The 57,671-nt window shown below is 37.6% G+C and carries 58 protein-coding genes and 1 riboswitch (1 of these 59 running past the window's edge); of the genes, 42 read left to right on the top strand and 16 right to left on the bottom strand.

Features of this window, described 5'->3' with window-relative positions; genetic code table 11:
- From ACFVT8_RS20960 to ACFVT8_RS20940, 5 genes are all read left to right on the top strand, one after another.
- On the top strand, positions 1-120 hold the 3' portion of the coding sequence (locus ACFVT8_RS20960) for a hypothetical protein (protein WP_387085154.1). 114 nt of this gene lie to the left of the window's left edge; only the last 120 of its 234 coding nucleotides appear in the window; its start codon lies off the left edge, out of view; its stop codon occupies positions 118-120.
- A 44-nt stretch (positions 121-164) separates the two neighbouring features.
- Positions 165-377, top strand: coding sequence for a hypothetical protein (locus tag ACFVT8_RS20955; RefSeq protein ID WP_387085251.1), 213 nt, complete (start codon positions 165-167; stop codon positions 375-377).
- A gap of 15 nt (positions 378-392) precedes the next feature.
- On the top strand, positions 393-590 hold the full coding sequence (locus tag ACFVT8_RS20950; RefSeq protein WP_387085156.1) for a gamma-type small acid-soluble spore protein: 198 nt from the start codon (positions 393-395) through the stop codon (positions 588-590).
- 117 nt (positions 591-707) lie between these two features.
- Positions 708-878 carry a cysteine-rich CWC family protein gene (locus ACFVT8_RS20945; protein ID WP_387085158.1) on the top strand — a complete coding sequence of 57 codons (171 nt, stop codon included), beginning with the start codon at positions 708-710 and terminating at the stop codon, positions 876-878.
- A gap of 117 nt (positions 879-995) precedes the next feature.
- Complete coding sequence (locus tag ACFVT8_RS20940; RefSeq protein ID WP_387085159.1) at positions 996-1,577, top strand: DUF305 domain-containing protein; 582 nt, start codon at positions 996-998, stop codon at positions 1,575-1,577.
- Between the two features lie 71 nt (positions 1,578-1,648).
- Here the strand turns inward: ACFVT8_RS20940 and ACFVT8_RS20935 are convergent, their stop codons facing one another.
- Positions 1,649-2,245, bottom strand: coding sequence for a metallophosphoesterase family protein (locus ACFVT8_RS20935; RefSeq protein ID WP_387085161.1), 597 nt, complete (start codon positions 2,243-2,245; stop codon positions 1,649-1,651).
- A gap of 305 nt (positions 2,246-2,550) precedes the next feature.
- Between ACFVT8_RS20935 and ACFVT8_RS20930 the strand changes: the two genes are divergently transcribed.
- The 10 genes from ACFVT8_RS20930 (at position 2,551) to ACFVT8_RS20885 (ending at position 15,555) form a co-directional block, all read left to right on the top strand.
- Entirely contained in the window at positions 2,551-4,053 is a 1,503-nt protein-coding gene (locus tag ACFVT8_RS20930) for a class I adenylate-forming enzyme family protein (protein ID WP_387085163.1), read from the top strand.
- 344 nt (positions 4,054-4,397) lie between these two features.
- The gene (locus ACFVT8_RS20925; protein ID WP_387085165.1) at positions 4,398-5,384 is read left to right on the top strand and encodes a C39 family peptidase; all 987 of its coding nucleotides are present in this window, start codon (positions 4,398-4,400) and stop codon (positions 5,382-5,384) included.
- Positions 5,385-5,506: 122 nt separating this feature from the next.
- Positions 5,507-6,736 carry a carboxylate--amine ligase gene (locus ACFVT8_RS20920; protein WP_387085167.1) on the top strand — a complete coding sequence of 410 codons (1,230 nt, stop codon included), beginning with the start codon at positions 5,507-5,509 and terminating at the stop codon, positions 6,734-6,736.
- On the top strand, positions 6,736-7,437 hold the full coding sequence (cuyB, locus tag ACFVT8_RS20915) for a cysteate racemase (RefSeq protein WP_387085169.1): 702 nt from the start codon (positions 6,736-6,738) through the stop codon (positions 7,435-7,437). Before ACFVT8_RS20920 ends, cuyB begins: the two co-directional genes overlap by 1 nt.
- Positions 7,438-7,703: 266 nt before the next feature.
- On the top strand, positions 7,704-8,852 hold the full coding sequence (locus ACFVT8_RS20910; protein WP_387085170.1) for a DEAD/DEAH box helicase: 1,149 nt from the start codon (positions 7,704-7,706) through the stop codon (positions 8,850-8,852).
- A 1-nt stretch (position 8,853) separates the two neighbouring features.
- On the top strand, positions 8,854-10,083 hold the full coding sequence (locus ACFVT8_RS20905) for an aminopeptidase (protein WP_387085172.1): 1,230 nt from the start codon (positions 8,854-8,856) through the stop codon (positions 10,081-10,083).
- 22 nt (positions 10,084-10,105) lie between these two features.
- A complete protein-coding gene (locus tag ACFVT8_RS20900) occupies positions 10,106-11,020 on the top strand; it encodes an SGNH/GDSL hydrolase family protein (protein WP_387085174.1) in 915 nt (304 codons plus the stop codon).
- Positions 11,021-11,100: 80 nt separating this feature from the next.
- Positions 11,101-11,304: a hypothetical protein gene (locus ACFVT8_RS20895; RefSeq protein WP_387085176.1), complete on the top strand. Its 204-nt coding sequence runs from the start codon at positions 11,101-11,103 to the stop codon at positions 11,302-11,304.
- Positions 11,305-11,320: 16 nt separating this feature from the next.
- Entirely contained in the window at positions 11,321-12,478 is a 1,158-nt protein-coding gene (locus ACFVT8_RS20890) for an exonuclease SbcCD subunit D (protein ID WP_387085178.1), read from the top strand.
- Positions 12,475-15,555 (top strand): AAA family ATPase, encoded by a 3,081-nt coding sequence (locus ACFVT8_RS20885; protein ID WP_387085180.1) that lies wholly within the window; start codon positions 12,475-12,477, stop codon positions 15,553-15,555. Before ACFVT8_RS20890 ends, ACFVT8_RS20885 begins: the two co-directional genes overlap by 4 nt.
- Positions 15,556-15,760: 205 nt before the next feature.
- Here ACFVT8_RS20885 and ACFVT8_RS20880 read toward each other — a convergent pair whose 3' ends face one another.
- On the bottom strand, positions 15,761-16,096 hold the full coding sequence (locus tag ACFVT8_RS20880; protein ID WP_387085182.1) for a magnetosome magnetite crystal formation protein family: 336 nt from the start codon (positions 16,094-16,096) through the stop codon (positions 15,761-15,763).
- Between the two features lie 124 nt (positions 16,097-16,220).
- A riboswitch (TPP riboswitch) is annotated at positions 16,221-16,329 on the top strand.
- Between the two features lie 130 nt (positions 16,330-16,459).
- Between ACFVT8_RS20880 and thiT the strand changes: the two genes are divergently transcribed.
- Positions 16,460-17,020, top strand: a complete 561-nt coding sequence (thiT, locus tag ACFVT8_RS20875) for an energy-coupled thiamine transporter ThiT (RefSeq protein WP_387085184.1) — start codon at positions 16,460-16,462, stop codon at positions 17,018-17,020.
- A 566-nt stretch (positions 17,021-17,586) separates the two neighbouring features.
- Positions 17,587-18,342: a type I methionyl aminopeptidase gene (gene map / locus ACFVT8_RS20870; RefSeq protein WP_387085186.1), complete on the top strand. Its 756-nt coding sequence runs from the start codon at positions 17,587-17,589 to the stop codon at positions 18,340-18,342.
- 26 nt (positions 18,343-18,368) lie between these two features.
- Here map and ACFVT8_RS20865 read toward each other — a convergent pair whose 3' ends face one another.
- Positions 18,369-19,082: a hypothetical protein gene (locus ACFVT8_RS20865; RefSeq protein ID WP_387085188.1), complete on the bottom strand. Its 714-nt coding sequence runs from the start codon at positions 19,080-19,082 to the stop codon at positions 18,369-18,371.
- 202 nt (positions 19,083-19,284) lie between these two features.
- Between ACFVT8_RS20865 and ACFVT8_RS20860 the strand changes: the two genes are divergently transcribed.
- Both ACFVT8_RS20860 and ACFVT8_RS20855 read left to right on the top strand, forming a co-directional pair.
- A complete protein-coding gene (locus ACFVT8_RS20860) occupies positions 19,285-20,127 on the top strand; it encodes a polyphosphate kinase 2 family protein (protein WP_387085190.1) in 843 nt (280 codons plus the stop codon).
- A gap of 342 nt (positions 20,128-20,469) precedes the next feature.
- Positions 20,470-21,057 (top strand): GNAT family N-acetyltransferase, encoded by a 588-nt coding sequence (locus ACFVT8_RS20855; RefSeq protein ID WP_387085192.1) that lies wholly within the window; start codon positions 20,470-20,472, stop codon positions 21,055-21,057.
- A 47-nt stretch (positions 21,058-21,104) separates the two neighbouring features.
- Here the strand turns inward: ACFVT8_RS20855 and ACFVT8_RS20850 are convergent, their stop codons facing one another.
- Positions 21,105-21,668, bottom strand: coding sequence for a beta-class carbonic anhydrase (locus ACFVT8_RS20850; RefSeq protein ID WP_387085194.1), 564 nt, complete (start codon positions 21,666-21,668; stop codon positions 21,105-21,107).
- Between the two features lie 203 nt (positions 21,669-21,871).
- The gene (locus ACFVT8_RS20845) at positions 21,872-22,006 is read right to left on the bottom strand and encodes a hypothetical protein (RefSeq protein WP_387085196.1); all 135 of its coding nucleotides are present in this window, start codon (positions 22,004-22,006) and stop codon (positions 21,872-21,874) included.
- A gap of 972 nt (positions 22,007-22,978) precedes the next feature.
- On the opposite strand from ACFVT8_RS20845, the gene motA reads away from it, so the two are divergent.
- Together motA and motB are read left to right on the top strand one after the other, a co-directional pair.
- Positions 22,979-23,782: a flagellar motor stator protein MotA gene (gene motA, locus ACFVT8_RS20840; RefSeq protein ID WP_049668840.1), complete on the top strand. Its 804-nt coding sequence runs from the start codon at positions 22,979-22,981 to the stop codon at positions 23,780-23,782.
- The gene (gene motB / locus ACFVT8_RS20835) at positions 23,766-24,536 is read left to right on the top strand and encodes a flagellar motor protein MotB (protein WP_387085198.1); all 771 of its coding nucleotides are present in this window, start codon (positions 23,766-23,768) and stop codon (positions 24,534-24,536) included. The genes motA and motB overlap by 17 nt, the downstream gene beginning before the upstream one ends.
- 66 nt (positions 24,537-24,602) lie before the next feature.
- Here motB and ACFVT8_RS20830 read toward each other — a convergent pair whose 3' ends face one another.
- Positions 24,603-24,824, bottom strand: coding sequence for a DUF1128 domain-containing protein (locus ACFVT8_RS20830; protein WP_053483058.1), 222 nt, complete (start codon positions 24,822-24,824; stop codon positions 24,603-24,605).
- Positions 24,825-25,159: 335 nt separating this feature from the next.
- On the opposite strand from ACFVT8_RS20830, the gene ACFVT8_RS20825 reads away from it, so the two are divergent.
- The gene (locus tag ACFVT8_RS20825) at positions 25,160-25,486 is read left to right on the top strand and encodes a YtxH domain-containing protein (RefSeq protein WP_387085200.1); all 327 of its coding nucleotides are present in this window, start codon (positions 25,160-25,162) and stop codon (positions 25,484-25,486) included.
- A 23-nt stretch (positions 25,487-25,509) separates the two neighbouring features.
- Complete coding sequence (locus ACFVT8_RS20820) at positions 25,510-26,448, top strand: YihY/virulence factor BrkB family protein (protein ID WP_387085202.1); 939 nt, start codon at positions 25,510-25,512, stop codon at positions 26,446-26,448.
- Positions 26,449-26,504: 56 nt separating this feature from the next.
- On the opposite strand, the gene ACFVT8_RS20815 is transcribed toward ACFVT8_RS20820, so the two are convergent.
- The 3 genes from ACFVT8_RS20815 to ACFVT8_RS20805 all read right to left on the bottom strand — a co-directional run bounded on the left by ACFVT8_RS20815 (position 26,505) and on the right by ACFVT8_RS20805 (position 31,320).
- Entirely contained in the window at positions 26,505-28,409 is a 1,905-nt protein-coding gene (locus ACFVT8_RS20815; RefSeq protein WP_387085204.1) for a heavy metal translocating P-type ATPase, read from the bottom strand.
- A 537-nt stretch (positions 28,410-28,946) separates the two neighbouring features.
- On the bottom strand, positions 28,947-30,485 hold the full coding sequence (locus ACFVT8_RS20810; RefSeq protein ID WP_387085206.1) for a fumarate hydratase: 1,539 nt from the start codon (positions 30,483-30,485) through the stop codon (positions 28,947-28,949).
- 151 nt (positions 30,486-30,636) lie between these two features.
- Positions 30,637-31,320: a hypothetical protein gene (locus ACFVT8_RS20805; RefSeq protein WP_387085208.1), complete on the bottom strand. Its 684-nt coding sequence runs from the start codon at positions 31,318-31,320 to the stop codon at positions 30,637-30,639.
- A 94-nt stretch (positions 31,321-31,414) separates the two neighbouring features.
- Between ACFVT8_RS20805 and ACFVT8_RS20800 the strand changes: the two genes are divergently transcribed.
- Positions 31,415-32,206 (top strand): YwqG family protein, encoded by a 792-nt coding sequence (locus ACFVT8_RS20800; RefSeq protein WP_387085210.1) that lies wholly within the window; start codon positions 31,415-31,417, stop codon positions 32,204-32,206.
- Between the two features lie 307 nt (positions 32,207-32,513).
- Here the strand turns inward: ACFVT8_RS20800 and ACFVT8_RS20795 are convergent, their stop codons facing one another.
- Positions 32,514-32,699, bottom strand: a complete 186-nt coding sequence (locus ACFVT8_RS20795) for an SE1561 family protein (protein WP_376073129.1) — start codon at positions 32,697-32,699, stop codon at positions 32,514-32,516.
- A 369-nt stretch (positions 32,700-33,068) separates the two neighbouring features.
- Here ACFVT8_RS20795 and ACFVT8_RS20790 point away from each other — a divergent pair, with 369 nt between their 5' ends.
- Positions 33,069-34,247: an MFS transporter gene (locus tag ACFVT8_RS20790; protein WP_387085212.1), complete on the top strand. Its 1,179-nt coding sequence runs from the start codon at positions 33,069-33,071 to the stop codon at positions 34,245-34,247.
- A 356-nt stretch (positions 34,248-34,603) separates the two neighbouring features.
- Entirely contained in the window at positions 34,604-35,239 is a 636-nt protein-coding gene (locus tag ACFVT8_RS20785) for a hypothetical protein (RefSeq protein WP_387085214.1), read from the top strand.
- A gap of 388 nt (positions 35,240-35,627) precedes the next feature.
- Here the strand turns inward: ACFVT8_RS20785 and rlmD are convergent, their stop codons facing one another.
- Entirely contained in the window at positions 35,628-37,007 is a 1,380-nt protein-coding gene (gene rlmD / locus ACFVT8_RS20780; protein WP_387085216.1) for a 23S rRNA (uracil(1939)-C(5))-methyltransferase RlmD, read from the bottom strand.
- A 44-nt stretch (positions 37,008-37,051) separates the two neighbouring features.
- Positions 37,052-37,870, bottom strand: coding sequence for a polysaccharide deacetylase family protein (locus ACFVT8_RS20775; RefSeq protein WP_387085218.1), 819 nt, complete (start codon positions 37,868-37,870; stop codon positions 37,052-37,054).
- Between the two features lie 240 nt (positions 37,871-38,110).
- On the opposite strand from ACFVT8_RS20775, the gene recX reads away from it, so the two are divergent.
- Genes recX through ACFVT8_RS20760 form a run of 3 tightly spaced genes read left to right on the top strand, consistent with a single transcriptional unit; the run spans position 38,111 to position 39,510 of the window.
- Positions 38,111-38,914 carry a recombination regulator RecX gene (gene recX, locus ACFVT8_RS20770; protein ID WP_387085254.1) on the top strand — a complete coding sequence of 268 codons (804 nt, stop codon included), beginning with the start codon at positions 38,111-38,113 and terminating at the stop codon, positions 38,912-38,914.
- Positions 38,911-39,240, top strand: a complete 330-nt coding sequence (locus ACFVT8_RS20765; RefSeq protein WP_053483069.1) for a YfhH family protein — start codon at positions 38,911-38,913, stop codon at positions 39,238-39,240. The genes recX and ACFVT8_RS20765 overlap by 4 nt, the downstream gene beginning before the upstream one ends.
- Positions 39,241-39,510 carry a YfhJ family protein gene (locus ACFVT8_RS20760; RefSeq protein ID WP_387085220.1) on the top strand — a complete coding sequence of 90 codons (270 nt, stop codon included), beginning with the start codon at positions 39,241-39,243 and terminating at the stop codon, positions 39,508-39,510.
- Between the two features lie 40 nt (positions 39,511-39,550).
- Here ACFVT8_RS20760 and ACFVT8_RS20755 read toward each other — a convergent pair whose 3' ends face one another.
- Positions 39,551-40,537, bottom strand: a complete 987-nt coding sequence (locus tag ACFVT8_RS20755; protein WP_387085222.1) for a metal-dependent hydrolase — start codon at positions 40,535-40,537, stop codon at positions 39,551-39,553.
- Between the two features lie 188 nt (positions 40,538-40,725).
- Between ACFVT8_RS20755 and mutY the strand changes: the two genes are divergently transcribed.
- From mutY to nikC, 9 genes are all read left to right on the top strand, one after another.
- Positions 40,726-41,760 carry an A/G-specific adenine glycosylase gene (gene mutY, locus ACFVT8_RS20750; RefSeq protein ID WP_387085224.1) on the top strand — a complete coding sequence of 345 codons (1,035 nt, stop codon included), beginning with the start codon at positions 40,726-40,728 and terminating at the stop codon, positions 41,758-41,760.
- A gap of 84 nt (positions 41,761-41,844) precedes the next feature.
- Positions 41,845-42,021, top strand: a complete 177-nt coding sequence (locus ACFVT8_RS20745) for a gamma-type small acid-soluble spore protein (protein WP_082172870.1) — start codon at positions 41,845-41,847, stop codon at positions 42,019-42,021.
- Between the two features lie 441 nt (positions 42,022-42,462).
- Positions 42,463-43,011, top strand: coding sequence for a nucleoside tri-diphosphate phosphatase (gene ntdP / locus ACFVT8_RS20740; RefSeq protein ID WP_387085227.1), 549 nt, complete (start codon positions 42,463-42,465; stop codon positions 43,009-43,011).
- Positions 43,012-43,268: 257 nt separating this feature from the next.
- The gene (locus tag ACFVT8_RS20735) at positions 43,269-45,014 is read left to right on the top strand and encodes an ABC transporter ATP-binding protein (RefSeq protein ID WP_387085229.1); all 1,746 of its coding nucleotides are present in this window, start codon (positions 43,269-43,271) and stop codon (positions 45,012-45,014) included.
- A 380-nt stretch (positions 45,015-45,394) separates the two neighbouring features.
- Entirely contained in the window at positions 45,395-46,408 is a 1,014-nt protein-coding gene (locus tag ACFVT8_RS20730) for an ABC transporter ATP-binding protein (protein WP_387085257.1), read from the top strand.
- Positions 46,383-47,372, top strand: a complete 990-nt coding sequence (locus tag ACFVT8_RS20725) for an ABC transporter ATP-binding protein (protein ID WP_053483077.1) — start codon at positions 46,383-46,385, stop codon at positions 47,370-47,372. The genes ACFVT8_RS20730 and ACFVT8_RS20725 overlap by 26 nt, the downstream gene beginning before the upstream one ends.
- 21 nt (positions 47,373-47,393) lie before the next feature.
- On the top strand, positions 47,394-49,010 hold the full coding sequence (locus tag ACFVT8_RS20720; protein WP_387085231.1) for an ABC transporter substrate-binding protein: 1,617 nt from the start codon (positions 47,394-47,396) through the stop codon (positions 49,008-49,010).
- 243 nt (positions 49,011-49,253) lie between these two features.
- Positions 49,254-50,258, top strand: coding sequence for an ABC transporter permease (locus ACFVT8_RS20715; protein WP_387085233.1), 1,005 nt, complete (start codon positions 49,254-49,256; stop codon positions 50,256-50,258).
- Positions 50,259-50,273: 15 nt separating this feature from the next.
- Positions 50,274-51,167, top strand: a complete 894-nt coding sequence (gene nikC / locus ACFVT8_RS20710) for a nickel transporter permease (RefSeq protein ID WP_387085235.1) — start codon at positions 50,274-50,276, stop codon at positions 51,165-51,167.
- Between the two features lie 53 nt (positions 51,168-51,220).
- Here the strand turns inward: nikC and ACFVT8_RS20705 are convergent, their stop codons facing one another.
- Both ACFVT8_RS20705 and ACFVT8_RS20700 read right to left on the bottom strand, forming a co-directional pair.
- Positions 51,221-52,309 (bottom strand): FUSC family protein, encoded by a 1,089-nt coding sequence (locus ACFVT8_RS20705; RefSeq protein WP_387085237.1) that lies wholly within the window; start codon positions 52,307-52,309, stop codon positions 51,221-51,223.
- Between the two features lie 192 nt (positions 52,310-52,501).
- Entirely contained in the window at positions 52,502-53,788 is a 1,287-nt protein-coding gene (locus ACFVT8_RS20700) for a glutamate-1-semialdehyde 2,1-aminomutase (RefSeq protein ID WP_387085239.1), read from the bottom strand.
- 131 nt (positions 53,789-53,919) lie between these two features.
- Between ACFVT8_RS20700 and bcp the strand changes: the two genes are divergently transcribed.
- The 3 genes from bcp (at position 53,920) to perR (ending at position 55,894) form a co-directional block, all read left to right on the top strand.
- Positions 53,920-54,396 carry a thioredoxin-dependent thiol peroxidase gene (bcp, locus tag ACFVT8_RS20695; RefSeq protein ID WP_387085241.1) on the top strand — a complete coding sequence of 159 codons (477 nt, stop codon included), beginning with the start codon at positions 53,920-53,922 and terminating at the stop codon, positions 54,394-54,396.
- Positions 54,393-55,337 (top strand): D-2-hydroxyacid dehydrogenase, encoded by a 945-nt coding sequence (locus ACFVT8_RS20690; protein WP_387085243.1) that lies wholly within the window; start codon positions 54,393-54,395, stop codon positions 55,335-55,337. The genes bcp and ACFVT8_RS20690 overlap by 4 nt, the downstream gene beginning before the upstream one ends.
- 113 nt (positions 55,338-55,450) lie before the next feature.
- Positions 55,451-55,894: a peroxide-responsive transcriptional repressor PerR gene (gene perR / locus ACFVT8_RS20685; RefSeq protein WP_049668868.1), complete on the top strand. Its 444-nt coding sequence runs from the start codon at positions 55,451-55,453 to the stop codon at positions 55,892-55,894.
- Between the two features lie 25 nt (positions 55,895-55,919).
- Here perR and ACFVT8_RS20680 read toward each other — a convergent pair whose 3' ends face one another.
- Positions 55,920-56,270 (bottom strand): YgzB family protein, encoded by a 351-nt coding sequence (locus ACFVT8_RS20680; RefSeq protein WP_132363284.1) that lies wholly within the window; start codon positions 56,268-56,270, stop codon positions 55,920-55,922.
- A 209-nt stretch (positions 56,271-56,479) separates the two neighbouring features.
- Between ACFVT8_RS20680 and ACFVT8_RS20675 the strand changes: the two genes are divergently transcribed.
- Positions 56,480-57,364, top strand: coding sequence for a nucleotidyltransferase-like protein (locus ACFVT8_RS20675; protein ID WP_387085246.1), 885 nt, complete (start codon positions 56,480-56,482; stop codon positions 57,362-57,364).
- The last annotated feature ends 307 nt before the right edge of the window (positions 57,365-57,671 follow it).

Genomic DNA, 57,671 nt, shown 5'->3' with positions numbered 1-57,671 from the left:
TATATATCCTTTACAGATAGTAGAGAGATTTATCATGAGCTGCATACAAGACATGTTCGGGTCATTCAAATATCTGAGTATCATCGCATTGATAAAAGCACGAAAACGAAAGGCACATGATTTGTCCAACATTGCGCATGCTATGAGTAAAGGAGTGAGCAATGATGGATATAGAAAAAATAATACCACATGAGAAGAAAATGTTTATGAACTTAGCGAGTAAGGATAAGCCAGACATGGTTGAATCAGATAATATAAGTCTTTTCGATTTACACGAGGATATGCAAACGGTTGATCCTATACCAGTAAGGGAACTCAATAAAAAAGTAGAACGTGAAGGCGATGAATTGATCGAATTACAGCCTGATGAATTATAGGAGGTAGGGATTTTCATGACTGACCATAACGAAGCACAGTTTACTTCTGCTGGAACGGATATTAATGAAGTGAAAAGACAAAATGCAGAAGGTGGTTTATCTTACAATGAAGTGAAAAAACTGCTAGCCCAAAGAGGTGGGGCTGGTACAGGAATATATAGTGATACAGATGTTGAAGAAGTAAAGCAAGAGATTCATGGGAAAAAGCAATAAGCTATTTGGAGAGGAGTATGAAATTAAGTACTCCTCTTTTTTTGATCCTGTAAAAGCACGATTAGATTAAAATTTCACTTTATTTTACAATGTAAGTACATGTAAGGAGGTGTTCGAATGGAGGAAAAACGTTGTCCGTTATGTGGACAAGATAATCATTGTGGGGTTGTAAATGGGCAAAAGGATTGCTGGTGTATGACGGAAAATTTTCCAGAGGGAATTTTGGAAGAAATACCCTGCAATCAATGCATTTGTCAAAATTGCTTGGATACATATAAAAAAGATTAATCGTTTAATATTAGACCTTACTTCATTAGCTGTTACAAAACAATAGAGATCATTGGTACAATTGTCTACCACACAACAACCTATCGGACATATATTACTCTGAAAGGAGTGTGTCTAATGACTAAAACAGTTGTACTCAGTAATGTAACAAAGGCCTATTTAGAGGAAAACCAAAGAATCCTCGATAAAATGATGCAGGGCATGACCTATGTGACCATTACATGTAGTATTTCAGAAAATTTTATTAAGCAAATATTACCGCATCAAGTAGCTGCTATTAAATTGTCGGAAAATGTTTTGCGTTATACCACGAATCTACTTGTACAAAATCTCGCATTAGAAATAATAGTAACAAGTACGGAGACTGTTGAATGCCTCGAGGCGATACAAAATAGATGCTGTATCGTACAAAATTCGGAATGTGAATTGTACGAATATATGTGTGCGTATAAAGAAATTACCGGGGCTATGTTCCAAGCAATGAGCTTACCGCCAGTTTCCAATAATATTAATATAAACTTTCTTCGAGCAATGATTGTTCATCATCAGGCAGGCGTTCGACTAGCGCAAAACGTTTTAAGGTTCTGCATTTGCCAAGAATTAATACCGATCCTTCGAAATATGATTCAAACTATGTGCGATCGTATTTGTGAAATGGAAAAATTACTAGATGCTTTAAAGGATTGTGAAAATTGCTAGTTTAAAAAACGCTAGAGTCGAAGTCGACTTTAGCGTTTTTTGTGACTACGATGTATATCAGCGAAATTCCATCAAACATCCTCAACAGAAGGAGCGCACATAAATGTTACTGTTCGTTTATTACTATCGTAAAGACACCACTCACGGTGATCAACAACTGATCCAACATTGATACCGTACTGCTTTTCTTGTAGTGCAATTGGTTGGCCAAAGCGAATGCGAATAGGTAACTTTTTATTGCGATGATAAAGACCTGATTCATGACTATGTCCGAAGAAAAGGAGTGATTTTTTGAACGGCGGAAATGTAGGTTGCCACGCCACACTCCATTGAAATTGATGTCCGTGTATAAGTGTTGCACCATCAATCTCCATTGTTTCAGGTAGTTCTGTAAAACGTTCGATACCTGTTACACGTGTAATACGCTCTTCTTGATTGCCTCGAATTGAGGGGAATGTTAATAAATTTTCAAATTCATTTTCTACTATCGCAGCTTTTTGTAGCGGTATACCCGACAATGTTTGAGCTTTTTTCTTGCTTACAGTACATTCATATAAATCACCTAATCCCAATACTTTTGCATCTTTCGCAGTTTGCTGAATATGGGCTAGAACTGCCTTCGTATCTTCTATATTAGAATGTAAATCTCCTAAAAGCGCGTACAGCATTTTTTATCCGGCCTTTCCTAAAGTATACAAGTATCATACACCTAACAGAAATTGATAGAAAAGTAAAATGTATAAGTATATTAGGTTATATGATCATATTTTGGTTCATCACCATAGCGTAAGCTGATTTCTGTTCCAACTTGCGCTCTAGGTCTCATACTTTTTTATGTATAGAAAAATTGCCAACCTTTTCATAGATTGATAAAATATAATTGTAATTTTCTGAATTTTCTTATTGCGGTTTTGTTTAGGGTAATTCTACATGGTGTGAAGGCAATGAATTTGAAAGATTTGGGGGGCTTATGATGACGATGTTAATGACAGATATTCTACAAAACTATGCTATGCGGCAACCGAATGGGATTGCAACGGTATACGATGGGACAGAGCTAACTTATAGTGAATTTTATAAAAGTGCAGAAAAATTCGCAGCGTACTTACAAGAACAAGGCTTTGAAAAAGATGATGTAATTGCATTATATACGCTCAATTCAGATTTATTTTTAATTGCTTATATCGGTGTTCAGCTAGCTGGCTATGTTGTCATGCCTATTAATACAAAACTAGCAGCTCCGGAGGTCGAATTTATTTTTAATCATTCAGATGCTAAAGGACTTATTTATGATGAAAGGTTAGAGAATGTACTCGCAACTATTGCGTATCCATTTCAACATACTATACGGCTTAAAGAAATGAAAGAAGTGATTAAAAACTATCAAGGTCAAAGAAAAGCGGTCAAATTGGAGCCTCATGATACTGCTGTTGTTATGTATACTTCTGGTACGACGGGTAAACCGAAAGGAGTAATGCTAACTCATCAAAATATTGTATCAACTGCGGATATATGGTCGTCATCAATGGATATGACCAATGAGGATAGAATGTTTATTTGTACGCCTTTATTTCATTGTGCAGGTCTTCATGTATTTGCGATGCCGATGTTTTATAAAGGCGGTACGATGGTTATAGAAGAGGCATTTTCTTCGACAAACACATTAGAACAGTTTGTCGCTACAGATTCAACAATTTTCTTTGGTGTTCCGTCAATGTATACAATTATTTTAAATACACCTAACTTTAAGGAACATACATTTAAAAGTTTACGTTTATTATGTTATGGAGCGGCACCAATGCCTTATGAACTTGTTAAGCAAGTGAAGGAGGCATTCCCTAATGTGAAAGTACAAAACCTGTATGGACAAACTGAAAATTCGCCTGCCGCCACTTCTCTTTTAGATGCCGATGCATTGACAAAGATAGGATCAGTAGGAAAACCATTAGCCCAAACAGATGTCCGTGTTGTTGATAGCTTTGGTGAAACGGTGCCAGCGGGTGAGGTAGGGGAAATTTGTGTCAAAGGACCACAAGTAATGAAAGGTTACTTACGTAATCCTGAAGAAACAGCAAGAACAATTAAAGATGGCTGGCTCTATTCAGGAGATTTAGGGCGTTTTGATGAAGAAGGTTATCTCTATATTGTAGATCGTAAAAAGGATATGATCATCCGAGGTGGCGAAAATATTTATCCTATTGAAGTAGAAGAGGTTTTATATCAACTGCCAGAAATTTTAGAAGCAGCCGTTGTAGGTTTCCCACATGAAGTATATGGTGAAGTTCCGAAAGCATTTATCGTATTGAAGGAAGGAAAGTCTTCCGATGAAGAGGCGATAATGGCTTATTGCCGGACTCAGCTTGCAAAGTATAAAGTGCCTCATGAAATTGAATTTTTAGCTGAATTGCCACGTAATGCTTCTGGTAAAGTTTTAAAGCATACATTACGACCAAGCGTAAGCACGCCTAACGTGTAAAACGGTTTTATGAAACTTGAAAATAGCAAACAGAGTAATACCATAACCGAGTGCACACCAATTAGAGATGCTATTGTGTCGCCTATAGAGGGTATTTGAAGATCATTAGGCCTCTGCGCAATTGCGTCCGGAATCGGCTTTGTGCTTGCATAAAGAACTCCTTTCCGATTCCGTGACATCCGCCGGAGGCTTTAACTTCTTTAAGCGGGTGTTTGGACAACCGCTTAAAGAAGTTAAAATAGGAACGTCTATGAAATTAGCGTATAATAGAGTCTGCTACAAATTGAAATAATATAATAGAATTGAAGTTATTGTCTTCAAACAAGATAGGAGCGGAATTTGTCTTGTGGACGAGGTATAAACGCCTTTTACTAATAGGTATTATGATTATCATGCTACTTTCAAGTTGCAATCCGTTTTCGCAGGAGGAAACGAAAAACAAAGGATTAACTGTGTTAACAGTAGAGTTTAATAGTGGTGCACCGATACCTAACCTTTATATAACCGCTACAGATGTAAAGAAAGGTGAGGTAGTAGAGGATGCGGTTGGCTCTGAAGAGGGGGAAGCAAAATTTTCGAAACTTATAGATGGCCGGGAATATGCTATTGCTGCAACTACACTTGAAAATAGTACGAAAAACGATGGTTATACTACAATCGAACATTTTACATATGATGCGACGAAGCCATATTATCGATTGCAAACACATTTTTCAAGGGACGAGCAGGAGCTAGATGTACCAGTTGTTATGCAAAATCCTGAATTACCGCATGGCTGTGAAATTACATCGTTAACAGCTGTATTAAATTATTATGGGTTGGATGTTACGAAGCTGGAAATGGCTGATAATTATTTACCAAAGCAAACAATAAGTAATGTAGGCGGACAACGATTTGGTCCAAATCCGGCACAGGCTTTTGCAGGAAATCCTCGTGATAAAGCACATGGTATGTATGTCTTTGCAGCTCCGATTGTCAAAGCCGCAGAGGCAGTAATAGCAGATAAACAGGCAAACTTACAGGTGACAAATAAGAGTGGTGCCTCGCAGGACGAAATTTTACAGCTTGTTCGAGAGGGAGTCCCTGTTGTGACTTGGGTTACATTAGATTTATCAGAACCCAAAAGAAAGCTTGCTAAGGGCTGGATCTATGAAGGTGAAAAAGTACCGCATGCCGCGTATATGAACTTGCATGCTGTTGTTTTAACCGGGCATTTAGGCGATAAAGTAGTTGTTATGGACCCATTAAAAGGCTTTGTCACTTATAATGTCGATCAGTTTTTTAAAAGCTATAGAGAGTTAGGTGAACAAGCTGTAGCCGTTCATAAATGATTCAAAGAAGAGTTATAAGGCGTACAAGGAAAGTATGTTACACTTGTAAAAAAGGCTCGTCACTTGGGATGAACCCCACGTTATGGTGAGAGCCAAATAAAAGCTAAAGTGAGTTGAGTAGAATGGCCATTGAGCACGCTTTTTTACCGGTTCTATTAGGAGATGAAATGAATGCTTACGGCATGGCAAGAGCATTTTACGAGTCCTATGGCGTTAAACCACTTGCATTAAATCATACGAATATGGAGAAAATACAGCAGAGTGATTTATTAATATTTCGTGAAGTTCCAAGACTCCATATTGAAGAACGTTTTGTCGTGGCGTTAAAGGCAATTGCGGAGGAATTTACAGGTAAAAAATTGCTGTTGTTAGCCTGCGATGAATTTTACGTGAAAAAAATTGTGCAACATAAAGAGGAGCTAGCAGAGTATTTTGTAATTCCTTATGTGGATGCACCCCTTGCTAACGAGCTATTAACACGTGAGAGCATGTATGAACTTTGTGCGAAGTTTGGCTTTCACTATCCGGCAATGCATGTTTGCACCGTCAATGATTACGAGGAATTTGACATTCCTTTTGAATACCCCGTTGTCATTAAACCTTTGAATATGACAAAGTATGCTACATGTATTTTCCCAGGCAAGAAAAAAGTGTATATTGCAAAAGATAACAACGAAAAGGATGCTATTTTCCACGCTATTTATAAGGAATCGGCATACCGAGATGACTTAATGGTACAGCAATATATTCCTGGCGAAGATGCTCATATGTGTGTCGTAAATGCTTATGTTGGGCAAGATAGTAAGGTAAAATTGCTATCCGTCGGTAATCCAATTTTAGAAGAGCATTCTCCAGAGGGGATTGGTCGCTATGTAGCCATCATGACAGCATACGATAAAGAATTAATGGACCGCGTGAAATTGTTTCTAGAGGAAATTCGATTCCAAGGTTTTGCCACGTTTGATATGAAGTATGATGAACGTGACGGTCAATATAAGTTATTAAGTATTGAATTACATAATGAACTTTCAAATTATTATGTGACTGCAAGTGGCTATAACTTAATGCAATATGTTGCAGATGATTTTATCCGCGGAAGCAAGCAACAGCTAACGTATGTTCAGAACAAGCATCTTTGGACAATTGTGCCGAATGGTGTCCTTTTTAAATATGTACAAAATGAACAGCTTGTGATAGAAGCGAAAAGCCTTATTCGCCAAGGAATGGCTACGGATTCAATCTTTAATTATAAGGATATGAATGCGAAGCGTTGGTTGAATATAACGCTTGATAATTTAAGCTTTTATCGCCAATATAAGAAATATTTTAACAACAAAGGTCTGTCAAACTAATGAAAAAACAAACTTTAGGTATAATTGGTGGCGTTGGTCCACTTGCAACGATGTTTATCGGTGAAATGATTGTAAGACGTACGAAGGCAGCGAAGGATCAGGAACATTTACATACAATCATTGATAATGATACGAATATCCCAGATCGTACTGCCTTTATTTTAGATAATACAAAAGAAAACCCTGTACCAGTGATAGTCGCAGATGCAAATAAGCTTGCTTCTGTTGGGGCAGATGTGATTGCAATTCCATGTAATACGGCACATACCTTTTATGATGAGATTGTTGAGGGTTCTCCGGTTCCGGTATTACATATGATAAGGGAAACGGCAAAGCGCGCCTCTGATTTAGGGGCAGAGCGTGTAGGTATTTTAGCGACAACGGGTACATTAACCTCACGTATGTATCAAGATGCGTTAGAGGAATTTGGTATCACACCAGTAGTTCCAGACGATGTGATGAAAGAAAAAGTCATGTCTATTATTTATGATTATGTAAAGGCTGGAAAAGATGTCTCTCAGGAGGATTGGCAGCCGATAGAAGAAGCAATGCTTGCACTTAATTGTGATCGTATCGTATTAGGGTGTACTGAATTATCAATCGTCAATCGAGATTTAAAATTAAGTGACAAATATATCGACTCATTAATCGTGTTAGCAGAACGTGCTATATTAGCATGTGGCTATGAAATTGTAGATTAACAATCGTATGAACCAAATAAAATCTGCACGCTTTTCACAGGTAAGTTGTAAACCTTCAAAGAATCTCAAGTATCTATAAAATCTTGAAGGCTGACAAATCCCGTGATGAGTCGTGCAGATTTTTTATCTGTATACTCAAAATTCATTTGGGGAGATTAAGAAAGCTCCATTTTTGAAACGATTATGCAAAGGTTTACGTACATATGAAGTAGGAAAATGATTAGTGTGTTAAACTAGTGTCAAGCAGATAGAAGGTGGGAAATTACATGTCAGTAATAAATTTATTAAATGAAGATTTACAAGCAAAATGGAAATTTGAAGAGCCGATGAAAATTCAAGAAGAAATGATTCCAGCAATGCTTGAGGGTAAAGATATTGTAGCCGAATCGCCGACAGGGTCGGGGAAGACTTTAGCTTATGTACTTCCTTTATTAAAAAAAGTAAACGGTTCAAAAAAACAAACACAAGGACTTATCGTAGCCCCATCACAGGAGCTAGCAATGCAAATTGTTGAGGTTATCCGTGAATGGACAGCAGGTTCTGATATTACGGTTCAACAACTAATTGGTGGCGCAAACTCTGCACGTCAAATTGAAAAGTTAAAGAAAAAACCGACGATAGTTGTAGGTACACCAGGTCGATTAAATGAATTAGCACGTGCTGGAAAATTAAAGTTAAAAGAAATTGAAACAGTTATTTTAGACGAGTGCGATCAGTTATTAAGTCGTGAATATCGTGTTGTCGTAAAATCCTTTATCGAAGGATCAGCATATGGGCGACAAGTGGTTGTTGTTTCAGCAACAATTACGGAGGAAATTGAATTAGTGGCTAGTCGTATGATGTTCGAGCCAGTACGCTTCAAAATTAAACCTGAGGATATGTTAAAGGTTGGTAAAGTTGTACACTCCTTTGTGAAAGTAGAGGAACGTGATAAAACTGATTTCTTACGTCGACTATCACATACAGAAGGATTACGTGCGCTTGCTTTCGTCAACAATATCGATCAATTGCTAATGAAGGAAACGAAATTACAATATCGTTCGGCACCGATTGTGACATTACATTCTGACATGAAGAAGGAAGAACGTAAAAAGGCGTTAGATGCATTCCGTAAAGGTGACGCGCGTATTTTAATCGCTACAGATATTGCAGCACGTGGTTTAGATATTGAAGGTTTAACACATGTTATTCATGTCGATGTACCAAGAACAATTGAGCAGTATTTGCACCGTTCTGGCCGTACAGGTCGTGCTGGGGCAGATGGTGAAGTATTAACGTTATTATCTTATCGTGATGAGAAAACTTACAAAAAATGGACAAGAGAAATTTCTGCGAAACCTGTACAGAAAATATGGCATGAAGGTAAGCTAGTGGAGGGTAATTCAAAAACAATTGGACAAAAGCGAGGTAAATAATATGACGTTTGAAGAAAAATTACAAGCATATGCAGAACTTGCGGTAAAAGTCGGTGTTAATATTCAACCTGGGCAATACTTATTAGTTAATACTTCCGTGGAAGCAATAGATTTCGCCCGTTTAGTCGTGAAAGAGGCTTATAAAGCTGGTGCAGGACGTGTTCATGTTAATTTTTCAGATGATGAAATGGATCGTGCTTACTTTGAGCATGCTTCAGATGAAGAATTTAATCGTTTCCCAGAATGGGTAGTTAAAATGCGTGATGAAGTGATCGATCGTAAAGGAGCACTATTATGGATTGATGCTGCAGACCCTGATAAATTAGCAGGTATTTCAGCAGATCGCCTAGCTACTCATCAAAAGGTATCTGGAGCTGCTCTGAAAAACTATCGTAACGCCGTAATGAAGGATTTAATAGCTTGGTCGATCGTTGCTGTCCCTTCTCCAAAGTGGGCATCGAAAGTATTCCCGAACTTTGCGGCTGAGGAACAAGTACCAGCATTATGGGAAGCTATTTTTAAAACTGTCCGTATCGGTGAAGGCAATGCTGTTGAAAACTGGCGTGAGCATGTAACAAATTTAGAATCTCGTGCAGACCTTCTGAACAATAAAAAATATGCAAAGCTTCACTATAAAGCACCAGGCACTGATTTAACAATTGCATTAGCGCCACAGCATAAATGGCTTACTGGAGGTAGTAAAACGCCGGATGATACTATCTTTATTGCGAATATGCCGACAGAAGAGGTTTATACGTTACCAATGAAACAAGGTATAAATGGCTATGTCAGCAATACAAAACCATTAGTTTATCAAGGGAATATTATCGATGGCTTTAAACTAACATTTGAAGAAGGAAAAATTGTTAAGGCTGAAGCACAGGAAGGCCATGATTTATTACAAGAGCTTATTAATGTAGATGAAGGCTCTTGCTATTTAGGTGAGGTAGCACTTGTACCGCATGAATCACCAATTTCAGCATCGGGAATTTTATATTTTAATACATTATTTGATGAAAATGCATCGAACCATTTAGCGATTGGTGAAGCTTATCCAACTTGCCTAGAGGGTGGAAGAGATTTAGAAAAAGGTCAGCTTGAAGCATTAGGTGCAAATATTTCAGTAACACATGAGGACTTTATGATTGGCAGCGGTGAGATGGACATTGACGGTATTTTACCAGATGGAACTGTAGAGCCAATTTTCCGCAAAGGTAGCTGGGCATTTTAAGCTCTTGAAAGGAGTTGGGCAGATGAAACGATTACTAAGCATAATTAGTACGGCAATATTCACGATGGTATTTGGTGTTTCATCTGCTTTTGCTCAGACTGAAAACTACCTATCAATTGGAGATTCATTGGCGGCTGGTCAAACGCCTTACCAACAAATTGATACAGGCTACAGTGATTTAATCGCTATGAAATTAGGAATGTCTGGGCAATTGAGTTTCTATACAAAGGAGCTCGCTTTCCCAGGCTTTACAACAACTGATGTCTTGAAACGAGTACAATCAGAAGAAGCAAGTGACTTACTAGCCAATGCAACACTTATTACTGTTTCGGTAGGTGCCAACGATTTACTGCGTCTAGTGCAGGTCAATCCAACTGCCGGTACGTTAGCTTTTGCACAGCTACAAACGGATTATGCATTAAACATTGCTAGAAAAAATATGGCGGAGATTTTAGAAGAGTTAAAAGTACGAGCACCTAAAGCAAAGGTCTATGTAATGGGCTATTATTTTGCTTATCCAAACGCTCATACTACGCAAAAAGAAGGTACAAATGCACAGCTTGTAAAGCTAAATACGATTTTACAACAACAGGCAGAGCATGCTGGAGCAGCTTATGTAAACGTCTATGATGCTTTTGGGTTAAACGCAACAAATCTTTTACCCAATATCTCTGACGTACATCCAAATTTTGAAGGCTATCGCCAAATGGCAAATGCATTTTTACATGAATATAGCGGAAGTAAAGCTCTAGCAATTTCTTCAAACGAATTGCCAAAGCCTAATCCTATTTCATTTGAGCAGATTTTAAAACAACTAGCGAAGGCAGAGCAGAAACAAGAAGAAAAAGAAAAGCCAAAACCTACTGCTCGTGCCATTAAAGGTTTTACAGGATACGTCTCTTTTATGGAGAAGGTAAGAGCTAGAGATTTATTTTAATAATAATTATTTGTAACAGGGCATCGACATTGATGCTCTTTTTTTATATTGAATATCTATCAAAAATAAGGACGGGGGCGATGGAAAGAACTGAAGCGACGGAAAGAATCCCTGGAGCGACGGAAAGCAAAGTCGAGGCGATGGAAGGAATCATCAGAGCGACGGAAAGAATCGCCGAAGTGATGGATACCCCACCCTCAGCTTCTCACATTAAGATGAGGAACCTTTATCAAACTAATAAAAGGAAAAACAAACAATCTATTAGCCGTGATAAAATGAAATAGACAGGAGGCGCAAAGAATGAAAATATTTCATACAGCAGATTGGCATTTAGGAAAGCTTGTACAAGGCGTCTATATGACGGAGGATCAACATTATATTTTACAGCAATTTATGCTAGCCATAGATGAGGAAAAACCGGATGTTATCGTTATAGCAGGTGATTTATATGACCGTTCAATGCCCCCTATTGAGGCAGTGAATTTACTAAATGATATTTTGGCGAAAATTGTACTTGATAAAAAAATACCTGTGTTAGCGGTTGCTGGGAATCATGATAGTGCAGGTCGGTTGAACTTTGGCAGTAGTTTAATGAGTGATAGTGGCTTACATATTAAAGGCCAATTTACGAAAGAGCATGCACCGATAGTTTTCTATGATGAGTATGGTGAAGTACATTTTCACCTCGTACCTTATGCAGAGCCGGCTTCAGTACGGACTATTTTAGAGGATGATTCCATTCGAACTCATCAAGAGGCGATGGAAAAGGTTATCGAACATATTGGGCAAAGTTTAGATCCTGCAAAACGTAATGTTTTTGTTGGACATGCCTTTGTAACGAAGTATGGAGAAGAGGAAGCGAATACGAGTGATTCTGAGCGACCTTTATCAATAGGAGGCTCGGATTGCATAAATGCAGCGCTATTTAAGCCTTTTAATTACACAGCACTTGGACATTTGCATAAAGCACATTTTGTGTTGAATGAAACGATTCGATATGCCGGTTCTCCTTTGAAGTATTCATTATCGGAGCACTTACATGAGAAGGGCTTTTTAATAGTAGAGCTAGATGCACAAGGAGAAATCACAGTCACAAAACGTAAGCTTATAGCAAGACGTGATTTACGTGTGGTAGAAGGTTTAATAGATGATTTATTGCAATTACCACCAAGTGATGATTATGTATTTGTGCGCTTAACAGATACTACGCCAGTAACTTCGCCGATGGAACGTATTCGTACTGTGTTTCCTTATGCGATGCATGTTGAGCGAAAAGTAGTACGCCAAGAGCTACAACATGAAATTCAGGCGGTAGAAACAGAAAAAATAGAAGACATCGATTTATTCCGATCATTTTTTACAGATATAATTGGGGTACAGCCAGATCAAGATACAGAGCGTCTATTTACAGAGATGCTACAAGAATTATTAGATGAGGAGCGGGAGACAGTAAAATGAAGCCTTTAAAGTTAACGATTACTGCATTCGGTCCATATAAAAATACAGAGGTTATTGATTTTCAACAGCTTGGTGAGCATCGCCTATTTGCGATTTCTGGAAAAACAGGTGCAGGGAAAACGACGATTTTTGATGCTATATGCTATGCGCTTTACGGAGCGGGTAGCGGTGAAGATCGTCAGGATACTGCTATGTTACGAAGTGGGTTTGCAGATGATGATATGTATACTGCTGTGGAACTCGTTTTTGAAATGCATGATAAAGTCTATCAAATTTTACGTCAGCCAGGTCATATTAAAGCAAAAAACAAAAGTGTTACTGGCAAGAAAATTGAACTAGCTGAAATCAAAGGAGACACGCTTGATTATAGTATTGTAGAAAAGCAGCAAACGCTTGAGGTAGATAAAAAGCTACAGGATATAATAGGCCTCACAAAGGATCAGTTTAGTCAAATTGTTATGCTGCCACAAGGTGAATTTCGCAAGCTGTTAACCTCAGATTCTACGAATAAAGAAGTAATTTTGCGCAAAATTTTTAAAACAGACCGCTTTGGTGCTATGACAAAAAGACTTGATGCGAAACGAAAAGAAGCGGAAAATGATTTACTGCGTGCTCAACAATTAAAGGAACATCTTCTTGGCCAAATCACAGGCGCTTTGCCACAGCGTTCTTCATCTTTATTTACTTGCATTACAAATAATACTGAAAATATGCATCAGCTGAAGAAGGCTCTGGAAGAGGAGCAAAACTATTATACGGAATGTATACAATTGGAACAGCAACGCTATAAAGAGGCTTACGCGCATCATCAAAAAGAGCAAGAATTTTATAGTAGAGCAAAAACACTGAATGAGCAATTCGATGAGCAAACGAATCGTCAAAACCATCTGCAAAAGTTGTTACAAGAACAAGATGTATATAGCGCCAAAGAACGTGAAATTGCATTAGCAGAGAAGGCGGAGCGTCTTGTCGTACTTGAGCAACAATGCATCGATTTACGTGCTGAGCAAAATCGTAAAGACCAATCCTATCAGCAAGCAATGACAGAGCAGCAAAACGCAGAAACTCAGTTGAAAATAGCACAAGAAAAGTATAACGTTGAAGAGGCTAAAGAACCTGAACGTCAGCACGTTCTACAACAGGAAATACAGCTGCAAGCATTATTACCAACATTCGAGGCGTATGAGAATACTCTGCAGCAAATGCAAATAGCTGAACAATATGTTGTAACAGCAAAGCTAGCAGTAGACGATAATATTAAAATCGTAGAAAAAGAACAAATGCAAGTTCAGCAACTAGCAAAAACTATTGAACAATATGAAAAACAACTTGAGCCATATGAAAGTTATTTAGAGCAGCTACCGAAGCTAAAAGAGCAAGTATCATTACTAACACAAGCTGAAAAATATACTAGAGCAGTTGAAACAGCGGAGCAGGATGTAGCCATTACAAATGTCCGTTATAAAGAAAGTAAGCAAGCTCTTCAAAAGCTGGAGCAGCAATGGATTGCGAGTCAGGCAAGTATTTTAGCACAGCAGCTTAAGGACGGAGAGCCTTGTCCAGTGTGCGGTAGTACAACACATCTCGAAACGCATTCTGAGCAATTTGAAATGATCGAATTAGCACAAGTAGAAGCTTTACGAGGAAAGGCTACTACTGAAGAGCGCAAGTTTTTAGAGAAAGAAGCTTTATTGAATTCTACAAAGCATCTTCTACAAGAGGCGCTAGAACAGTTAGAGACGAATGAGATTGATCAGTCGAAGCAAGCACAAATTGTAGCGTCCTTACAAAATGTAGAACAACAAATTACAACCTTAAAAGTAGTGAGCAATCAATTATCTAATGTACGCATGCAACAAAAGGATCATCGTGCACGACTGGAACAGCTACAAGAAAAGCACATAAAACTGGAGCAATATTTAGCTGAAAAAACGAAGGAATTGACTAAGCAGCAAGCAATTGTGGAAGAGCAGCAAAAGCATATTCCAGAAAATCTTACATCGCTACAAGCATTGAAGCAGGCGATTGCTGATATAGGTTCAAAAAAGATTGCATTACAAACTGCATGGAATAGCAGCCAACAAAGTCTGCAATCTGCCAAGGAAGTAGTAAATAATGCTAGAATGACCGTAGAAGTAGCAAAACAGGCTTTTGAGGAATTAAAGCTGAAAATGGATGAAAAACGCGAGCAATTTTCAGAAAGTATGAAGGAAGCAGGCTTTGAAAGCTATGAAGAATTTGCTAATGGGAAGCGTAGCATGCTGCAAATAGAAGCTTTACGGAAATCTTGCAATGATTATGCACTACAAATCCATACATTACAGGTACAAATTACTGAGGGAGAGAAGCATCTTAAAGGACAAGAGAAGCAAGATTTAACGGCCATGGAAGAAAAGTTAGAAATGCTTCGTGTCACATATGAGGAAGCCTTTAAAGTATTGCAACAAATGGAAGGATTTGCAAAGGCTTGTGTAGACTTTATCAAAAAAGTTGAGGAGACCGAACAGGAGATTCGCTTACTTGAAAAAGAGGCGGGACGAGTGAAGGAACTATATGCAATGTTAAATGGACAGAATGCTAAAAAGCTGTCCTTTGAGCGTTATATTCAAATCAATTATTTAGATAAAATTACAGAGGCAGCGAATGTCCGGCTTTATCATTTATCTAACGGTCAATTTGAGCTCCGACGTTCAGACCGCTTAGAAAAGCATGCCAAGCAAAGTGGGCTTGGACTAGATGTGTATGATGCTTATACGGATCAATTACGGGATGTGAAAACATTATCAGGGGGAGAAAAATTTAATGCGTCTTTAAGTCTTGCCCTTGGTATGGCAGATGTCATTCAAAGTTTTCAAGGTAATATCCGTATTGAAACGATGTTTATTGATGAGGGCTTTGGTTCTCTCGATGAAGAAGCGTTAAATAAGGCAATTGATACGCTAATTGATTTACAAGATTCTGGACGCATGATTGGAGTCATTTCACATGTTGCAGAGTTAAAAGCTACAATGCCCGCTGTGTTGCATGTCGAAAAAACAATGAACGGTCATAGTCAAACATATTTTGAAGTGAAATAACAAAGAGGCGTATCTCCGCTATATGGAAATACGCCTTTTTGTTATTTTTTAGTTACGTTAGAATTTGTTCCTTTTTTTGCCGCGATTACTTTTTTGACAATCGGGATAACGATAGGTGCTAATTTTACAGCGGTTTTAACAACTTTAGATACTTTCACAAAATAACAGCTCCTTAAGTACTATCTGTGCAAGGTTGAAATAAAACTTATCGGATTACGCGAACAGCTTGAATAATATTCCAGATAACGACTCCTAATGAAACGAGAATGTAAATTGCGAATGAAGCAAACCAAATGATAAGAAAAGTATTACTATCTGAATTAAAGTCAAAATTGGTGCTGAATGATAAAGTTGAGAAAATAAAGACTGCAAATAATATAATTCCGAATGCGACTGGGATTAAATGTGATATTAGTGCCCGAATAGAGTGACTCTTTACGTCACTATCTTTTGAAACAAAGTAAACGACTAATGGCACAATAAAGGGTGCGAATAAAATACTGAGATAACTAAAGGCAGATAAAATTTTTTGGTTCTCCATAGTTGTACCTCCTTTTTTAATATTTACGCATGAAAAACAGTAAAGTTTCAAAAAATAATGTGGAAGAGGTTGTAATCGAAACGGTGTTTGCGTAAAATGAGGTTGTTCAAATAAATTAAGATGTAACGACCACAAGGGGAGCTGATGATGTCAGCTGAGACTGGGCACGTAATGCCTTGACTCTTCGAACCTGTAAGTTAACACTTGCGTAGGGATTGTGGATAGAAACCGACACTTTTACGATGTGAGGCTCTGTCCTGGCATCGTTTTTTATCTTTATTGATGCCAGATAGGGACATATTTTGCCAACTGATTTCTATTCCTGCTCTTGTATCCTACATCGGAACAAAGGAGAGAATAATAATGGACAAAAAAAGACTTTTAATGCTTGTGGAGATTGCGATATTCGCAGCGATTGGCCTTGTACTCGATCAGGTTTCCTTTAAAGTATGGGCACAAGGTGGCTCTGTTAGTCTAGTGATGGTGCCAATAATTTTAATAGCATTTCGCTGGGGCCTTATTCCAGGTCTGACAACGGGTTTACTCATTGGTGTTATGCAAACAATGTTTGGCGCCTATATTATACATTGGCTACAAGGATTACTTGATTATGGTGTTGCCTTTACAGTAGTAGGCTTGGCAGCTGTTGTTCGCCGACCAGTGCTCGATGCTGCCAAAGTTTTAAACAAAAAGAAAATGGCACTTTATATTATTGTAGGAACTGTATTAGCGGGCTTTTTACGTTATGCAGCACATACCATTGCGGGCGCTGTATTTTTCTCAGAGTATGCTGGCGAACAAAATGCGTGGATTTATTCAATTATCTATAATGGAACATATATGCTACCAGCAACAATTTTAACAGCAATTGTCGGTGTTTTGCTATTTACGGCAGCACCTCAATTAATGCAACGAAAATCATAATTAGTATGCCCTTCACGTGAGTGGAGGGTTTTATTATTTAGTTAGGCGTGGCATTTGTTGAAGAGTATGCACTGTATATAAGTTGATTGGAGTGGAGGCTGGGCGACTCCTTGGGGATCAGCAATAGAGGAACGAAGGCTAAAACCATCACGTCCTGTGATAACGCCTTCGTGACCAACATCGTGTAGGCCTAAGCGGCTCATCGGACGCCCCCAGGAAGCTTTGCTCTGTGCGAAAGCGAAGCGACAGCGGCAAATGTTTTATCTGTGCGAAAGCGAAGCGACAGCGGCAAATGTTTTATCTGTGCGAAAGCGAAGCGACAGCAACAAATGTTTTATCTGCGCGAAAGCGAAGCGACAGCGGCAAATGTTTTCTGTAGCGAAAGCAAAGCGACAGCTACAAAGCTCCCAGCAGGAACGGAAATCAACCCCACGGCATGGGGATGAGCCTGTTTTTCAGCACTTTACAATTTATGATGGCATATAATATTTAAAGCGTTTAGCGTTTTTTGTATAAAAAGTTATGTTATATTAATGAATAGACATTAGATGAAAGGGACGTTAAAAATGATTGTAAAAACGCAAGAAGAGATTGAAGCTTTTAAAAAAATCGGCCGTATTTGTGCTGAAATTCGTGAAGCAATGAAGGCTGCTACAAAACCAGGTGTAACAACACTTGAATTAGATGAAATTGCAGGTCGTATGTTTGCTGAAGCAGGAGCGATTTCTGGACCTAAAGGGGAATATGATTTCCCAGGATACACATGTATTAGTGTAAATGAGGAAGTCGCACACGGTATTCCAGGTAAGCGTGTGATTAACGAGGGAGATATCGTGAATATAGATGTATCTGGGTCACTTAATGGCTACTTTGCTGATACGGGCATTTCATTTGTAGTTGGTGAAGGCTATGAGGATAAAGAAAAGCTATGTCGCGTAGCAAAAAGTGCTTTCGACCGTGCGATGACAAAAGTAAAAGCTGGATCAAAATTAAACCAAATCGGTAAAGCTGTTGAGCGTGAAGCATATGCCAATGATTTAACAGTAATTATGAATCTAACAGGTCATGGTTTAGGTCGTTCTTTACATGATGAGCCAAATCATATTTTAAACTACTATGATGCTTGGGATTCTACAATTATGAAAGAAGGCATGGTGCTTGCAGTCGAGCCATTTATCTCAGCGAAAGCGGAGCATATTGTAGAGTCTGGTGATGGTTGGACATTCGTTACGCCAGACAAATCATTAGTTGCTCAAATCGAGCATTCAGTTATCGTTACTAAAGACAAACCAATTATTTTAACTTCTCTAGATGAACAATAAAAAAGCTGAAAATCCTGCTAACCAATTTATTTTTGGTAGGCAGGATTTTTTTTAATAAATAATATACCGACAAGTAGCACCCCACATAAAAACAAAGCTGCCGCTGTCACAAGTAGCTCATCAAAACCATTATGTAATGCTACCCCAATATAGGACCAGATAAATACACTTGGATAGATAATATCAAAATAATGGAATCGGATATGTAGCGCTATTGCCGCCCCAAGTGTCAGTGAAATAACTGCCCAAAGTGGATCACTAAGGCCAAAACCATTCCATTGATAAGATGTTAGCGTTAAGCTTATATTTGTCATCAGGCTAAATGTAACCCATGCGAAGTAAATCGAGAAAGGAATACGACCTGAGAGTGAATTATTGCTGAGAGGGTACGTTTTGTATAATTTTAATAAATACAGTACTAAAATGAACGTACTGATAATTGACACGATATATAGTTCGTGATGCCAAACAGCAATCGCTAACGCCTGCATGATACATATGCTACTAAAGAGAACAGTCTGTTTCATAGTTGTCTTTTTTAGATTCATGACTAACCAATAACCAAGTAACATGTAAACCCCAATCCAAATCACATAACTAACATTAAAAGGTGCAAATATTACAGGAAAACGGTTTGAAATCTCTAAAGAAGATTGACCGTTTATTTTCATGAAATAGGATGAAAAGGTTAGGATGAGTGAGACAATATAAGTGATTGTCATCAAAAAAAATCGAGGCATGTTTTCCTCTCCCTTCGTGTTAAATTGTATAGGGAAAAGACAAATAAGTATAGGACTGTAACATTATATTTTATTATAACGGAAATTTCCAACAATGTATTGCGTTGTTTCGCTAAAAATATCTACAATTTACCATTTGGATAGGCAGTCATATATTTCTTTAGTACAATTAGAATATTCAAATGTAAGGAGTGAAGTTTTAATGACTCAAAATTTAAATGATCTAGATTTATCAGTTAAGCTGGATAAGAAAATGTATAAAAAGAAATTAAAAGTACTCCAATATGAAATGTTAAATGCTCAACAGTTTTTATTAAACAATAAAATAGGTCTCATTTTAGTATTTGAAGGTATGGATGCTGCGGGTAAGGGTGGCGCTATTAAGCGTCTAATTGAACGTGCTGATCCACGTGGCTATGTCGTACACCCAATTTCAGCACCTCAACCTCATGAACTACGCTACAATTATTTACAACGCTTTTGGAGAAAGCTACCACAACACGGGCAAATCGCTATTTTTGATCGCTCATGGTATGGTCGTGTATTAGTTGAGCGTATTGAAGGATTTGCAACAACAGAAGAGTGGTCTCGTGCATACGAAGAAATTAATAATTTTGAAAAGATTTTAACATCAGGAGATTATATTGTTATTAAGTTTTGGCTACAAGTATCTGATGAGGAGCAGCTTAATCGTTTCAAAGAACGCGAGGAGGACCCATATAAGTCTTGGAAGCTAACAGATGAAGACTGGCGAAATCGTGAAAAAACACCTCAGTATAAAGAAGCTGCGAATGAAATGTTTGAGAAGACCGATAAGAAAAGTGCGCCATGGGTTCTAGTACCAGGTGACGATAAACAATATGCTCGTGTACAGGTGCTGAAAGAAACATTAGCACATATCGAACGCGAGGCACAAAAACGTGGCCTTCATTTAACGAATGTATTAGGCAAAGCACATTTAGAAGATGCTGAATCGTCTAGCCTTGAATTACTAGAAGAAAAGCCTAAAAAACAAAAATCAAAACAAAAACAAAAAATGAAATAATGTTATGGATGCTGTAACAACAAGACGATATGTTTTAGTTGTAGCAGCATCTTTTTTTACATACAATAAAGTAAAACTTCAATCAGTTGTTTTTTTTCCACTGATTGTTAGTTGAACCAATCGGGCTATTACGGTCAGTTAATCGTCTACTATGTTGACAGAATTTCAATCGAAAATTAGGAAAGACATTTACTGACCGTTAAAGCGGGATAAAGTAAAACTTCAATCAGTGGTTTTTTTTCACTGATTGTTAGTTGAACCGATCATGTGGTTTCATCCATTGATAAAATGAACTTAGGCATTAAAACGTGTTGATAATTATCGGAAGGTTAGTGTGGAAAAATGGTGCTTAAAATTTGGAGATTATTGAGGAAAAAGGGTGAAAATGTGGTATCAATTCAGGGTGGGAAATGCTACATTCGCACATTTTATGAAAAAGATGCACAAAGTTTAACCGATCTCGTAAGTCGCAATAAATACTTTTGGTCTACATACGAACCGTTACAACGACCGGAATATTATTCAATTAATGCACAATATAAAAAAATTCAAGAAAGCTTATACTTAATGGACTCAAAAAGAGAATTTACTTTCGGTATTTTTGAGCCAGGTACAAATAATTTAATAGGACATATTGCTCTTTATGCAGTAAAACGTTTACCGTATTCCAGTGCGTTTGTTGGTTATGCGATGGATGAAATTTATATTGGAAAAGGGATCGTGACAGAAGCAGTTAATATGGTCGTGCAATTTGCGTTCGAGCAAGTAGGCTTACATCGAGTAGAGGCTTATGTTTCAACACAAAATAATCCTTCTATCCGAGTCTTAGAAAAGGCTGGATTTCAGCGTGAAGGTCTTTTAAGAAAGCTGCTGTACATTAATGGTCAATGGGTGGATCATTATATGTATGCACGTTTAGAGGACCAATAAAAAGAAGCGTCTATCTTTCAGTGTTTGAAGGATAGACGCTTTTTTTACTATTGTTTGCTACCGTCTATGATTAAATCAAGGCGACCTGTATTTGGATCAATTACTAAGCCATGAACAGGCACGTCTTTAACCATTAACGGGTGATTCCGAATTGTATCGACGCTTTTCTTTACACTTGTTGCTACGTCGCCAAAGCCACGTAAAAACTCTTTTAAATCAAAACCTGAAAATTCTATCGTGTTGATAGTCTCAGGGCTAATCCCTCTAGCAACCATTTTATTTAGCATTGCTTCTGGGTCAACTGCACTCATACCGCAGTCGTAATGTCCAACAACATACACCTCATCTGCTTGTAGTTCATAAACAGCTACAAGTAAACTACGCATAATTGCACCAAAAGGGTGACTAACTAATGCCCCAGCACTTTTAACGATTTTTACGTCGCCATTACGTATATTCATAGCTTTAGGTAATAGCTCTACAAGACGAGTATCCATACAAGATAACACAACGATGCGTTTATCAGGATACTTTGTTGTAATAAAAGGCTCATATTTTTTTTCTTGAACGAAATCTTCATTAAACTTAAGAATATCTTGTAACATTGTCATGAAAAATTGCTCCCTTCCTTACAGGAATTATTTTAGAGCAAAACTATAAATATGCAAATAATAATGACAATATTCACGCAATTTTTTTCGAAAAAAAAGGAGTTTCAGTAATTTATTTAGTGAATCGAAATAATTAAAGATCAGTGACATCCGAAGGAAGATAAATAAAAAACAGCTACTTAATGTAGCTGTTTTCAATGAAATTAAAATTTTTCGTTCGGTTTTGGATCTACAGTTACTGAAGACTTAGTATCTAAACCAACTTGTAGGTAGTGGATGAAGAATCCCATAGCAATTAGTAAAACGGCTGAAAAGCCTAGTACAGTCGTAATGAACATAATGAAAGCTCCTCTCTACTAAAATAATCTACAATATTAACTAAATTAATTATACAATAGGTTACTAGGAAAATCTAAGGAGAATTTATGACATCCATAACATACCTAGTTTAGACTGATATTAGTAGGTATAAATTACTTATTTTGTCCAGTTATTAATACAAAAAATAGATTCTTTTTGCTCATTTTTAGTAATGTTTTTCAAAGTGATTTGCCTGTAATTGATAATATAGCCTATGATTTAGCCCATTCTTCAATAGCTCTTCAAAGTACATTTCCTTCCTACCCTCTTTTGAAGAATAATAAACCATACTGTAAAATAGGCGGGAGTGGTACTGATGCTATTTCATTAAGATATATTCATTTCAGCTGTTGAAATAAGGGGTATTAATATCTCTTCATTGCGTATTCTCAACGTCAAAATGTTTTGTAGCGATAGCTATAGATGTTTCAGCCTTTAGGTGTTGAAAGTAGTTTTTTGTGCAAGCATAAAGTCGAAACAGGACACAATTATACCGAGGTATAATTGATAAAATAGAGGAAGAAATTAAGTGAGTCTTTCGGAGTCTTTTTATAATTGGTGTGAAAAGAGTTTTTGTCTGATAGATATCGATATTAAACTGTTTTGTACCATTTTTTTATAATATTTTAGTAATTATCTGAATTAGTTTCTAATTATTGGTCGAATTACTTATATGAATGCGTTGATCATTTTGGATATTTAATCCTAATTTTAAGACTGTCTAAGCATATTTTAGTAATTTTGTGTCGGAGAATAATAACAAATTCTTAAGTTTTTTCAAATAAAGACAATTTAGTGTATTATTCTTAATTCAATATAATCAAATATAGTCGAAAAGTGAATAAAAAGTAATTATTACATCGAAAAAAATGTGAAATACATTTATACTATATTAAAAATATGGAAAAAAGGACGAAATAAAGTTTAATAGGAGATTTGGAGGTTCTAGAATGGATATATCGTCGATTGTAGGGTTAATTGTTGCGCTAGTAGCGCTATTAACAGGAATGGTGCTAAAGGGTGTAAGTTTAAGTGCTTTTTATAACCCAGCTGCCATTCTAATTATCATCTTCGGTACAATTTCCGCAGTAACAATTGCCTTCCCAATGAAGGAGTTAAAGCGTGTACCAAAGCTATTTAAAATTCTTTTTAAAGAAACAAAATTAGCAGATGATATTGAGATTATTAAGATGTTTTCACAATGGGCTGATTTAGCTCGCCGTGAAGGTCTATTAGCGCTTGAGAGTAAAGCTTCAGAGATAGAAGACCCATTTTTGAAAAATGGACTTACATTAGCAATTGATGGTCAGAATGCGGACTATATTCGTGATGTCTTAACAGAAGAAGTCGAAGCGATGGAAGAACGTCATGCTAGTGGTTCTGCAATCTTTACACAAGCTGGTACATATGCCCCAACTTTAGGGGTACTTGGTGCGGTAGTAGGGTTAATCGCCGCATTAGCAGATATGAATGACATAGAAAAGCTAGGACATGCTATCTCAGCTGCTTTTATGGCTACATTATTAGGTATTTTTACAGGTTATGTTTTATGGCATCCATTTGCGAATAAATTAAAACGTAAATCTGCTATTGAAGTTAAGCAAAAAAGAATGATGATTGAAGGCATCCTTTCTGTTTTAGAAGGTGAGGCTCCGCGCGTTATTGAACAAAAATTATCTTCTTACTTAACAATGGAAGAACGTCGTCAAATTTCTGATGAAAGCGGGGCGGGCGGCCTTGGCAAAGAAAGCTAAGAAAAAAAAGCATGATGAACATATCGATGAGTCTTGGTTAGTTCCGTATGCAGATATTTTAACACTATTATTAGCTGTATTTATCATATTATTTGCATCCAGTTCAGTAGACCAAGAAAAACTAGAGAGAATGTCAGCGGTGTTTAATCAGGTATTTGATGGTGGTACAAGCTTTTTAGATCAGCCTGCACCAATACAAAGTCCGAATGCAGACAGTGACCAAACACCACAAACACAGCAAAATTCAGCTTACTTAAAGGATCAGCAGGAGTTAGCTCAAATTAAAGATAGTGTTGATAATTTCATCGCTGTTCATGAGATGGAAGGTCAATTCGCAACAGCGATGACTGATGAAGGATTACTTGTTACGATTCGTGATAGTATTCTGTTCGATCCAGGGAAGGCAGAGATTAAACCAGAATATATTCCTATAGCAAAAGAGCTTGCTGGTGTATTAGTATCTGATCCAGCCCGAAACATTGTCATCACAGGACATACAGATAATGTCCCAGTAGGACCGAATTTTTCGTCAAACCTGGAGTTATCATTAATGCGTGCTTCAAATTTCTATATGGTTCTATTGAATAGTAATTCTAAATTGAAATCTGAGAACTTTAGTGCTAAAGGTTATGGTGAAAACCGAGCTATTGCTCCGAATGACACGCCTGAGGGTCGTGCGAAAAACCGTCGTGTAGAAGTGTTAATACAGCCACTTGTAACTGAGGATGGTTCTGCTGTAAAAAATACAAAATAGAAAAAAGCTATTAGCAAACGGCATTGGTGCCTTATTGCTAATAGCTTTTTATTTACAAAATCTTATTTATTTGCGTAAAGCTCCTAATTCAGCAACGATTGCTTGCATTTCACTAGGACTAAATGTGTTGCGCTTCATGACCATTTCGTACAAATAGACTAGATCTTCGTAATTAGCTTCATCAAAATTTTCCGATTTCATTGCATCGACATTAACCATACGAAGCTTGTCTTTCATTTGATCAACCATATAAATAACGTTCTCTTTTGACGGTACTGATAAATCCATTATTTAAACCTACCTTTCGTAATCCTCGGAAATATCATTTCATTGAATAAAAAAAATGTCAACACTGTATTTGGGCATGGCTTTAAAAATGGACTGTTATTGGGTAGAATAAGGGCAGTAAGTAGTTTAATTATGGTTCATCACCATAACGTGTGGTTGATTTCTGTTCCGACTGGGCGCTTTTTCACTGCGGCTTCGCTTTCGCACAGAAAACATTCGCTGCGCTCTAATCAACTTATTTATGGCTTACGTTTTAACAAAATCATCCCTAACTTTTGGAGATGAACCTTAATTATCTTAAAGGAATATACATTTACCAGCAGGGGGTATTTAATATGGGACGAAGTAAATTATTAGCATCCATCGTAGTCGGTGCCACAGTTGGTGCTGCAGTAAGCATGTTTGATCGTACAACGCGTGAGAAAACAATAGCTTCGACGAAAAAGATGAAAGAAGCAATCACGTATTATGCAGCTAATCGAGAGGAATTACAAGTACTTGTTGAGGAAAAAGTATTGGCCGCTAAAGTTCTATGTGAAAGTGTATCAGAAAATGTCAATACAATTGTTGACAAAGTTGATGAATTTAAAGGATTACCTTCTACAATCGAAGGCATGATTAAGGACACAAAATCAGCCTTTTCTTTACCAGATAAAGAATAGTTGTCGTACAGGAGGAAAGTTGTATGGAAGAGAAAAAAGCATCGATACATACAGCTGTCGGTCTGGTGAAATCATTTGTCTCACCAGACGAAGACACTGTAAATGTGATGACATCAAGGGGCTTCATGCAAGATTTAATGCTACGCTTAAAGCGAGTGGAAGTATCAGCTCTTGCAGCGGAATTGGCTTATTTCTTTTTACTGTCTTTTTTCCCACTACTAATTTTTCTAGTTACATTACTACCGTATTTGAATATACAGTCGACGCAAGTGTATTCATTTCTAGTGAATATAATGCCTGACGAGGTATACAGGCTTATTGAAAATACCTTAGATGAAATTTTAACAAGTCGTAATAGTAGTTTACTATCCGTCGGGATACTTGGGACAATTTGGTCCGCTTCCAAAGGAATTAATGCGTTGATTAGAGCCTTAAATAAGGCTTATGATACAGAAACTAGGGGGAGTCTATTGGATCGAGGATTATCCCTTGTTTTCACCTTAGCATTCGTCGTTGTTATTGCTGTCGTTCTACTTTTACCGGTTTTTGGGCAACAAGTAGGGCATTTCTTATTTTCGATAGTTGGAATTGAGGAGCAATTTGAAATAATCTGGCATAGAATGCGTTGGTCGATACCACCTCTACTTATTTTTATAGTTTTATTGGGAATATATAGATTTGTTCCAAATACAAATCCTCGTTTAAAGTTAATGGGGGTTTGGCCAGGGGCGCTGTTTTCAACTCTTGCCTGGGTGGCAGTAACATATGCTTTCTCTTTTTATATTAATAATTTCGCGAATTATTCCGCTACATATGGCAGTATCGGTGGAGTTATTATTTTAATGCTTTGGTTATATTTCACGGGGATTATTTTAATTTTCGGTGGCATTTTAAATGCGACAATGCAGAAAAAAGTATTGCAAAAAGAACTTCTTAAGCAGAAAACACTAACAAATAGTTAGGAATATGAAAAGAACAGCCTCGCTATCACGTTTTGTGATACGAGGCTGTTTGTTTTTTATACATTTTTATTAAGCATACGTAAGCCGTTTAAAATAACTAAAATGGTGCTTCCTTCATGTCCAATTACACCTAGAGGTAAATCGACGACTTGTAAAAAGTTTGAAGCAATTAATAAAACGATAACGCCGATAGAGAAGAAAATGTTTTGTTTGACGATGCGTTGCATTTTACGTGATAAACGTACTGCATAGGCAATTTTTGATAAGTCATTTTTCATTAAAACGACATCTGCTGTTTCCAAAGCAACATCTGTTCCTTCGCCCATAGCAATTCCGGTAGTTGCGGTTGCTAATGCTGGTGCATCATTAATCCCGTCACCGACCATCCCTACAAATTTATGTTGAGAAAGAAGTCGTTTCATCTCGGTCACTTTTGTTTCAGGTAGACATTCAGCAACGTACTCTGTCACGCCTGCTTCCTTGGCAATTACCTTTGCTGTCTTCTCATTGTCACCCGTTAGCATGATAACATCAATGCCTAGCTCTTTTAGTAATGATACTGCTTTTTTTGCTTCACTGCGAACGGTATCCTTTAAGGCTGCTAATGCGGCGATGCCATCTTTGTCACGAATAAAAATAACGGTTTTTCCCTCTGAGGCAAGGTTTTCTGCTGCACGATTTGCGAATTCGTTTGCCTCATCTAGACCGACAAAGTCTGGTTTGCCAACAAGATACTCGACCTCGTTAACGTAACCTCTGATACCCCAACCAGGGATATCTTCTATAGTGGCTTGAGCAAACTGTGTGATACCTTCTTTTCTTGCGAATAAAGTAATTGCTTGAGCAAGTGGATGGTTTGATTGCGCTTCAATACCTGCGAGGATTGCCATTGTATTTTTACGGTCTAATCCTTCTCGAACAATAAAATCAGTAACTGCTGGTTTTCCTTGTGTTAAAGTACCTGTTTTGTCTACCGCTAGTGCACGTAATGCACCTAGATGTTCTAAATGTAGGCCACCTTTGAATAGCACACCGTGTTTTGCACCATTTGAAATGGCTGCAAGAGTTGCTGGCATAATGGATGCAACAAGTGCACATGGAGAAGCAACTACTAGGAGTACCATTGCTCGATAGAAAGTTGTTGTCCAGTCCCAACTGAGTACAAAGTGAGGTAGAAACATCATAAGGGCAACGGTAAGTAGCACAATTTTCACGTAAGTACCTTCGAATTTTTCTATAAATTGTTGAGATGGAGATTTTTCACTCTGAGCATTTTGTACAAGCTGGATAATTTTTTGGAATAGTGTTTCAGAATTTGGTTTTGTCATTTCCATTGTAATGGCACCATTTAAATTCACTGTACCTGCAAATACTTCGTCGCTTTCACGTTTTGCCACTGGAAGCGGTTCGCCGCTTATTGCGGATTCATCGATAGAAGACTGTCCTTTAAAAATCACGCCGTCTGCTGGTATACGTTCACCAGGTTTTACGAGTAGGTGATCTCCAATTTGTAATGTAGAGATAGAAACTTTCATTGGTTCAAAGTTACCACGTACAAGCCAAGCTTCTTCGGGTTGTAAGTTCATAAGTGCAGAAATTTCACGATGACTTTTATTCATTGCGTATGTTTCAAGAGCGCCACTTACAGCGAAAATGAAAATTAGAATAGCACCCTCCGTCCAATAACCGATTGCAGCTGAACCAACTGCAGCTAATACCATTAAAAGTTCAACATTAAGTTCTTTATTTTCAATGGTTTCTTCAATACCTTCTTTTGCTTTAGCAAATCCACCAACACAAAATGCAACGATATATAAAATAATAGAGGCTGTTGTTTGCCCGTTAGTATCTAAACGCCATGCAAGCAAAATAAACAAACCTGCTATAAGGGCAGCAATTAATTCAGCGTGTTCTTTTGTTTTCTCAATTAAACTAATATTTTCTCGTTTAGAATGTTCCACCTTTATCCCTCCTGATAATGAAAATCAATATCAAAACGTTTATAAATCAATATATATAAACAATGTATAATTGAAAATCGCTTTCAATTATCTCCTTTCTAATTTAGAATTATTATAACAAAGGTAATTAAAAAAAGAAAGTAAGAAAATTGAAGGGATTATTAAAGAGATGGGATAAAAGCAGTCCGGGATTGAGATTGAGGCGATTATGAGGATTTTTGAAATAATTTTGAACATAAAAATAGCACAGTTATTCATAGGAATATTCTGTGCTTATCTAATATGTGCAGTGAAAATGCCTTAACTTTTAGGAATTACTGCATAAATTTGGCTCATCACCATAATGTGGGGTTGATTTTCGTTCCGGTTCAGAGCCTTCCAGGAGGCGTCCGGTCTTCACTCCAGTCAAATTGACATACGTTTTAACAAATGCCAAAACCTTCTTTTGGTGATGAGCCATAAATTATTTAATTATAAACTCTGTGGTTGTCGTTATGCTTACGCACAATAACGCTTTAAAAAGGAAATTGCTTTTTATTAGAATACTCGCTCTGCGTGAAGCGCTAGTTTTTCTAGTGATGATTTGTCTACGTCAGCGTGTAGTGATTTACCGTGAGAATCCATAGTTACAACAGCTGTGAACTTCCCTACGTTTAAGTGCCACATTGCTTCTGGAATACCAAATTCCATTAGGTCAACACCTTCAACACCTTTAATGCAGTCTGCATAGTATTGTGCAGCACCACCGATTGCATTTAAGTAAACGCCACCGTGCTCTTCTAATGCAGCAAGTGTTTTTGGTCCCATACCGCCTTTACCAATTACAGCGCGGATACCGAATTTTTTCATGATGTCACCTTGGTATGGCTCCTCACGAATAGAAGTAGTTGGACCAGCTGCTTTTACTGTCCAGTTGCCTTCTTCGTCTTTTGCCATTACAGGGCCACAGTGATAAATAACTTGTCCATTAAGATCAACTGGAGCATCGTGGCTCATTAAGTGATGGTGAATTGCGTCACGGCCAGTATACATACGACCAGTAATTGAAACAACGTCACCAACTTTTAGAGCACGAATTTGTTCTTCAGTAATTGGTGCAGTAAGTTCCACTACATTTGTAGTAGTATCTTCTGTAGTTGCTGCAACTTCATCTTCTTTAAATGTAATTTTTTCGCCTTCTTGGTAATGCCAGTTAATAATTTCGCCAGTTTCAGGATTGATATCCACAGCCATACGACGGTATGCCCAGCAGTTATAAGCTACTGATACGTAGAATGATGCAGGGATACGGTGCATAACACCAATTTTACAGCCAAGTAATGTTGCTTCACCACCGAAGCCCATTGTACCGATACCAAATGTGTTAGCAGTTTTTACTACATAATCTTCTAATTTAGCAAGATCAGGATTTGGATTTGTATCTTCCACATGACGGAATAATTGTTCTTTTGCTAAGTCGTAACCAGAAGAGCGGTCGCCACCGATACCTACACCGATGAACCCAGCTGAACAGCCTTGACCTTGTGCTTGGTATACTGAGTGAAGGATACATTTACGGATACCATCTAAATCACGACCAGCGCGACCAAGACCTTCAATTTCACATGGAAGGCTGTACTGAATGTTTTTGTTTTCACAGCCGCCACCTTTAAGAATTAATTTAATCGTAATGTAGTCTTTTTCCCATTGTTCAAATTTCATAACAGGTAGACCGTCACCAAGGTTATTACCGCTGTTTGCGCCTGTTAACGAATCAACTGCATTTGGACGTAATTTTGCATCTGCAGTAGTATCATTAATAGCTTTTTTAATAGCTTCTTTAATTTCTAATTGGTTTACACCAACAGGAGTATAAATTTTGAATGTTGGTAGACCAGTATCTTGACAGATTGGTGATACATTATCTTCTGCCATAATAATATTATTTGAGATTGTGTCTAAGCTCATTGCAGCACGAGTACCAGCATTCTCAGCTTCTTTAGCTTTCTTAATGGCACGACGTACGTCTTTTGGTAGATTGGTAGATGTTTCAGTAATTAAATTGTAAAGACTTTTCTCCAAAGTTTGGATATTCATTTAGTATTGCCCCCCATAAAAATTTGATTATTTCCACGTTACATTATACTCTTTTAAACTAATGAAAAAAAGAGTTCAACTCATTGTAGTCGGAATTAAAGGCCTACTCTCAAAAAGAGGTAATTTAAATGTGAAATTATGTTATCTATCGTTAAGTTGATAGAAGATAAGAGAAACGAATCACTTTGGTGGCGAAGCGGATCACTTTAGGGTCGAAGCGGATCACTTTGGTGGCGAGGCGGATCACTTTAGGGTCGAAGCGGATCACTTTAGGAGAGAAGCGGATCACTTTTGGAGCGAAGCGGATCACTTTGGTGTCGAAGCGGATCACTTTAGGGTCGAAGCGGATCACTTTGGTGTCGAAGCGGATCACTTTGGTGTCGAAGCGGATCACTTTGGTGTCGAAGCGGATCACTTTGGTGGCGAAGCGGATCACTTTTGGAGCGAAGCGGATCACTTTTGGGTCGAAACGGATCACTTTTGGAGAGAAGCGGATCACTTTTGGGTCGAAACGGATCACTTTAGGGTCGAAGCGGATCACTTTTGGAGAGAAGCGGATCACTTTTGGAGCAAAGCGGATCACTTTGGTGTCGAAGCGGATCACTTTTGATGCGAAGCGGATCACTTTGGTGTCGAAGCGGATCACTTTGGTGTCGAAGCGGATCACTTTTGGAGCGAAGCGGATCACTTTTGATGCGAAGCGGATCACTTTTGATGCGAAGCGGATCACTTTAGGAGCGAAGCGGATCACTTTAGGGGCGAAGCGGATCACTTTTGATGCGAAGCGGATCACTTTAGGAGCGAAGCGGATTACTTTAGGAGCGAAGCGGATCACTTTGAGAGCCGTGCTGATTAAATCACCATAAAGATTGTTAGTTAGGAACGTTTGTTCTATAATGGATTTATAATTTACATTAGGGGGTAATATTATGAAGTTGCTTAATTTGCCAGAAGCATTTGAACAATATAGGACTGTAATAGAGGAAACAATACAGCCTACCGTATTTATTGAAACAGAAGAACGAAAAACGTCTGTATTTGAAAGTAAGTTTGCGGGGGATCCGTATTTTCCACGGGCAATGGAATATCCGAAAAGTCCTGAAGGGCAACCACTAAAATTACTAGCTCAAATTAATTTTGCAGATGTTCCAAAGCATTTACCAAACTTCCCTAAAGAGGGAATCTTGCAGTTTTATATTGATGGCTACGATGATGTACTAGGGATGGATTTTGACAATGGTCAAAATCATGAGGGCTTCCGCGTTGTTTTCCACGAACATATTGTTAGTGATGAGTCACAGTTAGTACAAGATTTCTCATTTGTTGAAGATAACGAAGAAGAATTATACTTTCCTGTGGAAAAGGAAATGGCATTGTCCTTTGGAACGGGTCATGAACCATTATCAGCAAATGACTTTAGAAGTGAAAAAACATATGCGAAGATCCTTGCTACTATAGAAGACGATGATCAATTAGTAGACTCATTTTATGAAACATTAAATAGTGCGGGGCATAAAATCGGGGGATATCCATTCTTTACTCAGGAAGATCCAAGAGCTTATGGTGACTATACAGATTCAACAATTTTGTTGCTTCAAATTGACAGTGTAGGTGATCATATTCTGTGGGGAGATGTAGGGGTCGGAAACTTTTTCATCACAGAGGATGAGCTGAAACGTAAAGATTTTAGTAAAGTTCTATATAATTGGGATTGTTATTAATTTAAATAAAAAGCAAGTGGATGCGTTTCCACTTGCTTTTTATCTTCATTCAGCAAATTTTTATACTGAAGGTAGTGAGATGGATGTTGATAGGATTCTTTTTAAAACCTGCTGAAATAGAAGAACTCAGTCTAAGAACGCCACGTCCTGTGGCAACGACTGAGTGATCAACATCACGTTGGCCTAAAGCCTCTGGCGGATGTCACGGATTGTTTATCTGTGCGAAAGCGAAGCGTCAGCTACAAATGTTTTCTGTAGCGAAAGTGAAGCGTCAGCTACAATTACGCCAAGGTGTATTGATTAGTAATTATTGTTCACGAGCATTAAATTGCTCCATTTTGTCTTCTAAATCATCCATCATTTGAATTAAACGATCAATATCCTCTAATTCAGTTGTTTCAGGATCAATGGCATCTAAAACTTCTAAAAACATTTCAAGACGCTCTTTTAAGTAACTCATTTGCTGTTTTTTATCAGTGATTGGATTTGACATACATACACCTCATTTCGTCCCCTTCATCTTAGCTGATTCGGGACTAAATTTCAATGTTTAGGTAAACACCTAGGACTTAGCGATTATTTTGCAAAAACTAATAGACAGAATATTTACATTATTGAAAGCGTGTGTTAAATTAATATTAAGAATAAGTAAAGGAGCTGATTTAAAAAATCAAAAAAACTCTAACTCGAAAAGGAGGGAGTTTAAACAAGTACTCGGCCAATGATAAAGCCGAAATTCGTGTTTATACAATTAAATGGAGATAAGTGTTAGTTAGGCCTTAGCGTAAAATCACATGTGGTGAGCGCTAAGGCTTTTTGGTATGCTGTTATTTGGAAGATTGACTTGATGTTGGAGGAAAAGATGACATACTTCTCAGATTACAGCAAAAAAAGATTTGCCATTCTAGTGTTAATTGTATCTATTTCAGGCTTTTCGCAAGGGATGCTTTTACCGCTAATTTCAATTATTTTCGAACGTGATGGAGTATCCTCTGCGTTGAATGGATTGAACGCAACAGGTCTATACATAGGAACTTTATTAATTTCACCGTTTATCGAACAGCCATTACGAAAATGGGGCTACAAACCGATTATTTTAATTGGCGGTGCACTTGTCTTCGCTTCACTGCTTGCATTTCCTTTATGGAAGAGTGTGACCTTTTGGTTTACCCTTCGCTTACTCATTGGGATTGGGGATCATGCATTACACTTTGCAACACAGACGTGGATTACAAGTACATCGGATCATAAAAGCTTAGGGAAAGGTATGGCCATTTATGGCTTGTCCTTCAGCACTGGCTTTGCTGTCGGGCCATTAATGGTAAAACTTATACAAATTTCAGAGGCATTACCATTTATTGTATCTTCAATTATGTGCTTATTAGCTTGGTCTTTTGTATTTCTCTTACAAAATGAAAAACCAGAGCGCTTGACGGGAGACTTACATGCAAGAGGCTGGCATCGTTATAAAATAGCCATTGTATTTGGATGGATTGCATTTTTAGGACCTTTTGTTTATGGGTTTTTAGAATCTTCTTTAAATGCTTTGTTCCCAGTTTATGCTTTACGAAAAGGCTTTGACATGAATATGATTCCTATTATTTTATCAGTCTTTACGTTTGGTGGGATATTAACGCAAGTACCACTTGGAGCAATTGGAGATAAAGTCGGACGACGCAATGTCTTGATGATAGGCTCATTTGGTGGGGCTATTATTTTTGGGATTGCGAGCTTTGTAGAGCATTCACAAATGGCTGTAGCTGTAGCATTTTTCTTTACAGGTACATTAGTTGGTTCGATGTTTTCATTAGGTATTACTTATATGGCTGACTTGACTCCAAAGGAACTACTGCCAACAGGAAATCTGCTTTGCGGCATTGCACTTAGTATTGGTAGTTTAACAGGTCCATTTTTAGGAGGCGTCTATTTAGAATATGTAAATTACAGCTTCCTTTTATTAGTGGCACTCCTTTTGTTAGCTATAGCAATTGTTTTACTAGTATTTGGTCGAAATAAAAATAAGCGACCAGTGTCGATATAGGGGGCATTGTCTTTTGGGAATTATCCTTGAAGCGGAAGGAAGAGAGCCAATCGCTCGGGGAAACAGAAGAATTACTCAGCTCGGAGACTTTTGAGCAAAATAAAAGAGCGGGGCTCATCTTCCCGCTCATAAAACAAAAAACGCCCAGCAAATCCGTGCTGTTATGGCGTTCTTTGCGTGACAAGGATGTTCCGTCCAAGTCACATAGGTTTGGCACCTAGAAAGTTATTATACAGACAAGCAAACATAAAATCAAATAATATTTGCAGATAAGTAATATTTGTATTTTGGATTTCTATCTCTATATAATAGAAGAACACACTAAGATGACTATTTATAATGAGGGGGATTACCACATGGCAGAATATAAAAAATTATCGATTCACCGTGCATTAACAGAATTAAAGATGCTAAATCACCGTATCGAAGCAGCGACGAATGAAGTTAGCTCGGTGTTAGCTAATCGTAAAAGCAATAGCAAAATTAATGGTCTAGAGATTCAAGAAATTGAAAAGCAAATGCAAGCCTCATACGATAAAGTAGTTAGCTTAGTTGACTATCGTAACCGAATAAAGGCGCTAGTTGTAGAGTCTAATGCTAAAACTAAAGTAATAGTAGGAAAAGAAGAAATGACTGTAGCAGAAGCGATCGAACGCAAACAGTCTATTCAATATGAAAAGGAACTGTTAGAAGTCATGAAACAGCAATATCGTTCAGCGATAAATACGGTTGCAAAAGAAAATGATGCGTTGCCAGCAAAGCTAGAAACGTATCTAGTTAATATATTAGGAAATAAAGATAAGCAATCTCCAGAAGAAGTAAAATTACATACGGAGACATTTATGAAAAGAAACGAGTACGAGTTAATCGATCCGATGAATGTTAAAAAGAAAATTGAGGCGTTAAGTAATCGAATTGAAGAATTCGAATCAGAGGTCGATGCTGTTTTGTCAGAATCGAATGCAACAACATTTATTGAAGTGCAAGCTTAACTAAAAATGCATGGCCTAGCGAAAACAGAAAACGAAAAGTCGCTCGCGCTTCAAGACATGTGTGCGAGTTAAAACCTGAAACATGTCTTACTACAATGGATAGCTTAAACAATCGGAGATAAAAGCTCAAAGATTAAAGTTAAAAGTCCAAAGTTTACGTTTCAAAGTTCTTTCGTATTAAAGCTAAAAACTTAAAGCATAAAAATCTTTTAAATCCTGGGCTACTGGTTAAGGTGTTGATTTTTCTGGACCGTCCGTCATCCACTAGGCAGCTTGAGCCGTGCATTACAAATATACAAATTCTCCTGATTTTTAGGAGACGCCTGTTTTGATGCTGTTTAATTCATTTTAAAGAGCGTCTCTCATTTTTTGAGGACGCCCATTTTCATTACTTATCCTTCAACACAAGTTTCGCCACACACTCTACTTGCGCCGTTTGTGCAAACATATCAACCGGTTGAATATACTCCACATCATAAAACTTCGATAATTCGTTTAAATCCTTCGCCAAAGTTGAAGGATTACAAGACGTATAGACAAAGCGCTTCGGTTTTAGCTTCAGCACTGTGCGGATGAACTCTGGTGCTAGACCTGTTCGTGGTGGGTCAACTGTTATAACATCGGGTGTAAATCCTTCTTTGCGCCATTTTGCTAGGACACTTTCTGCTGTGCCAACTGCATATTTTGTATGTTTGAAGCCATGGTTTCGGGCATTTTTACGTGCATCCTGAATGCTTTCTGGAATAACGTCCATTCCACGAACTTCTTTTGCTTTATCAGCTAGCCATAAACCGATTGTTCCAACACCGCAGTAAGCATCAACAACTGTTTCTTTGCCTGTTAATGCTGCTGCTTTTTTGATTTCATCATAAAGATGAACGGTTTGTGTTGGATTCAGTTGGAAAAAGGCGCGAGCTGATAAATCAAATGCTAATTCGCCAAGCTCCTCATGTATCGTTTCCTTACCATCGAGGACAATCGTTTCATCGCCAAAGATTAACGATGTTTTCTCACGGTTAATATTTTGTGCAATCGATACGATACTTGGGTCGATTTTTTTTATACGAGCAATTAGTTCCGCTTGATGTGGAATTTCCTTACGCGTTGTTACGAGTACGACTTGTGTTTCACCAGTACGAATTCCAGTACGTACAACAATCGTACGCACTAAGCCATCAAGTGTACGACCATCATAAATAGTAATATTCAGTTTTTGTAAAATTTTACGTGTTGCCACTGTGATTTTTGATGTAATCGGATGTTGGACAAGGCAATCATTGATGTTCAGTAACTTGTTACTACCTTCTGCAAAAAGCCCTGCATAGACACGCTTACCCTCTTTACGTACTTGGTATTGACTTTTGTTACGATAATTCCATGGATTATCCATCCCTAGAGTTTTACGAACTTTAACTGTATTAGCTAAAGGCTTAGCATAACGTTCTAATGCTTGAATTACGATATCACGCTTTTCGATTAGCTGTTTTTCATATGTCATATGTTGAAGCTGACAGCCGCCACATTCGTTGTAAACTGGGCATGGTGCTTCCTGACGATATTTTGAAGCTTTGCGAATTGTTAATATTTCTGCTTCGGCAAAGTTTCGCTGTGTTTTAGTCACTTGCGCTGTAATTTCTTCACCAGGAATAGCGCCCTTTACGAATACAACATTACGCTTATAAAAGCCTACTCCTTCACCGTTAATACCAAGTCTTTTTATTATTAGAGGAAATTTTTGTCCTACTTCCATTGTTGTTTGCTGCGTCAAACGTTCCACGTCCCTGTTCTTTTAATATCATCTCCCCATTATAACTAAGGAGTAGACGATTGCAAAGCGACAGGGAAATCTTCATGTTCTAAGACTAAATCGTCAATGGATAAAAATGTATAACCTTGTTTTTTCGCCTCGGCAATAAACCTAGGAAGAGCTTCAGCGTTATCCTGCGCAACAGTATGCATTAATATTACAGCACCAGGGTGTAACTGTTCTATTAATGCATTATACGCATAATCTGCGCCACGACGTACATCCCTTTCCCAATCCTTAAAGGCAACAGACCAGAAAATATGACGGTAGCCTTCAGAATTTCCGACCTCTAATAATTTCGCATTAAATATACCTTCAGGAGGGCGGAAGTATGTTGTACGCTTTATACCAGTCAATCCTCTCAGCTTATCGTCAAATTTTTTCCATTCTGTACGCATAGCATCTGGCGTTATTCTTGCCATATTTGGATGTCCATATGAATGGTTGCCGATTGTATGGCCATCTTTAACCATGCGTTTCACTATTTCGGGGGCACTTTCTAAATAATGACCAGTTAAAAAGAAGGTGGCTGGTGCTTTTTCCTTCTTCAATGTATCCAAAATGCTTTCCGTAAACCCATTTTCATAGCCATTATCAAAGGTTAAATAAGCAACTTTTTTATCAGGCTTACCTTTATAAATAGCACCATATTTCTCAAGTAGCTGATCAAGCTGTGCCCCGGCCTCAGCTGGTTCACCGTTTTTCGCTCGCTTTAATCCCCAATGGTATTCATCAGAGCCAGAAGCTGAAAATGGATTAAAGCTAATTGCCGCGGCAATAATAAAAGTAGCGATGACCGCTCCTACAATATGCTGTTTCCACATTAAAAACGCATCCTTTCTTTTTCATTAGAATGCGTATTTTTAAAAAAATTATCCTAGTCGATTTAACACAATAAATTTTGAAGTACTTCTTTTAAATGAAACAGAAGAGAAGCAAATACCCACACGGAACGCAAAAATACACGTGGGGGAGAAGTGAAATTTACCCGCAAAACGTGGAATCAACAGGGAAAAGCAATACCCATGAAAAATGTTATAATAGGTAATAGTGAGGTGTTACTAATGCGTATTATTACGAAAATTGCACGTCAAAAAAACAACCCAGAACGTTATAATATATATTTGAACGAAGAATACGCTTTTCCTGTAGATGAGGCAATTCTCATTCAATTTGGATTAACGAAGGGAAAAGTGCTTGAGGAATTTGATATTCAGGAAATTGCCTATGAGGATGAGATTCGAAAAGCTTTTAATAAAGGATTAAACTTTTTGTCTTATCAAATGCGTAGTGAGCATGAGGTCAAGAAAAAGCTTCTAGCGTTAGAATTTGGCGAAGCAGTCATTTTAGAGGCTATACAAAAGCTCAAATCATACGGTTTTTTAAATGATGAAACTTACTCCAAGGCATTACTCAACACGAAAAAAGCTACGATGAAAAAGGGACCCAAGGCAATTAGACAAGACCTTATGAAAAAGGGAATTGATAAAAGCTTACAGGATGAGGTACTTGCTACCTATAGTCATGCGGAACAGGTAAAGCTTGCGACACAATTGGCTGAAAAGGTCATTCGATCTGAAAAAAAGAAAACACCAACACAAATAAAAGCTAAAATTCAAGATTTTTTAATGCGAAAAGGTTATTCTTTTAGTGTTGTAGATGATGTGCTAAGTCAAATAGAGATTGAACAAGATGAAGATGAATGGCAACAGCTACTTGAGGTACAAGGCGAAAAAGTTTGGAAAAAGTATTCATCGAAGTATACTGGTTATGAATTGAAAATGAAACTAAAGCAAGCGCTCTATCAAAAGGGTTTTCCTATAGAGGTTATAGATCGTTTTATAGAAGAGAAGGAGAATGAGGAATGAACGAAAAAAATTATGCTGCAATGTCAGAGCATGAATTACGTGAAGAAATAGCTATGATAAAGGAAAAAGCACGTAAGGCGGAGCAGCTAGGAATTATCAATGAATTCGCAGTTTACGAGCGTAAGGCTTTAATGGCAGCTGCCTATTTGGTTGATTTAGATACAATAATTCCTGGAGAAATGTATCGTATTGACGGTTCAGAAAATGAATTTTTCCAAGTGGATTATTTAAAAGGACGCTTTGCTTGGGGACATCGTTTAGGGGGCGAAAAATATCAAGAGGCTTTACCTGTTTCAATGCTATCTCCTGTAAAGGTGGGCAAATAAGTGGATGAAAAAATTGAAAAACTAAATGCTGAACTACTTGCCAAAAACCCGCAAATGTCAGTAGGACGTGCCCGAGTATGGATTGAGCTTTTATGGAGTGATTTTGAATCGACTTCTGCAAAAGCAGGCTACTCTTATCGTGGTGCTGATTACACTGAAAATTTAGTACGTCAATTAATTACCAGCTACGGTGATAAACTGCATGCATTTGCAGGACGCAATCCAAAATACGCACATTTACTTGATGCTAGTGATGATATGGTGCAATAACAAAACCCTGACCAAATATTTGGTCAGGGTTTGCTGATGTTTAATTACTTGCGCCAACTTGTAATTTTTTCTGAAGTTTATCTTCGGTAAAAATCCAGCCTGTATATGAAGTGATAATCTCGTTGTCATCGTTTAAATGAGCGACAGCAACGAATGGATAGCGATTATCACTACGGTAACGCAGATCAATTAATCTTACTTCTGTTAAGCCATTATCGAGTTCTGAAATTTCCCAACGATACAATGGTGAGAATGACACGAAAGCAGCGAGATTGCGATCTTTCAATGCTATTTCGATAAGAGGCGTTTTTGGTAAAGGTTTAATTTCGAATTTATCATAAATATTAACAGTTCGCCCATAAGCGCGTCCAACGTAATAATGCGTTTTGGATTTAGCTGCAATTCGCCAGTGCAAGAATCGCATTGTAGGGGCTACGATGACATACTCTTCATCCTGTATGGTATTATGCACAGCGTTCTTTACAGCCTTTTGGACTGCAAATCGTAAAATGTAGTAAACGATAATAATGAGATACATAATACTAAATGTCCAAACTGGATTTGCACCAAATGCCCAAAGTAAAATGCCAAGGCAATGTAGTGTGAAAATAATAGGATCAAACGTATTAATGACACCAAGTGCAACCCATCTTCTAGAGAAAGGTCGAAGTGCTTGTGTACCATAAGCATTGAAGATATCAACAAAGACGTGAAGTGCTACAGCTAAAAATGTCCAAAGCCATAAATGAAACACATTTGCGTCTTGAAGAATGAATGCTAAAACCGCTGTAATTAAGAGTGGCCATATAGCTACTGCTGGTAGTGAATGTGTAATTCCACGATGATGTCGAATATAAATTGCGTTGTTGCGCAGTTTTAATACAGTATCGACATCTGGTGCCTGTGAGCCAATAATTGTACCTGCCATTACTGCGGTAAAGGTCATAGTATGATCTGCTACAACGGGATCAGCTAATGCAAGACCACCGAGGGCTATACCCATAACGAAATGTGTACCTGAATCCAAAAATATCCACTCCTTGTATGCAAAAAATAGAGTACAATTGCATACATGTATATTTCAAATTAAGACAGTCGTGCTAAATTTTAAAGCTAGAAAAATTATGGTGTTTTTGTCGTTTCTGACAGATAATCTTTTCTTAATTGTATACCCTTTTTACCATAAATAAAATCGTAAAGACGCTGGAGGTCACTGTGAATTATCCATATGTAACAGAATTTCGACAATCTTTAGTCGAATGGTTTAATGTTGAGAAACGTGATTTACCTTGGAGGCATACTACAGACCCTTATAAAATCTGGGTCTCGGAAGTGATGCTACAGCAAACACGTGTCGACACAGTTATTCCTTATTACAATCGTTTCATGGAAAGTTTTCCAACATTAGAATTACTTGCTGAAGCTCCTCAAGAATACTTATTGAAACACTGGGAAGGCCTCGGCTATTATTCCCGTGCACGTAACTTACAAGCGGGTGTTCGCGAGGTATTAGAAAACTACGGTGGGGTAGTACCCGATAATCGCCATGAGATTTCAAAATTAAAAGGCGTAGGTCCGTATACTGCTGGAGCTATTTTAAGTATTGCCTATAATAAGCCCGAACATGCAGTTGATGGCAATGTTATGCGCGTTTTAAGTCGTGTCCTTAATATTCATGATGATATAGCGGTTCCAAAGACTAAAAAGATTTTTGAAGCGGCAGTAGAAGAACTGATAGATCCTGAAAATACATCGTCCTTCAACCAAGGCTTAATGGAGCTTGGTGCACTTATTTGTACACCAACTTCACCAAAGTGCTTATTATGTCCAGTTCGCGAATACTGTACCGCTTTTAATAAAGGTGAGCCAGAAAAATTACCTATCAAATCGAAAAAAGTAAAGATGAAGCATGTTTCATACGATGTACTTGTACTTCAAGATGACAAAGGTCGAATTTTATTGGAGCAGCGTCCAGCAGAGGGTTTACTAGCTAATCTATGGCAGTTTCCAATGCTTGAACACGGCAAAGATTCAATAGAAACTTTTATTAATGAGTACGCTATGAATGTTCAACCGCAACAGGAATTGTTAACGTTTAAACATGTTTTTTCACATTTAACATGGCATATAAATAGCTATTTTATGAAATGTAATTCAGCAGAAAAGGGCGAATGGCTGACTCGCGAGCAAATAGAATTATTACCAATGTCCGTTCCAATGCTGAAAATATGGCAAGAAATTAAAGATTGATCAAAAAAATAATATTTATAAAAATTTATGAGCATAAAAGCATTCACCTCGGTACACAATAATGAGCGTGGAGGTGAATGAATAATGAAAAAGCAAAACAACCAAAATTTACAACCGAATAAAAACATGCAACGTCAAAGTCAAGAATTTGGTTATGAAACAGACGTTAATGAAGTGCAAAAGCAAAATGCTAAAGCAGAGCAAAACAAAGCTCAAGCTTCAGGTAACTTCAATAAAACTAACCAAGATCTTGGTGAATAACACTTTGTAATTGCATAATTGCATTTACCTCTAAGGAGCTGTCTAAAATCGAAAAGATTAAAAAAGGCAGCTCCTTTTAAATTTTATATAGCATGATTAGAAAACTATCGGTAACCAGGGAAACTGCTCAGGTAGAACGAAGAATTGATTGGGTAACCAAGGAAACTGCTTTAGGTAGGCTGGAGAACTAATCGGATGCAAGGAAGAACTGTTCTGATTCAGAAGGAAAAATCCGATATAAATATATAAATAAAGGCAAAAAAATTCCAATCGAGTTGTTGTTATGATAAAATCCGCTTCAAATTAACGAAATTTTGTACGAATTTAAAAAAGCGCAGGGAAATTTGTGGTTTTCTAACTACACCTTTCGCGTACACATTGCTATAATATACTAGAGACTGCTAGATTTAGGTAGCATAGACGAAAAGGTGGGCTTCAAAGATGGCAATACCGGTAGAAGGAGAAACGATACAAATACATAGTTATAAGCACAATGGCCGTATCCACCGTGTTTGGCAAGAAACAACGGTTTTAAAAGGAACGAAAAATATCGTTATCGGTGCGAATGAACGGACACTTGTGACAGAGTCCGATGGTCGTACGTGGCTAACGAGAGAGCCTTCTATTTGTTATTTCCATGCGGAGCACTGGTTTAACATCATTTGCATGCTACGTGAGGACGGTGTGTATTATTATTGTAATCTAAGCTCACCATTTGTTTTCGATAATAATGCCATTAAATATATTGACTATGATTTAGACATTAAAGTTTTCCCTGATATGTCTTATTCACTCTTAGATGAGGATGAATATGAGCTACATCGTAAGGAAATGTCTTATCCAGATGTCATAGATAAAATTTTAAAGCGCAATGTCGATAAATTAATTAGCTGGATTCAACAAAAAAGAGGACCCTTTGCACCTGATTTCATCGATGCCTGGACAAGCCGTTATAAGTTTCAGCTCGATATGCAAGCAGATGATTGTTAGAAGCACCTATTAGTTTTACTAATGGGTGTTTTTTATGTCTTAAACAATCGGATTGTTAAATAGTTAGTGTTAAAGCTAAATTAACTGTACTTCAAGCGAAATATTGCTATAATACGTTTGGGCATTCAGTTTGTGGATGTCTGTTTCTTTTTATGTGGGAAGTAATAGAAGGTGTTTCATTTTGGATGAAATGAAGTACTTTTCACTTGCTTAATTTACATAAGAGCAAGCTTTTTAAAAAAGGATGTGATAATAAATTGAGTAGTATAAAGCGTTATATGAGATTTGTAAAACCATATACATGGGAGATTATTTTAACGATTATAATTGGTATAGTGAAATTTGCGATTCCGTTATTTATCCCATTACTCATAAAAATTGTGTTAGATGATATTATCGGTGCAGATCATCTAACGGATGCAGAGAAGACAAAAGAACTGTTTTATTGGTTAGGTGGTACGATCATTGTATTCTTTATTATTCGACCACCGATTGAGTATTACCGTCAATATTTTGCTCAACATGTCAGCAACAAGGTGCTTTTCGATATTCGAAAACAAATATATGCACATTTACAGCGACTAAGTTTAAGATACTATGCAAATACAAGAGCTGGCGATGTTATTTCAAGAGTGATTAATGATGTGGAACAAACAAAAAACTTTATCATGACAGGTTTGATGAATGTTTGGCTTGACCTTGCGACAATTGTTATTGCTATCGGTATTATGTTTGCCATGGATGTTAAGCTTACGCTAGTAGCATTAGTTGCGTTCCCGTTCTATGCATTTAGCGTGAAGTACTTCTTTGGTAAACTTCGGTCTTTAACACGTAAACGGTCACAAGCACTTGCAGGGGTGCAAAGTTATTTACATGAACGTGTAGCTGGAATGAGTATTATTAAAAGCTTCACGCTAGAAAAGCATGAGCAAAAATTATTCGATGAAGCAAATGGTGAATTTTTAGAGAAAGCATTGGATCATACGAAATGGAATGCTAAATCCTTTGCAGTGGTGAATACAATCACGGATGTAGCACCACTCCTAGTAATTGCTTATGCAGGTTATCAGGTAATTAATGGAGATCTTTCAGTCGGGACGATGGTGGCCTTTATTGCCTATATTGAACGACTTTACGGTCCACTTCGTCGACTTGTAAGTTCATCAACTATGTTAACTCAGTCCATTGCATCAATGGACCGCATGTTTGAATTAATAGACGAACCTTATGAAATAAAAAACAAGGCGAATGCGTTAGAGTTACCTCGAGTAAAGGGTGAAGTCCGCTTTGATAATGTGAACTTTCAATATGAAGAAGATGGTTCACAAATTTTAAACAACATCAATTTCACGATTAATCCTGGAGAGACGGTTGCATTTGTAGGAATGAGTGGTGGAGGAAAATCAACGATCATTAGCTTGATTCCTCGCTTTTATGACACAACAAGTGGCGCAGTGACTATTGATGAGTATGATGTACGTGATGTATCATTACATTCTTTACGCTCACAAATTGGAATAGTGTTACAGGATAATATTTTGTTCAGTGATTCGGTAAAAGAGAATATTTTAATGGGCAAGCCAAATGCTTCTGATGAAGAGGTCATTGCTGCTGCAAAAGCGGCAAATGCACATGATTTTATTATGAGTTTGCCAAATGGCTATGACACAAAGGTCGGAGAGCGCGGTGTGAAGTTATCAGGTGGGCAAAAGCAGCGAGTAGCAATCGCCCGTGTATTTTTAAAAAATCCACCTATTTTAATTCTTGATGAAGCAACCTCTGCATTGGATCTAGAAAGTGAGGCACTTATTCAAGAATCATTAGATTTACTTGCACATGAACGCACAACCATTATAATTGCTCATCGACTTTCTACGATTACGCATGCAGATAAAATTTTTGTTATAGATCATGGACAATTAATTGAAAGTGGTACGCACGAGCAATTGATGCAAAAAGAGGGGACTTACTTTAATTTATTCCAAGTGCAACATTTAGATTGATACACCCTAAATAGAAAAAATCTGACTCACCATCATAGCGTGGAGTTGATTTCCGTTCCGACTGGGCGCTTTTCTGGGAACATCGAGGCAATAAATAGCGAAAGCGTCATGTCATCTCCATCTTTTGGCCATGAATAATCTAAAAATAGCCTTCTATTTTAAATAATTGGAAGGCTATTTTCTTGTTATATTTATAAAATATTATCGATTAATAAGATATTCTTAATACGAAACTCGAACGATGTAGAAAATCTATGTTAATTGCAGAATAATTATGATTGAAAGAGCGAAGTTTTTTGGTTAGAATTATCTGAAAATAGAGAATTGAGTGATAGATAATATAATTAAGTAAAAATATGGGTGGGATGGTGCGAATGATCATGAGAAAAAAGCTGCTAGAAATAAAAGGTTTAAAGACAACCTTTTTTACAGATGATGGGCAAATTCCTGCCGTAGATGATATCGATTTTTCTGTCCATGAGGGAGAAATTTTAGGGATTGTAGGGGAATCAGGAAGTGGAAAAAGTGTTACATCACTGTCCATTATGGGATTAATACCGTCACCACCTGGAAAAATAACAGGTGGAGAAATACTATTAGATGGCGAAAATCTCGTACCATTATCTGATAAACAAATGCAGAAAATTCGTGGGAAAGATGTGGCGATGATTTTTCAGGAGCCTATGACATCTTTAAATCCTTTGTTTACAATTGGGGATCAGCTAAAAGAAGCGATTTTAATTCATAATCCAAAATGGTCGAAAAAAGAAGCATTTGCAAGGGCAATTGAAATTATGAAACTAGTAGGTTTACCGCGTGCTGAGGAATTATTAAAAGATTATCCACATCAACTATCTGGGGGGATGCGGCAACGGGTCATGATTGCAATGGCACTTGTCTGTGATCCGAAGGTATTGATTGCTGATGAGCCGACTACTGCACTAGATGTTACGATTCAAGCTCAAATCTTGCAGCTTATGAAAGATTTAAATAAACGTTTAAATACAGCTGTTCTATTAATTACACATGATTTAGGCGTTGTAGCAGAAACATGCGAGCGAGTTATTGTAATGTATGCAGGTCAGATTGTAGAGGAGGCACCTATTCAGGAGATATTCGTTAATCCAAAGCACCCGTATACACAAGGACTTATTAAATCTGTCCCTGATATGCGTTATAAAAAGGACAACCTTTACTCTATACCAGGCAGTGTACCAAAGCCCGGAAGTATTCAGGAAGGCTGTCGTTTTGCAGCGCGTTGCGAATTTGCGATGGATCGCTGTGTACAAGAAACACCACCTTTATATGAAGCAGCAGAGCAGCATAAATCGAGATGTTTTTTACTAGAGAAACAGGAGGTGGAGCACCATGTCGAAAGTGTTGTTGAAAGTTGATGGTTTAAAAAAGTATTTCCCCATTCGGAAGGGTGTCTTGAATACACAGGTTGGAGACGTAAAGGCAGTGGATGATGTTTCCTTTGAAGTTTTTGAAGGAGAAACATTAGGTATTGTTGGTGAGTCCGGGTGTGGTAAATCAACAACTGGCCGACTTTTAATGCGATTGCTTGAGCCAACAGAGGGCGAGATTGAATTCGCAGGTAAAATGATTTCTGAATTATCTAACAATGAAATGCGCAAAGCCCGTAGAGATATTCAAATGATTTTCCAAGATCCTTATGCATCGCTTAATCCTAGGCATAATATTGGAAAAATACTAGAGGAGCCTCTTATTGTTCATGGGATGGGCAATGCAAAGGAACGGAAACAGAAGGTTTTAGAGCTTCTCGAAATTGTTGGGTTAAATGAATATCATGTGAAACGGTATCCCCATCAATTTAGTGGTGGTCAAAGACAGCGAATCGGCATTGCCCGTGCTCTGATGACGAATCCGCGTTTGATTATTGCCGACGAGCCTGTCTCTGCACTCGATGTGTCAATACAGGCTCAAGTATTGAATTTATTGCAAAACTTACAAAAGGACTTAAAGCTTACTTATATATTTATCTCCCATGATTTAGGGGTTGTACGCCATATTAGTAATCGTGTAGGTGTAATGTATTTGGGGAAATTAGTGGAGTTGACAGCAAGCGAGGATTTATATGCTGAGCCCCTTCACCCATATACTCAGGCACTGCTATCCTCGGTACCTGTTCCAGATCCTACGTTTGAACGTGAACAGCTCATTATTTCTGGAGATATTCCGAGTGCTTCGAATCCGCCAAGCGGTTGTACTTTCCATACGAGATGTCCATTTAAAAAAGAAGAATGTTCTCAAGTAGTTCCGAAAATGCAAGAAGTGAAACCGGGTCATTATGTTGCTTGCCATCTATATGATGCTATCCAACATTCAATGATATAAAAAAACTTAGGGGGAAATTTAATGAAAAAAAAGAAGCTTTGGACTTTGGGTGTAATGCTTATCCTTGTTCTTTCGACAATCTTAGCTGCTTGTGGTGGCTCAGATACTAAGGATGCGGGTAGTAAAGATACTTCAAGTGGTGGCGATAAAGCTAGCAGTGGCGGACCAAAAATATTAGTTTATGGTCGTGGTGGTGATTCAGTAGCACTAGACCCTGCAGTTGTAACTGATGGTGAATCATTCACGGTTACTGCAAATATATATGAAACATTAGTGAACTTTGGTGAGAAAGATGTAACAATTCAACCAGGTTTAGCGAAATCATGGGAGCCGTCAGAAGATGGTTTAACATACACATTCCATCTTCAAGAAGGTGTAAAATTCCATGATGGCACTGATTTCAATGCAGAAGCAGTTGTTAAAAATTTTGAACGCTGGAAAGCTGGCGCTGATAAACACCCTTATTACAGCTCCCAATTTGTAGTAGGTGACAAGCAAGTGATTGAATCGGTAACGGCTAAAGATGATAATACTGTTGTATTCAAGCTTAGCCAGCCACAGGCACCTTTCCTGAAAAATTTAGCAATGTCTCCGTTTGCAATTGCTTCTCCAAAAGCTTTTGAAGCAAATGAAGAAGGATTATCTACAAATCCAGTAGGTACGGGTCCATTCAAATTTGTGAGCTGGGTACGTAATGATGCAATTACTATTGAGAAAAATCCAGATTACTATATTGATGGTTTACCAAAATTAGATAAAGTAATCTATCGTTCAATTCCAGATAACTCTGCACGTTTAACTGATTTAACAGCAGGAAATATTGATGTTGCTGATGGTTTAAGTCCTTCTGATAAATCTTCAATCGAATCCAATGCAAAATTACAATTAATCGAACGTCCATCTATGAATGTTGGTTATCTTGGACTAACGGTAACACGTCCACCGTTCGACAACGTAAAAGTTCGTCAAGCAGTAAATTACGCAATCGATAAACAAGCATTAGTAGATGCATTCTATGAAGGCTTAGCGGTACCAGCGAAAAATCCTATGCCTCCAGTAATTTCAGGCTACAACGATGACATTAAAGGCTATGAGTATGATCCAGAAAAAGCTAAAGCATTATTAGCTGAGGCTGGCTATGATGGTAAAAAAATTCAGCTGTGGGCTATGCCTGTACCACGTCCGTATATGCCAGATGGTAAAAAAATTGCGGAAGCAATCCAAAAAAATCTAGATGATGTTGGAATCAAATCTGAAATTGTATCTTTTGAATGGGCTACGTATTTAGAAAAAGCGCAAAACGGTGAAGCAGATGCATTCTTACTTGGTTGGACAGGTGATAACGGAGATGCGGATAATTTCCTTTACACTTTATTAGACGGGGATAACATTGGTTCTAACAACTATACATTCTATGACAATAAAGAATTACACAAACTTTTAGTGGCTGCACAAACTGAAATTGATGAGGACAAGCGTAATGCACTTTACAAGCAAGCACAAGAGATCATCTCTAAAGATGCGCCATGGGTTCCGCTTGCTCACTCTACTCCAATTTTAGCTGCTAACACTAAAGTTACAAACTATATTGCACATCCAACAGGTTCTGACCGTTTAGCTAATGTAGATATGAAGTAGGCATAAAAGGGTTATTCTTACAATTTTGATTTAAGAGGAAATTTTAAAGAATCTGCTTGCTTTCTGCGGGTAAGCCGTAGAAATCTAGCGGATTCTTTTTACAAGATAGAAATATTTTTTCTGTATGAAAGACCAATCATCTAAAACCGTTTGGTGAAGGCTGACCCTTTCTACAGTATGCGTTGAGACTTCAATGCTTTTGATGAAAAAGTATTTTATGAAAATAACAGAGGGGTGAAGAAGATGCTTCACTATATGGGAAGACGTGTGTTTCAATTAATCCCAGTTTTGCTTGGAATGACTTTTATCGTTTTCATGTTAATTCGTGCGATTCCTGGTAATCCAGCGCAAGTAATTTTAGGACAGCAGGCAACGAAAGAAGCGGTCGAAGCGTTAAACGCAAGTTTAGGATTAAATAAGCCGTGGTATACACAATATTTTAGTTATTTAGGTGGCGTTTTTCAGGGGGATTTAGGAGTATCATTACGTACTAAATTACCTGTATCACAGGAAATTTTTCCGTATTTAGCGGCGACAGCTGAGTTAGCGCTATTTGCCATGATTATCGCAGTGATAGTAGGAGTAAATGCAGGTATTATTTCTGCTTGGTTCCAAAATTCTTGGTTCGACTATGTGGCAATGGTAGTTGCTTTAATTGGGGTGTCTGTCCCAGTCTTCTGGTTGGGCTTAATGGAACAATGGGCTTTTAGTGATAAGCTCGGCTGGTTCCCGACATCAGGTCGAGAAGATGTACGAGATCCAATAACCACCATTACTCATTTTTATTTACTGGATACGCTCATACAAGGCCGCTTTGATCAATTTACTGAAGTATTAAAGCGATTAGTATTACCTGGCATGGCACTCGCGACAATTCCGATGGCGATTATTGCAAGAATGACTCGATCGTCTATGCTTGAAGTAATGCGCTCTGACTATGTACGCACCGCCAGAGCAAAGGGGCAAAAAATGTTTATTGTCGTTTATAAGCATGCATTAAAAAATGCAATTATCCCAGTGCTAACAGTAATCGGTTTGCAAACGGGATTACTGCTAGGGGGTGCCATATTAACAGAGACAATCTTCAGCTGGCCAGGCATTGGTCGTTATATATATGATGCCATTGGCTTCCGAGACTATCCTGTTATTCAATCAGGTATTTTAGTAATTGCATTTATTTTTATCATGATTAACTTAATTGTGGATTTACTGTATACAGTAATAGATCCACGGATTAAATACAAATAGAGGGGAGAAGCGATAATGACTGGAGCGATAGATATAAAAAAAGAAGCTGCACCAAGTCGTGAACGAGCGGCAGGTCCTTGGAGAGAAGGATGGAGTAGCTTTAAAAAGAGCAAAATCTCCCTAGTAGGTGCAGGCATTGTACTATTTTTTATTATACTTGCTATAGTTGGCCCGATGATTGCTCCTGAAGGAATGAATGAACAAAATCTTTCGAATCGTTTATTAGCACCGTCAAGTGAACATTGGTTTGGAACAGATGACTTCGGGCGGGATATCTTCTCTAGAGTTATACACGGGGCTAGTATTTCTTTGAAGGTAGGCTTTTTTTCGGTTATTCTTTCTGTAATTGTAGGTAGTTTCCTTGGCATTATAGCGGGTTATTATGGAAGATGGATTGATACGATAATCTCGCGTATTTTTGATATTCTGTTAGCATTCCCTAGTATTTTACTAGCTATTGCGATAGTAGCAGTACTTGGACCATCATTACAAAATGCATTGATTGCCATTGCCATTATTAACGTGCCGAATTTCGGGCGCTTAATTCGTTCGAAAGTATTAAGTGTTAAAGAAGAAGAATACATCGTAGCAGCAAAGGCCATCGGAATGCGTGATTCACGAATTTTGTTCTCGCATATTTTGCCAAACTCGATGACCCCAATCATTGTGCAAGGAACGCTAGCGATAGCGACAGCGATTATTGAAGCGGCAGCACTGGGCTTCCTTGGATTAGGAGCTCAAGCACCAGCACCGGAATGGGGGAAAATGCTAGCGGATGCCCGTATCTATTTATTAAAGGCGCCTTGGACGATGATTTTCCCTGGCTTGGCTATTATGCTAACGGTTCTTGGCTTTAATCTAATGGGTGACGGTCTACGTGATGCACTTGACCCGAAAATGAAAAGTTAATAAAAAAGAGCGAAGGGATGGAGATAATGCCAACCCCTCGCTCTTTTTAACTATTAAATGAATTCTTCTTCAAACTCCACATTGATTTCATGGCCATGATGAGTTTGATACGAAACGATGAGCGTATCTAAATGCTCTAGGTTTTCTTCGTAATCTAAAATACGCGATAAAATATAAAGCAAATGATAGCTCGAGAATTCTGTATCACCTTCCTCATGCGCATAACTGATCTGTTTAATGAATATTTCCATTAACTCGTTGCGCTGAACATAATCGATGTTTTTACTCCACTCGGAATGTTCGGGCTTTAATTTCCCTGTATATTTTAATAGTAGCTGCTCATGGTAAGTTAGCAAGAAATCAAGTCGCTCTTGAATCATTAAATGAAACTGCGTCGGTAGCTGTGCTAATTCGTTTTCATGATTATGAAGACGATGAAGCAGCTCTAAACTTTTCTTTGACGTTGTAATCATTTGACGATAAACAACTAATTTACGTGCTTTTACATACTTTTTATTTTTTAAGTAATTACGCTCTTCCTTATAAAAATCATACAGTGTGTCAACTCGTTGCATACGTGACTTAAATTTGCCTAATGCCTCTTTTGTAGAAGTATGCTCAGATGCCTGGCGAACAGCAAGTCGCGTCCATCGGATAATATCATCCTGTAAAAAGTAAATCTTACGGAAAAGCTTTACTTCATATTTTGGTGGTAGGAAGAACAGATTGACAACAAATGCTGCTAACACCCCAACTAATATGGTAACAAAACGAATAAGACCAAATGTAAGAAAGTCATCTCCTTGAAACTCCATAATAGCTACAACTGTAACAAGTGCTAGAGACAACGATTTTTCAAGTTTAAATTTCAACATTATACCGATAGCAACAATGACTGCAATGCCAATTGCTACTACATGGTGACTAAAAAGCAAGCCAAAAATGACCGCGATAGTAGCTCCTATAATATTAGCTTGTACTTGCTCAACAATTGTTTGATAGGAGCGATAAATAGATGGTTGAATCGCAAAGATAGCTGCAATTCCTGCAAAAACAGGTGAAGGTAGCTCTAGCAACTCAGCAATAAATAGTGCAAACACAATTGCAACACCAGTTTTAAATACACGGGCACCTAATTTCATAGAAAATGGATGTCCTTTCTGTCTAAAATTTTAAGCTTCCTTACATTATAGAAGGAACTGCCCATAAAATACATAGATTTGTATGTCATTTAAAGAAAAAGACGACTCACAGGGAGTCGTCTTTAAAAGTTAATCTTAGACACTATTCTAAATTGCACTGCTCATTAAGCGTTTAGCCTTTACATTTACAAATTACAATTGTGAAAACGCAATATCTACCGCTTTTATTGTTTCAAGAATATCTGCTTCTGTATGCTCTGTCGTTAAGAACCAAGCCTCATATTTTGATGGAGCTAAATTAATGCCTTGTGCAAGCATTAATTTAAAGAAGCGTCCGAAGATTTCACCGTCTGAGCTTTCAGCTTGCTCATAGTTTTCTACTTTCACATCTGTAAAGTAAATTGTCAGAGCACCTTTAAGGCGATTAACAGTAATTGTTACATCATGTTTTTTTGCTGCAGCCAAGATACCTTCTTCTAAAATGGCTCCAAGACGGTCCATTTCATCATAAATTCCAGGAGTTTGTAATACTTCTAGGCAGGCAATTCCAGCTTGCATAGATGCAGGGTTTCCTGCCATTGTGCCTGCTTGATAGGCAGGTCCAAGTGGAGCAACTGTATCCATAATTTCTTTACGGCCGCCGTATGCACCAATCGGTAAACCACCACCGATTACTTTACCAAGTGCAGTTAGGTCAGGTGTTAAGCCTAATAAGGTTTGAGCACTACCATAGTGGAAGCGGAAAGCAGTAATAACTTCATCGTAAATAGTTAATGCACCTTTTTCCTTTGCTGTAGCATGAACTAATTCTAGGAAGCCAGGGTTAGGCTCTACAATACCGAAGTTTCCAACGATAGGCTCTATTAAAATAGCTGCGATTTGATCGCCCCATTTATCCATTGCTTCTGTAAATGCTTCAGGGTTGTTAAATGGTACAGTAATAACTTCCTCTGCTGTAGAAGTTGTAACACCTGCTGAGTCTGGAGTGCCTAATGTTGCAGGACCAGAACCAGCAGCTACTAGTACTAAGTCAAAGTGACCATGGTAGCAACCAGCGAATTTCATAACTTTTGTACGGCCAGTATAAGCACGTGCAACACGAATTGTTGTCATAACAGCTTCTGTACCAGAGTTATTAAAGCGTACTTTATCCATAGATGGGATTGCTTCTTTTAACATTTTAGCAAAAGTAACCTCGTATTCAGTTGGAGTCCCAAACAAAGTTCCATTTTCAGCCGCGTGTGTAATAGCCTTTGCGATATGTGGGTGACCGTGACCAGTAACGATTGGACCGTAAGCTGCTAGATAGTCGATATAACGGTTGCCATCAACATCCCAAAAATAAGCACCCTTCCCGCGAGCCATTGCAACAGGTGAACCTCCACCAACTGCTTTATAAGAACGAGAAGGGCTATTTACACCACCTACGATATGCTGTAGCGCTTCTGCGTGTACTGCTTCAGATTTTGTGTGATTCATATATATTGCCTCCTAAATCTTTATACTTCATCTATTGTAGACCTATCAGTGCAAGAAATCCAAAGAAATTAAGGGATATGATTTGTTTTGCTATTTAGAGTAAAATAGAGCGTACAGAGGAGGAGATTGATATGGCTTTAATAGAAGGTAAAAAAGCACCTGATTTTTCCCTTATAAATGAAAAAGAAGAAGTAGTAAAGTTAGTGGATTTCAAAGGACAAAATGTTATTTTATATTTTTATCCTAAAGATATGACACCAGGCTGTACGACGGAGGCTTGTGACTTTCGTGACAAGCACGAGGATTTTAGTAAATTAAATGCAGTTGTACTTGGTATTAGTCCTGACGAGGCAAAAAAACATACCAAATTTATAGATAAGCACGGGTTACCATTCTCGCTATTAGTGGATGAGGATCATGCAGTAGCGGAGGTGTATGGCGTGTGGGTATTGAAGAAGATGTATGGACGTGAATATATGGGGATAGAACGTTCGACATTTTTAATTGATACAGAAGGAAATCTCTTAAAGGCTTGGCGAAAAGTACGTGTGAAAAATCATATTGAAGAAGTATATACATATTTAGCAGAATGGGAGGCGACGAAATGAGAATTTATTTTACGTTTGAACCAAGACCAGATTTACGTGAGCCACTAGTAGCAGAATTTCCACAAGTTGATTTTGTTTTTGAAAATGGTTTATCAAACGATGAGCTACAACAAGCGGATGTACTTGTCACATATGGTGAAGATTTAAATGATGAAAATATTCAGTATGCGACGAAGGTTAAATGGATTTTTGTAGCTTCAGCGGGAATTGAAAAAATGCCAGCTCAAGCCATTATTGAACGAGGGATAGTAGTTTCGAATGTACGTGGCATTCATAAAACACCAATGGCAGAATCAATGCTTGCCCACATTTTAGCGATTAAGCGTGCACTGCCTTGGATGTATGAACAGCAGAAGAAAAGTGAATGGTCAAAAAAAGCGAAACAAACCGAGCTGAGGGATAGTACAGCACTTATTTTAGGGCCCGGAGCTATTGGCTCGGAAGTAGGTCGCTTATTGCAAGCATTTGGAGTTATGACAATTGGCTGTAACCGTTCAGGGAACGAAGCGGCATATATGCATGAGATGGTGAGTTTTGATCAATTAATCGGAGCTTTACCTAAGGCCGATATTGTCATTTCTGTATTACCTAAAACAGAAGAGACTACACATTTATTGAAAGAAGAACATTTTAAAGCGATGAAAAATGATGCCATTTTCATGAATTTTGGTCGCGGAAACTTAGTAGAGGAAAATGTTTTAATCCATGCCATTCAAGCAGATGAGATTGGTTATGCTGTTTTAGATGTATTTGAACAAGAGCCTCTAGCTGAGAATCATCTTTTATGGACTTTCCCGAATGTCATTGTGTCCCCACATATTTCAAGTCATTCATCACGTTATGTTGAGCGTAGCTTAGAGATCTTCAAGCCAAGTTTAGAGAAGTGGTTACGTGGTGAAACGGATTTAGAAAATATGATGGATTTATCCAGAGGTTATTGAATTAATCCTAATTAAACTGAAATGTGTATGATTGTTGACAGAAGTAAGAGTAATTCGATACACTAATTATAACAATTATAAATTAATAATCTTTATGGAAGAGGTGCATGACGATGTCTGAAACGCATTTACAGGATGCACTTGACACGTTAAAAACAACTGGTGTTCGTATTACTCCTCAGCGTCATGCTATTTTGGAATATTTAATTCAAACAATGGCACATCCAACTGCCGATGAAATTTATAAAGCACTTGAAGGGAAATTCCCAAATATGAGTGTAGCGACCGTCTATAATAACCTTCGCGTATTTCGTGAAGTTGGTCTAGTAAAAGAACTAACTTTTGGTGATGCTTCAAGTCGCTTCGATTTCGTTACAAACGATCATTATCATATGATTTGTGAATGCTGTGGCAAAATAGTCGACTTCCATTATCCTGGTCTCGATGAAATTGAACATTTTGCATCACAAGTAACAGGCTTTGATGTGCATGCGCATCGTTTAGAAATTTACGGCACTTGTCCATCGTGTAAAGATGTATCTGCAAAAGTACAATAAAAAAATCCTAGCTCTTAAATGGGGGCTAGGATTTTTTTGTCTTATTATAAGATTGGTCGAACTCTTTTCCTTCTAGAGTAGGATCCAGTGTTAACGGTTCATTGCAGTACATACACATATCTACACGACCTAATACTTTTGTGTGCTTATGGCAATTAGGGCATTCCACTTGAACAGCTTTTGTTGAAAGCAGTCCAATCCATGCATATACGACTGTACTACCAATAATACAAAGTACACCAAGAGTCATGAAAATTAATACTAGAATAGGATAGTTTTTAAAGAAGATTCCCCCATACATAACTACAAAGCCGATAAAAATAAGTGCTAATGCAAATGAACGGATTTTATTAATTTTACTTTTGTAAGGTTTCATTTATCATCTTGCCTCCCAATCTAAAATCTACTATAACATATAAGAACAAAGTATTTTAGCTTTGATAATGTGGAAAGAAGGAATACTTTTAGAGTATGTCGAAATTTTAACGAAATCAATTTCGCATTGGTGTAATTGAGTACGGTGAAAATCCGTGATATCCACTGAATGAAGTTAAAAGGTAACAAGTAAATAGAGGGGGACTGAACATGGAACAAGTTTTGCGTCCGATATACCAGGAACGTGCAAGTCAGTCGAATACATTAGGCGTTATTTTAGTGGGAAAACGTGAAGAAAAAAGTAATGTTACAGATACATTTGATACAGTCTTACTTATTATTGTAAAGGAAGCAGAAAAGCCAGTCTTTACGAAACATTACTTATATGAAGGAAATAAAGTAGCTTTACATACAGTTACTGAGAAAACAATACGAAAATGGCTACTTATTGGTTCAAATAAAAAAGTGGTCGATTGGATTTTCTTCGGTAGAGTATTATTTGATCGTAATGAATTTCTTCATAAATTAAAAATTGAATTACAGGAGTTTCCGTTTAGTGGTCGTAAAATCAAAACTGGCATTCAATTTTCAAAGTTAATTCGACGTTACTTAGAAGGGAAAGAATACTTTGATAAGGGTAGCTATCTCGATGCTTATAATCATGTAGTAGATTCGTTACATCATTTGGGCCGTTTATCCATCATTGATAGTGGACTTTATCCTGAAGTGACTGTTTGGGCACAGGTGAAAAAAATAGAACCAGCGATTTATAAATTATACGAGGAGCTTGTTACAAGTAATGAACCGATAGAAAAACGGTTAGAATTATTGTTTTTAGCAAGTGAGTTTTTAATACATTCACGTACTCGGGACGGCGCTCAACATATTTTAGAAGTAATGCAGACAAAAGAGACTTGGACAATTCAGGAATTGCACGATCATGATGAGCTCATGAATTACTCAGTTGATTTAGAAGTGTTTGTAGAATATTTAGTAGACAAAGGCTATATTCAAATTGTACCTATCGTTGCGAAAAGTGAAATGATATTCCACCGTCATTACAAGGTAAATAAAGAAGCTCTAGAAATGGAATAAGGACTGTAGTATGCTAGTAATCGAGGTATGAAAAATACCTCGATATTTTTTTATAAAAAGTTATTGACTTTTAATTTGTTGATATTGTATTATATTAATTGTCGCTAAGACATAACAAAAAAGCTCAACGAACGAAAAAAACTTTTAAAAAAGTTGTTGACATGAATTGAGTTAAATGTTAATATTAAGAAGTCGCTGAAAAACAACGACTTCAACATGAACCTTGAAAACTGAACAAGCAAAACGTAATCAATAAAGTTTTTAGTAGCTAACCTTGAGTTGGTGAACGAAACAAAATTTTGGACAT

It is taken from the genome of Lysinibacillus sp. NPDC058147 (assembly GCF_042884205.1).
Taxonomy (GTDB): Bacteria; Bacillota; Bacilli; order Bacillales_A; family Planococcaceae; genus Lysinibacillus.
The sequence above is the reverse complement of the archived record's forward strand: the minus strand, read 5'-3'. Positions and strand labels throughout refer to the sequence as shown.

Excerpts from the sequence above, each read along its gene's own strand:
- ACFVT8_RS20955 (WP_387085251.1), top strand. The coding sequence starts at position 165 with ATGGATATAGAAAAAATAATACCACATGAGAAGAAAATGTTTATGAAC.
- ACFVT8_RS20950 (WP_387085156.1), top strand. The coding sequence starts at position 393 with ATGACTGACCATAACGAAGCACAGTTTACTTCTGCTGGAACGGATATT.
- ACFVT8_RS20945 (WP_387085158.1), top strand. The coding sequence starts at position 708 with ATGGAGGAAAAACGTTGTCCGTTATGTGGACAAGATAATCATTGTGGG.
- ACFVT8_RS20940 (WP_387085159.1), top strand. The coding sequence starts at position 996 with ATGACTAAAACAGTTGTACTCAGTAATGTAACAAAGGCCTATTTAGAG.
- ACFVT8_RS20935 (WP_387085161.1), bottom strand. The coding sequence starts at position 2,245 with ATGCTGTACGCGCTTTTAGGAGATTTACATTCTAATATAGAAGATACG.
- ACFVT8_RS20930 (WP_387085163.1), top strand. The coding sequence starts at position 2,551 with ATGACGATGTTAATGACAGATATTCTACAAAACTATGCTATGCGGCAA.
- ACFVT8_RS20920 (WP_387085167.1), top strand. The coding sequence starts at position 5,507 with ATGGCCATTGAGCACGCTTTTTTACCGGTTCTATTAGGAGATGAAATG.
- cuyB (WP_387085169.1), top strand. The coding sequence starts at position 6,736 with ATGAAAAAACAAACTTTAGGTATAATTGGTGGCGTTGGTCCACTTGCA.
- ACFVT8_RS20910 (WP_387085170.1), top strand. The coding sequence starts at position 7,704 with ATGTCAGTAATAAATTTATTAAATGAAGATTTACAAGCAAAATGGAAA.
- ACFVT8_RS20905 (WP_387085172.1), top strand. The coding sequence starts at position 8,854 with ATGACGTTTGAAGAAAAATTACAAGCATATGCAGAACTTGCGGTAAAA.
- ACFVT8_RS20900 (WP_387085174.1), top strand. The coding sequence starts at position 10,106 with ATGAAACGATTACTAAGCATAATTAGTACGGCAATATTCACGATGGTA.
- ACFVT8_RS20895 (WP_387085176.1), top strand. The coding sequence starts at position 11,101 with ATGGAAAGAACTGAAGCGACGGAAAGAATCCCTGGAGCGACGGAAAGC.
- ACFVT8_RS20890 (WP_387085178.1), top strand. The coding sequence starts at position 11,321 with ATGAAAATATTTCATACAGCAGATTGGCATTTAGGAAAGCTTGTACAA.
- ACFVT8_RS20885 (WP_387085180.1), top strand. The coding sequence starts at position 12,475 with ATGAAGCCTTTAAAGTTAACGATTACTGCATTCGGTCCATATAAAAAT.
- ACFVT8_RS20880 (WP_387085182.1), bottom strand. The coding sequence starts at position 16,096 with ATGGAGAACCAAAAAATTTTATCTGCCTTTAGTTATCTCAGTATTTTA.
- thiT (WP_387085184.1), top strand. The coding sequence starts at position 16,460 with ATGGACAAAAAAAGACTTTTAATGCTTGTGGAGATTGCGATATTCGCA.
- map (WP_387085186.1), top strand. The coding sequence starts at position 17,587 with ATGATTGTAAAAACGCAAGAAGAGATTGAAGCTTTTAAAAAAATCGGC.
- ACFVT8_RS20865 (WP_387085188.1), bottom strand. The coding sequence starts at position 19,082 with ATGCCTCGATTTTTTTTGATGACAATCACTTATATTGTCTCACTCATC.
- ACFVT8_RS20860 (WP_387085190.1), top strand. The coding sequence starts at position 19,285 with ATGACTCAAAATTTAAATGATCTAGATTTATCAGTTAAGCTGGATAAG.
- ACFVT8_RS20855 (WP_387085192.1), top strand. The coding sequence starts at position 20,470 with ATGGTGCTTAAAATTTGGAGATTATTGAGGAAAAAGGGTGAAAATGTG.
- ACFVT8_RS20850 (WP_387085194.1), bottom strand. The coding sequence starts at position 21,668 with ATGACAATGTTACAAGATATTCTTAAGTTTAATGAAGATTTCGTTCAA.
- ACFVT8_RS20845 (WP_387085196.1), bottom strand. The coding sequence starts at position 22,006 with ATGTTCATTACGACTGTACTAGGCTTTTCAGCCGTTTTACTAATTGCT.
- motA (WP_049668840.1), top strand. The coding sequence starts at position 22,979 with ATGGATATATCGTCGATTGTAGGGTTAATTGTTGCGCTAGTAGCGCTA.
- ACFVT8_RS20830 (WP_053483058.1), bottom strand. The coding sequence starts at position 24,824 with ATGGATTTATCAGTACCGTCAAAAGAGAACGTTATTTATATGGTTGAT.
- ACFVT8_RS20825 (WP_387085200.1), top strand. The coding sequence starts at position 25,160 with ATGGGACGAAGTAAATTATTAGCATCCATCGTAGTCGGTGCCACAGTT.
- ACFVT8_RS20820 (WP_387085202.1), top strand. The coding sequence starts at position 25,510 with ATGGAAGAGAAAAAAGCATCGATACATACAGCTGTCGGTCTGGTGAAA.
- ACFVT8_RS20810 (WP_387085206.1), bottom strand. The coding sequence starts at position 30,485 with ATGAATATCCAAACTTTGGAGAAAAGTCTTTACAATTTAATTACTGAA.
- ACFVT8_RS20800 (WP_387085210.1), top strand. The coding sequence starts at position 31,415 with ATGAAGTTGCTTAATTTGCCAGAAGCATTTGAACAATATAGGACTGTA.
- ACFVT8_RS20795 (WP_376073129.1), bottom strand. The coding sequence starts at position 32,699 with ATGTCAAATCCAATCACTGATAAAAAACAGCAAATGAGTTACTTAAAA.
- ACFVT8_RS20790 (WP_387085212.1), top strand. The coding sequence starts at position 33,069 with ATGACATACTTCTCAGATTACAGCAAAAAAAGATTTGCCATTCTAGTG.
- ACFVT8_RS20785 (WP_387085214.1), top strand. The coding sequence starts at position 34,604 with ATGGCAGAATATAAAAAATTATCGATTCACCGTGCATTAACAGAATTA.
- ACFVT8_RS20775 (WP_387085218.1), bottom strand. The coding sequence starts at position 37,870 with ATGTGGAAACAGCATATTGTAGGAGCGGTCATCGCTACTTTTATTATT.
- recX (WP_387085254.1), top strand. The coding sequence starts at position 38,111 with ATGCGTATTATTACGAAAATTGCACGTCAAAAAAACAACCCAGAACGT.
- ACFVT8_RS20765 (WP_053483069.1), top strand. The coding sequence starts at position 38,911 with ATGAACGAAAAAAATTATGCTGCAATGTCAGAGCATGAATTACGTGAA.
- ACFVT8_RS20745 (WP_082172870.1), top strand. The coding sequence starts at position 41,845 with ATGAAAAAGCAAAACAACCAAAATTTACAACCGAATAAAAACATGCAA.
- ntdP (WP_387085227.1), top strand. The coding sequence starts at position 42,463 with ATGGCAATACCGGTAGAAGGAGAAACGATACAAATACATAGTTATAAG.
- ACFVT8_RS20730 (WP_387085257.1), top strand. The coding sequence starts at position 45,395 with ATGAGAAAAAAGCTGCTAGAAATAAAAGGTTTAAAGACAACCTTTTTT.
- ACFVT8_RS20725 (WP_053483077.1), top strand. The coding sequence starts at position 46,383 with ATGTCGAAAGTGTTGTTGAAAGTTGATGGTTTAAAAAAGTATTTCCCC.
- ACFVT8_RS20720 (WP_387085231.1), top strand. The coding sequence starts at position 47,394 with ATGAAAAAAAAGAAGCTTTGGACTTTGGGTGTAATGCTTATCCTTGTT.
- ACFVT8_RS20715 (WP_387085233.1), top strand. The coding sequence starts at position 49,254 with ATGCTTCACTATATGGGAAGACGTGTGTTTCAATTAATCCCAGTTTTG.
- nikC (WP_387085235.1), top strand. The coding sequence starts at position 50,274 with ATGACTGGAGCGATAGATATAAAAAAAGAAGCTGCACCAAGTCGTGAA.
- ACFVT8_RS20705 (WP_387085237.1), bottom strand. The coding sequence starts at position 52,309 with ATGAAATTAGGTGCCCGTGTATTTAAAACTGGTGTTGCAATTGTGTTT.
- ACFVT8_RS20700 (WP_387085239.1), bottom strand. The coding sequence starts at position 53,788 with ATGAATCACACAAAATCTGAAGCAGTACACGCAGAAGCGCTACAGCAT.
- bcp (WP_387085241.1), top strand. The coding sequence starts at position 53,920 with ATGGCTTTAATAGAAGGTAAAAAAGCACCTGATTTTTCCCTTATAAAT.
- ACFVT8_RS20690 (WP_387085243.1), top strand. The coding sequence starts at position 54,393 with ATGAGAATTTATTTTACGTTTGAACCAAGACCAGATTTACGTGAGCCA.
- perR (WP_049668868.1), top strand. The coding sequence starts at position 55,451 with ATGTCTGAAACGCATTTACAGGATGCACTTGACACGTTAAAAACAACT.
- ACFVT8_RS20680 (WP_132363284.1), bottom strand. The coding sequence starts at position 56,270 with ATGAAACCTTACAAAAGTAAAATTAATAAAATCCGTTCATTTGCATTA.
- ACFVT8_RS20675 (WP_387085246.1), top strand. The coding sequence starts at position 56,480 with ATGGAACAAGTTTTGCGTCCGATATACCAGGAACGTGCAAGTCAGTCG.